Source organism: Mucilaginibacter mallensis, assembly GCF_900105165.1.
Taxonomy (GTDB): Bacteria; Bacteroidota; Bacteroidia; order Sphingobacteriales; family Sphingobacteriaceae; genus Mucilaginibacter; species Mucilaginibacter mallensis.
In genome coordinates this window covers 2,825,902-2,883,572 of the sequence record NZ_LT629740.1, presented here as the reverse complement: position 1 = coordinate 2,883,572, position 57,671 = coordinate 2,825,902, and the positions used below count along the sequence as shown (strand labels likewise).

Here is a 57,671-nt window from a genome sequence, read left to right as displayed (position 1 = left end):
CTATTATAAAGCAGATTGCGACTAATGTTCCTAAAATAGATGGCGTAAACTGGCTATAAGGTTGATACTGCGGGAAAACTGTTCCTGAAAAAGCAGATAATAAACCGGTGAATGCACTCACCATTTTTAAAATATGTTCAGATATCCAGAGGTTGCCATATATATTGGTTGGTATAAAATATCTGCCCAAATCGTACACGATCATCAAAAGTAAATAGCCTACCGTACTGTAAATAATTACGGGTGACCATATCATCCCGATAGATTTAAAATAATAAAGGAAGTATAGTACGGATACCAGGGATATGAGGCATACAAATATATCAGTAAACTTAGGAACATTTGACTTTGCTTTTATGACCCGGTATCCGGAAAATGCCAGATAACCACTCATTACGGTTATAACCAGCAAAAAAGTATTTCTTCCGAATACAAAGACCCCAATTAATCCGGTTAAAATAACAATAGTCATCAGGATCAGGAATAACCGCCCGGTTAGCCTGTGTAACTTCCTTCCCTTACTTGCAATAATTGCTATTAAACCAACAACTAATGCTAACGAACCGGCTGCGACATGTATCGCAATATTAATTTTGTGAATAATTGAAAGACTTTCCATTGCTTATTTTTTTAACAAAGGAAAGTCTAAAACAGACAGCAATCGTCCGGAAAGGTAGGGAAGGACCTATAAATTCAGGAGCTAACAGCCTTTCGGTATTGCAAAGGTGTTTGGCCTGTAATTTCTTTAAAAATTTTATTGAAAGAAGACTTTGAACGAAAGCCGGAATCGTAAGCAATTCCCAATATCGAATAAGCAGACAATGCGGGGTCTTTAAATTTATCTTTAACTGTAGCTACCCGGTAACCGTTTATGAAATTAAAAAAATTGGTTTGGGATTTCTGATTTATAACTTGTGAAAGCTGATTTGAGGTAATCCCCAATTCACCTGCAAGCATAGCCAGGCTCAGGTCTTCTTTCAAAAAAGGTTTCTCTTTATCCATGTGAAGTTTTAACCGGATAAAAATTTGATCTGCCTTTTCGTCGCTCAGCCCCGAATTTTTATAGTTTGCTGCTATGAGGTCTTCTTCATTAATATCTGCCTGAAGTGATATACCGTTGTTAAATACTGCATCCTGATGCAGACCGCAGAACCCAATAAAAAAAACATAGATAGTAAGGATGGCCCCAACAACTGCAAAAAGATCAGGGTAACCTACAAGCCCGTAACTAACCCCATACCTGATAAATAAAAATAGCCCTGCGAAAAGAATAAGCAGCGAAACAACAATCCATTTTAACCAGTTCAGGTTTATTTTTTCGGTATAGGAATAATTATCCGGCAGTCTTTTTTGATGTCGCAAAAGTACAAGAAAACTTAAAACAGTGTAGTATCCGGGAATAATTGCTAATAAAGCTGTTAAGAAATGCTTAACCCCCGAATTTAAGGTACTACTAAAATGTGGGAATCCATCTTTCAAAAACAAGTCGCCAACTTTAATGTAATGAAGAAAAAAAGTTATGCAATTAAAAAATAGGAATGGAAGTAAATGGATCGATATATTTCTCCATTTAAAATCGTACCCAAAAGATAATGAACTGATATAGAAATAAAGCACCGGAGAATTAATTAAAGGCAGAGAGAAACCTAACAGTTGTAAGCAGTCCGGAAAAATGGGGTTGGCAGATAAGTTATCGTAATAAAACCCTAATTGCAATGAAATGATCCCCATCCATAACATTAGTATCCTGTCACTATCAGAATTTTTCGGCTTATTCATCAAGAGCAGAATGAAAAATAAGCCATTTATAGCACCGGTAAATATTATGGATCTAAGCAGCATTTATTTCAAAAATCCAAATTAGCCAAAATAAGCTTGCAATTTTTGGTCATATTATAAATATCGGTATAAAAACAAAAGTTACAATTTTCTGATCATTCTTTAGAAGATATTGAGTTTTATCGTGCTTAATTGCTTATAATAACGGTTTGTAAAAAAGGTGGCGGAAAGTTTATTCAATTGCTTCTAAGTTAAAGGCAACAAAGTGGTAGGGTGAAACATCAACCACAAGTTGAATATTGAATTTTTATTATAAATTTGGCTACAAGATTAACTGAAAACGATCTTCTCAGTACTACGCCTACAACATTATAAACAATTTGATATGAGACTCTTGTTACTGGCTATTCTGACATTAACTTCATTAACAGTTGAGGCACAGCGATATAGTAGTGAAATGCCTGATTCAAGCATAACTAACTTTATGAGTTGGTTCCTCAAAAGCGACAACTTAAAATCTAAAAAATATGTTGCTCAACGGATTCAGGTACTTATGCCGTACAATTTTGAATATAAAACAACCACCCAATACTCATATCCATTTGGTAATATTTTTGCTCACAATAAAATATTGTTTCAAATATTTACAAAAAAGGATGCTGATTTTTTCGTAAAGCAGATCCAAAAGCAGAAAGCTTATTATTGGGAATTTAAGATAAATGGTATAAAGCTTTTGGACGTAGATAAGGAGTCGTTCCCTAAAAATCAACCTGGTTATTTTTATTCACTTCCCTTGTTTTCGAATGATAAATCCATGGTCATGATTTCTGTCGGGTATACCAATAATAATGGCCATACTGGTGGAGTTTATTATTTATACAAAAAAGGAGGAAATGCGTGGAAAAAGATAAAAGAGTTCCAAAAATGGGAAAATTAGGACTGGGTATCGGAACTTCTTGCTCGATTCTTTTGTAAGCACCCGGGCCCCGATCTATCGGGACACTCCCTTGACGGAAACTCCGATTTCAATTGGGCGTGCCTGCTCGTTCATAACGTTTGAGCAAATAACGTAAATGTCCATAAAAACAAAAGCCGATCTAACTATTAGCTTTTGTACCGAAACCGGGAAATTAATCGAACCCATTTATGGGTTTTTGATGGTTGTAGAGCTCCATTTTAGGGTCGTTAACACAAATATTAAAGAAAGGTTAAAGTAAAAAATAAGAGTTTGATTTTAAATTGTTACTCTCGTTTTGGACAAATTCAAATAGTCATAATAACACCCTCATTTTGTCACGATTGCCCCTTGTGCGGGCACCTCGTCCGTTTTAACTTCGTATAACCATTAAACTAATAGCAAACAAAATGAGAAAGATCAGGATCTTTGAACATATCTCGCTGGATGGCGTGATCGACCATGACGAAGACTACGCGTACGGCGGATGGACGACACCTTATAGAACCCCGGCTGGGCTGCAGGCCGTCACTGAGGCATACGGCACGAGCTTTGATTTGCTGCTTGGCCGCCGCACTTACGATGCCTGGGCCGGCTTCTGGCCGAAAGCCGGGAATAGTCCGATAGCGAACGGTCTGAATGCTGCGACCAAATACGTCGCTACCCACAGGCCCGACAGCCTCGAATGGGGCCCGGTCAAGGATTTGGGCGCAGACATCATAGCGGGTGTTCGCGGCGTTAAGTCAACGGACGGCCCTGATCTGATCGTTTGTGGAAGTTCTACGCTGACGTCCGTGCTGCTCGGGGAGGGACTGGTTGACGAAGTTGTGCTGATCGTCTACCCGGTCTTGCTGGGCCGGGGTAAACGCTTCTTTTCAGACAGTGTTGACGCGCGCGAACTCGCTTTAGTCAGCACGAAGACCACGCCAACGGGCGTGCTCATTAATACTTATCGATATGTTGGAGCGCTGCGATCCTAATCTTCTGACGACGCAGGTGGCAAGTCCTTTAATGTATCTGTCTGATTGCCACAAGCGTTTGATGCTTGCGGGAGCGGTGGGTAAGATTTGCAATGTATCTCAAATCTAGTAACAAGCGGTTCGAATTCCACCCAGCCAGGTGACTATAAATTTAGGCTTATAGTGCTATTAATCTAGTATCAAGTCAACAGTCTTTAGTCGTAAGTCTAAAGCCATATTCCGTTCTTTTTGAGTTTTGACTCAAGACTTTAGGCTTACGACTAGCGACATTTTATGATTGACACGACACTTATTCGATTCTGCCCCGCTATCCAATGGGCAAATCGATTTCTATAACTGGTTTGCCCTTATTTTTTGGACAAAAAATCTTGGTCGTGTAGCTTCGATTTCTTTTGTTTTCCGAACCACATCAGGAAACCTGTTACAGGCAAGCTTGCTGTAAACAATGCAGTAAACAGATATAATAATTTAGTAGGCCAGCCTAAGAGGCTGCCGGTATGTATCGTTAAGATCATCCTTCGTATCTTATCGCCTGTGGTCAATTTGTTATATGGTAAGGTGCTCAGCAGCTTGCCGGTGTGGCTGTCAAAATAAGCGGCGTCAATCTGCCTAACTCTGCTTGCTTCCGGTTCTTTCTGCACGGTAACAGCCAAAGCTCCTTTTGCCGGAATGTTAAAAGCAACTGACCCTGGATAAGGATAAATACTATCTGTTTGAACCATCATGGCCTGATAGACACCAGGTTTTATATTTTTGCCTTTGGCGATATTTTTAATTTTATCAGTCTTCTCTATTTTCTTTCCATCTGCCAGCTGATAAATAAGGCGGTCAGCCCAATCATAGCTCCATACAAAACCAGTTAAGGTAATGCATAGCAGGATGATGGACAGGTAAAAACCTGTCACGGCATGTAAATCCCAGTTAAGCCGCTTTCCCGATGCATTCCATTTAATTTTAAAACGTTGTTTAATGGCTCTTTTATTGGCCGGCCACCAGATGACCAGGCCGCTGATCACCATAAAAAGGGTAATAAAGCATGATATACCGGTAATGATTTTACCGGTGGCGCCCAAAAACAGATAACGGTGCAGGCTTCTAACCTGCTGGTAAAATAGCTGAGTGTATGCTCCTTTATAAAGTATCTGCCCATTGTAAGGATTGATGTAGGCAACTTTCAATCCCTTTTCCCCTTTTGTTCCAATCCGCGCTTCCACACTACGGGTTGAATCTTGCGGTATGATCATACGGCTTACCTGGCTGTTGGCAAAAACGGAATTGGCTATATGTATAAGGCTGTCCGCCGGCAGGCGCTGGCCTGCCGGTAGTACAACCTCTCGTTTTTTAAACAAAATGGGTTCCAGCTCCTGTTCAAAGGTCAGCAGGCTACCCGTTAAAGCAACAATAATGAGTATAAGGCCAACAGCTAAGCCGAGCCAAAGATGTAGCCAGCCTGTTATCTTTTTAAACTTTTTCATACACAGCCAGAATTACAGTAAAGAGTTTTGATTCATTCTTTAAAACTTAAGTGCCAGGCTGCCAATAAATGTAGCTGGTGCCTGCGGCGTTAACCTGGATGACCACATTTTTTCGCTGGTTATGTTATCCACTTTAATTCCGAGCCTATACTTGCGTTGATCATAAAAGATGCTTCCATCCAGCGAAGTATATTTTGGAATGATAATCTGGTACTTATAAGTATTATAATAGTACGAAGAGCTACCATAATTACCGCCAAAACCTACTCCCAGGCCCTTAAGATTGCCATGAGTGATTGTGTAGCTCATCCAAAGATTCACCATATTAGGTGGGCCTGACTGTGCCGGACGTAAACCATTCACAGTAGAATCTGCTTTAGTAAGTTTACTATAGTTATAGGCATAGCCGGCAACTATATTCAGCCCATCGATAGGGTTTGCTGTAATATCAACCTCGACGCCTTTGCTGAGCTGGGTGCCGTTTTGAATGGCATATTGCGAGTTGTTAGGGTCGGGCCTTATTACATTGGATATGGAAATATCATAGTAGCTAACGGTACCAACCAGGCGATGATCAAAAAGATCGCCCTTTACACCAAATTCAAGTTGGTTGCCATGCTCCGGCTTAATCGGTGTAATCAGTTCCCCGTCAGCAGCCACACCGCTCTGGTTAAAAAAGCCGTTCATATAGTTGCCGAATAAGGAAACCTTATCTTTTATTAATTCATACACCAAGCCCATTTTAGGAGATAAGGCAGTTTGCCCGTAAGGGCCCGCCTGTACGCCACCCACGCCTATGCCACCTGCAGTAATGCCGGTAGTAATGTTATATACACCATTGTATTGGTAACGGTCAATCCGTAAACTGGCCATCGCCAACAGGCGGTCAGTAATATTAAATACGTCTGAAGCATAGGCTGCATAAGTATCATCACTGTTGTACTCTTTACGTAATGTACCTTTGCTGCTTAACGAATCTATTTTGAATTGGCTGATGCGGTAACTGGCAGAAGGATTAATAAAATTTTCTACCGATGGATTTACCGTAATACGGTCAAAGTTGTTAAAATTGTGATAAAAATCCAACCCCAGTACTACACGGTTACGGTGCGAACCTATTTTAAAATCACCAATAAAGTTTTGTTGCAGATCCGTAGCTATGAATGATGTATTACCGGTAATTACCTGCGGAGTGATGGTTGAATCTGTTTTACCAATCAATGCCGTAATATCACCATTAATGGTTGAGCGTGCACGTGAAATAATGGTTTGTGAATTCCAACCGGTAGAGATCTTATAATTGAGCTGCGCAAATATATTCAGCATTTGAGTGGTATAAGCAATATCATTGCTTAAAAAAGTTCTGTTGTAAGGGAATTGCATATCTGCAATGGATTTTGTTCCGGAATTAGCACCGCCGGTAAAGGGCTGAAAACGTACCACAGAAGTGGCGTGGGCCTGGCCAAATTCTGCCTCTAACTTAAGAGAAAGCCTGTCTGTGATCTGATAAAAGAAGCTTGGTGCCAGGCTGAAATTATTATCAAACCCCTGATCCTGGAAACTTCTTTGAAAAGTAGTCGCACCATCCAAACGGAATAAAGCAGTTCTTTCTGTATTTATCGGAGTATTTACATCAAAGGTAAGGCGGTTATAGTCCCAGCTACCGCCATAATAAGCAACTTCGCCGCCATAACCATTATATGGCTGTTTGGTTACACGATTAAATAAACCACCGAAACTGCTGGAGATATTGGTGCCGAACAAAGTAGCCGAAGGACCTTTTATGGCCTCAACCCGCTCGAGGTTGGTGTTGTCTATCTCTGAGAATGCAGCACCGGCTACACCGTTACGGGCATTGGGTTCTGTTGAAAATCCTCTCGAAAAAAATGTAACCCTGCCCTGGTTAGCTACCGTCGGAATGCCTGCCCCGGGTATATCTTTACCAACGTCGTTCAGGCTGACTGCCATTTGTTCCTCAAGCAATTCTTTCGGCACTACATTATATACCTGCGGGTTTTCAATATTCTTTAAAGGCAGGCGTGCTACGTAAATACTTTCCTTATTTGCAAATTTGCTGTTTTTATCTTCAATAGTTACTTCCTGTAAAGCAAACACGTTTTCTTTATTGAACTGGTAATTCAGCGTATCTGTCTGACCGGCGATCACCGTCGCCTTAAGGTCAACTTCAGGCGCGCCCAATACCTGTATTTTAATGGTATAGCTGCCGGCGGCTATATTGTTAAAGTTGTATCGGCCGGTATCATTGGTCAATGTGCTTTTAAGAGAATTTACTATTGATATGGATGCAGATGCCAGCGGTTTTCCGTCAACCATGGTTATCCTGCCGGTAATTTGCCCGGTACTTTGTATTGAGGTTTGTGCGAATGCATTAAAGCTAATGGTTAGTAAAATAATGACAATGAGATTAAATAGAAGTTTCATCAATTAACATATGTAAGTTAGTGTGTAATATACACCGGCAAATATATATCATTATTTATAATTAGTCTAAATAAATTTAAATACTCATCTTACATGAAAGTGCAATGATTGTATCTCATCAATGAACTTAGAAGATATAATATGTAGCGGCTGAAAAGTGTGGAAGAAGGGACTCGAATCTCGTATAAACAACAAAGCCCCGATATTTATATCGGGGCTTTGTACTCTCGAAGATACAGATTTCCAAACATTTTATTGGAGATTTAGAAGTTTTAATGCGTTTAATTGCTTAAAACGGTAATTTTGAATAAGGTGGCGGGAAGAAAATCTAAACGTTTATTGAATATAAAACTGATACCACTGACAGCCCTTTTAAATGAATGGTATTCTAGGGCGTTTTGGAATTTTCAACATCCTTTATTTGGTATGGCATAAATCACGTTGCCTGAAACAGATAAATTGAAGCCCCTATTTTCTATAGAAGGAAGTAACAGTTTCCATGTTTTGCCCATGTCTGATGACCGAAATATACCATCTGAGCGACCACATATTAAATATTTGCCCACTTGTTTGATTGATGAAATATTCAATGAAGATTGAAGCCCGCCTATTTGATTGATTAATAAACTAAACCGAGAAGGCTGAAGTTCTTCACCTATGGTATTCCAGGTTTTTCCACTATCCAGTGAAATGTGTATTGTGTTTGTTTGGGTTATTGTGTTGTAGACTATGGCGGCAAATCCTCCGTCGATACGTTCCACAGCGATGCCAACACCTCCTTCACTAATCACACGATCCCAGTTTTGACCATCATCGGTCGATCTTAATATTCCCTCTTTGCTGGTAGACAGAAGTACACCGTTTGACTCTACCAATTTCATTGCACCGTCTCCAACTTGGACTTGTTTCCAAGTTTTTCCACTGTTAGTGGATCTAAAAAGGATGTTGTTGGAGCCGATGAAAACTGTGCCTCCGGCAGTTTCAAAAACGGTGCGTACTTCTCTCTCTTTATAATTCTTGTACATCCAATCTATCGTTCTGTCTATGCGTACGGCTTGCTCTTGAAAATTCGTGTACATGGGCGACCAATCGCTCGTTCCGCTTATTTTTTGTAAAAATTGTCCCCTGAAATTATATGCAAATATCCCATTCTTGCCAGGGGCAATCTCACGCTGTTTACCAGGGAAAATCTCTTTTGTCCAAAAAGTAATTGTGGAATTTGGTTCACTGTGATAAACCCCATTGCCAGCACGTAAATAGAGCCCACGGTCATTTGCAAATAAACCATGACCCCACACACCTTCTCTCTGCAAATTTTCAGGCAGCCCTTTGCTAATGTCCTGCCATGTTTGTCCGCCATCAGTAGATCTTAAAACGATGTTCAAAAGCCCTGATTTAGTCCCTTCGGTTGTTTTCTTCCCCGCTCCCTTTTCTTTTAGCACAAAAGAATTTAGTAGAAATAATACCAGGAGGACGGCCGGAACGAAAACAAATAATTTTTTCATTTTTTCATTTTTCATAACCTATCAATTTGATTCACCGAAATTACTTTGATATTTTTCAGTCTGAAGAACCTGGATTGTAAATAAAAATGTAAACTTTGTAAATTAAAATCTTGACATTATGCTTGATAGCCGAAACCTCCTCTCAGGGAAACGCAAATACCTGTGCGGATTGATCGTACTCTTGTTTAGCTGTGCAATCTGCGCAACTTTCAGTATGGTCGGTAATGACGATTTTAATTTCGCCAGGAGGGAGGTTTTACTCCGGAGGATAGGAGATGAACTGCTCACACAGTCGGGCGACAGTAAATCAAGGGTGCTCCCGGTAAAAAAAATCGCGGAAAATGAGTACCAGATCAGGTTTGAGAATGAGCTTACTTTTCTACCGGACTCCCTGGTGAATACTACTACGCGTTTATTGGCCAAAGACCCGCTCGCATGTGATTATGTTGTCAACGTTCTGACCTGCGGCAACTCCAGTGTAGCCTATGGATACGCTATATCCAAAAATAAAAAAGATGATATTGTACCATGCAGAGGAAGAAAGCAACCCAGGGCGTGTTACATGATTAACATTAAATTCAAACCGACGGGTATAAATACCGCAAAGAATGGATATCTTCTGGGCAGCCTGCCTTTTTTAGCATTTGTTGGTTTTATTTTTGTGAGATCTGTTAAGCCGAGAAGAGCCTTACCCAGCGGTCAGCGCACCAAGATATTCACTTTTGGCTCAGTCTTGTTTGATGCGCAGGAGCGGCAGCTGATAATAAATAAAAAAAACGTAGGCCTGACTGGAACTGAAACGCGTCTGCTGCTTATTTTCGCGCTGTCTCCCAATGAAACCGTAGAGCGAAGCCGGCTACAAAAAGAGATATGGGAAGACGAAGGTGTTATTGTGGGGCGCAGTCTGGATATGTTCATATCAAAACTTAGAAAAAAATTGGAACTTGATCCGAGCATAAAAATTGTTGTTATACGCGGCAAAGGATATAAGCTTGAAATTAACTCTTAAGAGACAGCCTATCCCTTTAAAACAACAAAGCCTGATATTTTCATATCAGGCTTTGTGTCGATTCATTTAAAACTACTGTTCGGTATTACCCTGCACTACACGTGGAGTAAGCATTTCGCATCGAAACTAAGAAAAGATTGGAACGGGTAATTAAGCAGAATCTATGCCGTTTTTTTGCTGAGTTCACTGGTAAAAGCGAAATCGAATTGCCGCGAATCTACCGGCTTCATCATATAATCTGTAACATCCGGATGGTTTTGTGCCTGTAATATATCCTGGTAACTGATACTTGATGTTAGTAAAAAAATGGAGATCTTTTTATCAATTTTTGCTTTTATTTGCTCGAAAGCTTTTATAAATTCCCAACCATTCATTAATGGCATTTCAATGGTCATAAATATAATATCAGGCAAATTGGCGGCCTTATGGGGATCAGTTAAAAATCTAATAGCTTTTCTTCCGTCAGAAAAAGCCACAACCCTGGCACATAATTCTTTTACCTCTACGTATTTGCAGAACCCATACTTGTAAATCTCGTCATTATCTATAATCCAGGCAATTTGCGCGTTTTGATCCACCATATGGCAGATTATACGCACGGATTTGCTAATGGTTACATATTAAGAAAGTTTGATGGTAAATTTTGTTCCAATATTTAAAGCGCTATCTACATTTATAGAGCCACCGAGCGCTTCAATTTGGTTACGGGTGATGTAAAGCCCAATACCCTGCGCATCGGCATTAGCATGGAAGGTTTGGTACATTCCAAAAATCTTGTTGCCATTTTTTTTCATGTCAATCCCCATTCCATTATCCTCAAAAATGAGGTATACATGTTCATTTTCCCGGATGCTTTTACACTTGACGACAGCTTGCCGACTGGGGCTGCGATACTTTAATGCATTGGTTAACAGATTGTGAAATATACTTTCCAAATAAGCGGGGAGGTAATAAACGCCGGGGCACTCGCTAAAATCATACTCAATAATCGCATTTGCAGCTTGTATATTGCTTTGAAGCGCGTTTAGAATATTTTTAAAAAGCAGTTCAAATTCTATTAGTATTTTTTCTTCGTTGATGACCAAATCGATCTTAACAATTTCGTTCAGGTGCTCAATAGTAGCGTTTAAACTGGCACTTATTGTTCTTATATGCGACAGGATTGTTTGCTGTTCGGCATAGCTTTTTGATTCCTCATAGAGGTTTAGCATCAATTTTAAATTACTGGCGTATGACCTCAGGTTATGTGAGGTGATATAAGCGAAATTTTGCAGCCGTTCATTCTTTTGATTAGTTAAATGAAGAGTTGACTTTAATTTATTTTCGCTGTGCTTTGTAACATCAATGTCCTGTATTACCCCTTTAACGGCCAGGCATTTTCCATAATTGTCAATTTTTGCTACCGCTTTCATTTTCGTCCAAATAATTTTCCCCCGCCCGGTTTTCAATTTCAAATCAAGGTCATAAGGCCGGCCAATCCGGATACAATCCTCCATAGCTGCTGCCAGTATTTTAACGTGTTCCGGCTCAAAATAGGCGATCAGCTCATCAACGGTGGCTGGCCGGTGATGTAGTTCAAGAATTTCCAGAGCTTCGTTATTAAAAAAAAGTACACGCTCCAGTGTATTGAACTCCCATGAGCCCACTTTGAGTAACTTATTGGTTTCAGCAATAAATGTATTATTGGTCTCAAGCTGTAACTCCGAAAATTTAAATTGATTGACATTGATTAGTGTGCCGGTTATTTTTGACCTGGCGTGCCGTTGCACAGTGCTCTGAAACCACTCATAGCCATTTTTTGTCAATATCCTGATATAGGTGATTTCCGACGACTGAGGAGTGCGATTATTAATGGTTGCCAAAAATGAGGCTCTATCCTGATAATAAATTAAATTGTCAATGAAATTGAGATAGGAACTCTCAATCTCACCAGGTTTGTATCCGAGGATGTTAAACAAGCCAGCCGACCATTTTACTTCTTTATTGTTAACATCAAATTCCCAGATGCCGACATTGACACTATTGATTATATTTGCTAGATCAGGTGTATCATTGTCAAAAAGATGATTTTCAAATAAACTCATGTATTTTACCCTTATATCCCTTTCTGTTTCGGATATATAATCGAGGGATTAATATAATAAAAATTGCTTGTATTGACAATAATTTTCGATATATGAATATTTAAGATCCTGTTTTGAGTTGTAATTTATTAAAATTTGACGGATACGCATTCAGTCTTTATTCTATAAGTTGCACTCATCCGATCAATAATTATTAAACCCGGGACCTTTGCTGCTTTACTAACCAGCAAGGGTGAGTACCCCCAATAAATTACTTTCCATTATCACAGGCACTAAACATTGATCCAACTTCTCGAACAGTTTACCGTGACGCTGACTTTTAGATATCAGCAGCAAGGCGGTCATACCCGATTGTTCCAAACAAGAGATAAACTGCACATAATTAAGTAAATGCAGATTGCGAAGCTCCCGACGGGCAGCATATTTCTCTACATTATAAAATGCTTGTTCCAGTATGGTTATCATATTTGTTAACTGGCTGAAATCGGGATTAAGTTTCAACGCATCATATAGGCAGTCTGCTTTCTCCAGGTTTTCCTGCATGAGCGTGGTAGTAAGTATCATTGCTTCACTTAAATCGTTAAAGTCATCGTTTAACATAATGTCTTCAAGCCTTTCGAGCAGGTGTCGTTTGGCACAGTACATCGAATTTAGGTTGGAGCAAAAAATATCATGCAAGTCGGGTGAACCAAACGATTTATATATTGCGTAGGAAGAGGGAGACATATCAGTTATTGTTGTGGATTATTGAAGAAAGATCACCTTTGAAAATAAATGATGTTTTATTATATCGGATTTTACGCCGCGTTACAATATGCCGGTACTTAAGAGTTTTGACGGTTGATTTTTTCAATAATTAGGCTGGATGAATACCCCTCGATAAAATTGAGGGTCTTCACTTCGCCACCGTTTGCGATCACCTCATTTGCGCCGACGATCTGTTCAATCGAATAATCGGCACCTTTTACTAAGATATCAGGTAAAATACTTTTAATCAAATTGATAGGTGTGCTGTCATCAAATATGACAACCATATCTGTAAAATAAAGGCATGATAGTAATACAGCCCTATTGTGCTGGTCATTTACGGGCCGGCCCGGCCCTTTAATCCTTCTGACGGAATCGTCGCTGTTAACACCCACTATCAATTTGTCGCCTAAATTCGCGGCCCCGGCCAGGTAACTCAAATGACCTATGTGAATGAGATCAAAAACACCGTTAGTAAAAACAATCTTGTCACCATTATCCTGCCACTCTTTTCGTTGCTGAATAGCTGCCTGTAAATCGAAGATTTTTTTTGAGAGCATAAGTAGTAATGGGTAATTGTATTATTGATCATTTAAATCCGCCTGAATTGCATTCGCCGCGCCGGTATCAAATATTTTTTCTAAAGCCGGTCTTGTAACGGGCTTCAAAACGTAATCTTTTACGGATGTATATTTCTTTAAGCGTGAAATGTCGCGTGAGTCAATTGATGAAGATATAATATAGATTGGGATCAATTTAGTGATCTTTTGCTGTATTCTTTTATACCGCTCTAAGAAATCCCACCCGTTCATGATCGGCATATTTAAATCTAAGAATATAATATCAGGAAGGCGGTCGGCATTACTCCTGTTTACTTCTATAAACTTTAAAATTTCATCAGCATTGTCACTGTGGGTCACCTGATCAACAGGATTTGTTAAATGCGGGGTCAACATTTTTTCCATGATAAAATGTTGAAACGGGTCATCGTCGATAATAAATAAGTTCATATGGTTTTATTTAATGGCAGATGAATACTTATAAGCTATTCAAATTGATTTTTAATTTCATAACCCAAATCTTTCAGCATTTTGTCTTTGCTGAACGCGTTAACATCTGATGTCACCATATCATTGATCAGCATTTTTAAATCATACTTGATCTGCCATCCAAGTTTTTCAATGGCTTTGGTAGGATCGCCTATTAGCAGGTCAACTTCGGTAGGCCGGAAATAGGCCGGATCAACTGCAATTACTTCTTTTCCTATTTCAACAAGATAGTCCATGTTCCGGCAGGATGTTACATAACCTTTTTCGGAAACTCCGTATCCTTCAAAAGTTATTTCAATACCTAACTCTCCGAATGCCATTTTTACAAAGTCACGTACTGCTGTTGTTATACCTGTCGCTATTACATAATCTTCAGGTTTCTCTTGCTGCAAAATCAGCCACATAGCCTCTACGTAATCTTTAGCGTGTCCCCAGTCACGCCGGGAGTCCAGGTTACCGAGGTACAACTTATCCTGCAGCCCCATTGCAATCTTTACAGCAGCCCTGGTTATTTTACGCGTTACAAAAGTCTCACCGCGCAGGGGGCTTTCATGATTGAAAAGAATGCCGTTACAGGCAAAAATATCATATGCTTCCCTGTAATTTACAGTTATCCAATAGGCATACAGTTTTGCTACAGCATATGGCGACCGAGGGTAAAATGGCGTGGTTTCTGATTGCGGAACAGCTTGTACGAGTCCGTAAAGTTCTGAGGTTGAAGCCTGGTATATTTTGGTTTTTTTTGTAAGCCCCAATATCCTTATAGCTTCCAGCAGCCTGAGTGTGCCTATGCCATCGGCGTTGGCTGTATACTCCGGTGTATCAAAACTTACTTTTACATGTGACATTGCGCCAAGGTTATAAATTTCATCAGGCTGCACTTGTTGAATGATGCGTATTAGATTGGTGGAGTCGGAGAGGTCGCCGTAATGCATTATAAAGCTTCGGTTCTCGTCATGCGGATCCTGATACAAATGATCAATACGCTCCGTATTAAAAAGAGAGCTTCTGCGTTTTACGCCATGAACTTCATAGTTTTTTGATAATAGGAGTTCAGCAAGATAGGCTCCGTCCTGACCGGTAATGCCGGTGATTAAGGCTTTCTTTTTCATAATGTATGTGTTTTAGTTTTAGGAATTATAACAGTAACCCAACCGGATACTGTAAAGCAGACTCATGATGGCCCGCAGTATTTGAAGGAAAATAAAAGAAAATTTATTGATGCGTAAGGCAATACACTTCCAATAACTGTATTAGTTATGGCTATGGTAACAGCGATTTTGTAAGGTGTTTTAAAAGAAAGACCTATGCTTCTTCTACAAAGAGTAAGCTTTTGGGTCTCGAAAAAGATACTTCGGCTTCGTGGTAAAGGTAATTTGAGGAAGAATATTCGTAGACCGCTACATCCAACAAACATATCGTGATCATTCCATGATTTTCATCCATGGATTTAACCGAACCGAAGAACGTTAGATTTCGTTCTGTATCCGTAACATAAATTTTTTGATATAACATGACCATTACGGCGTCGTGGGTTAAGCAAGATTGTAGAGATGCTTTCAATGTTTTTTCTCATGTTATACGTAGAGTTTTGCTAATGGTTTTAATTATTGTGAAATTTTGTCTTTTAACTATAATATTGCTAATCTTTCAGTTTTGAGGCTATTATTTGAGTTCAACAAATTCAAAGGCCGCGTTCTTCTCATGTATGGCGACACTTTTGTTTTCCAATTTGTTGAATATCCTGGTTAGGATATTGTTTTTATTCAGATGATTTTCTGCATAGCTCCGGCCGTTAAGTTTAACTAGGGAATTATCACGGTTGCAGCATGTAATAATAGCGTCTTCCAGCAATGTTAAATCTTCCGATGGTATAACGACACCCATATGATTGTCATTCACTGTTTCAAAAAGACTGGTGCCAGGCTCAGCTGTTATCAAAGCCAATCCACCAACCGCAAGTATGGTTGTAAGTTTAGAGGGCATTACCAGGTCACTTGCGCTCTTTTTCTGAAGCACAAGATGCACATCGGCCATGTTAAGGAAGTTATTGAATTGATGAGGTTCCTGCAGAGGAAAAAAATGTACGTTATTAAGTTTTTGTTCCTTTACCCTTGATATGAGCTTTTCTTTGTAAGGGCCCGTTCCGCAAATCACAAATTTAATAAAAGGGCTTGATGCAGTTAGGTTTTGCGCCACGGTAAGTATGCTTTCCAAGCCTTGTTTTTCGCCGATGCTGCCGGAGTACAGCACTATCTTATCATTTTCATGAAATCCCCAAAGGATTTTTAACTCAGTCCTGTCGTAAAGCGGGCAATAAGCATTTGTATCCACCCAATTAGGAAAAAACAAAATATTCTTATCCGTCTTTTTAGCTATCTTTTTGAGCATACCGCCAGATATGGTACTGATATGATTAACCCTTTTCATGATGTAGGCTTCCATCGCGAACAGGGTGTCAAATACAGTATCCGATTTGATGAGCTGCAAGTCCCTTGCGGCTTCAATTTGCAGGTCCTGGATATGATAAATGATTTCTCCACCTTTAAAAAAACGGTAGTACAAACCTAGAAAGCCGAGGTGAAAAGGCGGGGAAATACAAAATATATAGTCTTTTTTGGATTTAAACAGCAAATATGTAATCATCACAAATGCCGAAAGGAAAAAGGTGGCTTCATGTATTAGTCTTTTTAGTCCACTAGGGTTCTTAGGCACATACATTGGGCAACGATAAATATTTAATCGGCCATTTTTTAATGTTTCCCTGGTGTAGAATCGATTTTTGTAAGGTTTAAGGGTTTTCCAATAAGGATAATACGGAAACGCTGTAACTATATTACAACTAAAATTGTTTTCGGTTAACCAGTCTACCATTTCACCGGTATATTTACCTATTCCGGTTAATTCAGGTGAAAAATTAATGCCTATGACAAGCACACTTTTTGTTTTTTGATCAGACATGTTTTATTTCTATTAGAGCTATAATTGAAGATAATATGGACGGAAAAATTGATTATAGTCCATTTATTTGTGGGGTCTGGGTTTTATAACTTTTGTGCAAGGCACATCAATGATAACGCGCTTGCATCAGCAAAAGGGTTTCTGCCTGATAGCAAATTGCCTAATTGATATTTAAACTCGGGTTTGCCTTTTTTGCCTTCCAGTACTTCTTCGCCAAGCTCATGATTATGAGGATATACATTAACTTTGAAACCCAATGGCTCAAGTGTTTCTTTAAAAAAAGTATTTGATACACCATGCCCGGGTTTGTGGTGTATTTCGCATGCCAGCCCCCAATATTGCTGACTTGTAGTTTTATGAAAGCCGCGGCCGGTTAACCTGTAAATTAATTTTCGGCTATTCCACAACAATTTTGCAGCACCTTTATAGTCCCAGGCACTTAATTGAGGGTCATGATCAGTAACCAATATACCTCCGGGTTTTAATAAACGGGCGGCTTCCTTTAATACAAGTTCCATGTCTTCACAATGATGAAGGGCGGCATTCAGTACAACTATATCAGCAAACCCGGATATAAAGGGTAAATTGGTAGCATCAGCCAATACACTGGTATATCCAAGATCTTTTGCAAATTCCAGTGATTTTGGTGCTACATCAATGCCGAGCAAAAGTTTGGGTTTACCGCTTAATGTCGCGTAAATATTTCCCGGTCCGCATCCTATATCAACAACAATCTTATTGTCCCAGTTACCGATAGCTTTAGCCCACCTGCTTTTAAATGATGGGCTCCTGTGGCAATAAATAAGATATTCTTCGGCCCATTCAGGATTATTGAAATAATAGGCATTCGATTTTATTGCTTCAGATGGTTTATCGATCGGGAACTCAAAATATGTTCCATTAAATGTGAAATTTTCGCCAGCCTTAATATAGGGCCCGATTATATTTTCCAATACTGTTTCCATGTTTTGAATGTTTAGGTGTGACTAATATTAATGGCAAATTTTTGTGATGTAACCCTTTTAATAATTCAACGTATAAAACTTACATAGCCCATTGCTTAATGGGTAGGATGAGTATTGCTTATTCTGAACATCAGAAAGAAAAAAATAAGTACCCTGGTTTAAGAATTTACTCCTACCTGAACATTATCGTTTATCATTACTTCCTGATTTACGTTGTTGTAGTTGGATTTTCGCCCCGATAAGATCTCTCTTCTTTTAATCACGATCATATGCTCATAAAATGAGAGATTAATAGAGTACGTAAGCCCCGGCGAGCCTTCAATAAAACCCAGTTTGAAGATATAGGTGTGTATAAACCTCAATAACGGCCATCCCGGAACTTTAATAAGCCATGATTTTAACGCCGGGTTACGAATACTTCCATGTTTGCTGAAAATATTTTTGAGAGGAGGGCATTTATCAAGCCGGGCAATTGCTTCCAGGGTTGAATACCTGTTATGCCTCTCTATCCAGTGTGACCAACCTTTAGAAAAACCGAAATGGATGTAAGGTTCTTTAATATATAATACATTACCAAGTACTTTATCTTCTTTTTGTCCATGACCAAAATCGGTATAGGTTACCCTATTTTTACGTAATAGCCTTAATTGCCATTTAGGGAAATTATCACATCTTTTAAGCCACCTGCCTTCAAGCATCATTTTCCAGCAGCAATAAAAGCCAGCCACATCGTCATCAGCGTTATCAGTAGCTGATTGTATTTCGTTAACAAATTCAGGTGAGGCAACTTCATCTGCATCTAAAAAAAGCACCCAGTCATATTTTACATCAATATTTTTTAGTGCAAAATTTCTTTGTTTACCAAAACTTTGAAAAGGATTAACTAATACATTCGCCCCATATTGCAATGCTATTTCACATGTTTTATCAGTGCTAAGCGAATCCAGCACATGTACGTCATCGGTCCACTCTAATGATTCTAGGCATACCGGTAAGTCAGCCTCTTCGTTTTTTGTTAGTATAATTACAGATATCATTTTTATAGCGTTAAAGCAGCAACTTGATGGCTTTTTTCAGTTATGCATGTATTTTTATTAACCAGCATTAGGGTTAAATGCTGTGCAAGTCTCGCAGCAAATGTTCCTAACAAAAACGTTGGGTTAGCCTGGCCTGATGTGGGGAATACTGAGCTGCTGCAAACATAAATGTTGTCAGTTCCCCAAACTTTAAGATTTTTGTCAACTACACCGCGGTCGGGGGTATCAGCTATTCGGGTGGTTCCTGATTGATGCAGGCCATCTTTTGACATATTTTTTATGGCCGATGCTAATTCATTTTCGTTAAACCAGTATTTCAGCTCTCCGCAATCGCAATCCCTGAGCCATTTATCCAGCACGTCATGTAATTTGATGACCGATGATATGTCTTCATCTGTAAGAGAATAATCAATAATTAAAGTTTCCCCGTCCTTATCCAGTTTCATGCAATTTCCTTCAAAAGGTATTTGTTCGGCATGAAAATGTAATGCGTAGATGTTTTCAGGACTGAACAGGAATATTCCGGGCAGCTTGCGTGTAGTGCAATATCTTTTATAAAATATAACGGCAGGTTTTAACACTGAACCAGGCAGGCCTTTTACAATATTACCCAGGTGCGCACCTACTTTATTAATTTTGCCTTTAGTGATAGAATGCGCTATCGCAGGCGGTGCTAATTTTTTACCGAGTACCGGCGTAATCATGGCCAGGTACATAAATGACATGGCACCGCTCCGGTGTATTGGATCAAAGTACAGTGGATTATCGAGCCATATGGCTGTATTTAATAAATTATTCTCTTTTAAAAAATCACTTGAAAATTGGAACCGGCGCCTGACATATGTTCCATCGGTGTCTCTTTCGAATGAATAATTTGTTTTGTTAGGGTCGCCGTTAAACTTTACACTTGCAATTTTACCCGATAAATGTCCTTGATAATATTTACCTAAAGCAGGGGGAGGAGTTCCTGAATTTTTAAATATTAAACTATTACGCAGCAGTATGCGGGTGCTTTCCTGGGCCCCGGCTGCAAGCACAAATGCCCCGGCCGAAAGCCTGATCAGCCTTTTAGTGCTTACTTCTCTTATAGTTAAGCATGTGATTTTTCCATGCTCGTCAGGCTCCGAAAAATCTCTTGCTTCGTATCCTTCCAGTAACGTTAAGTTTTTTTGCGTTTTAATAGCTGCTTCATAACGTTTGCCAAAGCGAGTGGGCATACTGTAACGCTCCAATTTATCATCAGTTACTATGCCTTGTTTAAAGCCTTCGGCAATTGGCTTTTTTGATAGCCCCGATATTGCTGCTGTATTGAATTGGGGTTTGCCGCATTCAAAATATTTTGCGGCAATAGGGGTAAAGGATTGGATTTCTTTGAAAAGATCGGTATCCCAGGTACAGCCATTATTTAAAATAGGGCGATCAATAAAATCTATATCATCATACATTACACAGCGGCCTCCCCAAGTTGCTGATGTGCCACCCAACCCTTTATTCGTACACTCAAAAGGCGGATGATGATTTACCGTATTGTTTATTTGAATAGAATTGTCCAACGCATTTTCTGCTTGCCGACCAATACCATACTCCACCAGTAAAACCTTTTTTAAAGGGTTTAAGTTAGCATATTCAAGGGCTGTAATAATTCCGGCAGGGCCGCTGCCTATCACACATAAATCAAAACTTACGGGGTAATCATATGGCAACTTCATCTTTAATTGGGTTAGGGCTTTTCAAAAAATTAGTACGTTTTTTTATTGGTTTGGCAGGGTGCCCGCCATATACCGTCCACGGCTCCAGATCGTGGGATGTTACTGATGCCGCGCCCAAAACACTGCCTTCCATACAGCGAACACCGGGTAATACAACTGCCTTTGAGCAGATCCACACATATGGGGATATAACTATGCGTTTCATGATGTAGGTAAAATCAGCCGAATTATAGTCGTGCGTAGCGCCACATAAATAAGAGTTTTGCGAAAGCACGGCATGATGCCCTATATAAATGCCACCCGGATTATAAATCTCTACTCCGGGGCCGATCGTAACAATATCCTCTGTTTCTAATAGCCATGGAGCCCATATGGTGCAATCAGGATATATTACATTTCTATCACCAATTTTCCCGCCGAAGGCTCGTATAACCATCACGCGCCATTTATGCATAGGTCTGGGTGTCCATCTGCATAAAAAAAGCCAGCCCAGGTTCCATGTTAATCTTCTTAATTTATTAGATGATGAAAAAACCGGGCGTAAATAGCCATCAGCGCTATCCTTATTATGGTACGAAAACATCATAAGTATTATAATTTATAGAAACCAAACGCTTATTGTGCTTTAGTTTTGTTGGTCAAAATTTTGTGAAAACGATTGACTACGACATTAACTTTAAAATGCTTTTCATAGCAATGCCGTGCACTATCGCCCATTTTTTCTTTATCTTCCGATGATAATCGGCTCCAGTTATAAAACATGGTGTAAGTGCCATCGTTAGTGTCATCTCCAACTATAGCAGCGCCTCCGTCATGTATTTCGCGCCAGATGTTAACCTGGTTTGATATTAAGACTGCTTTGTTGCATGTTAAGGCCTCCACAACGGCAATTCCAAAATTTTCCTGATGGCTTGGAAGCACAAATGCCTCGCAGCCATAAAATGCACCCCATTTGGCAGCACCGGTAAGCATCCCGGGGAAAAAGACCATTTTATTCAGGGTTTTTGATGATGATACCATTTGATGCATCCTTATACCATAAGGGCTATCAAGGCCCGGGCCGGCTATAATTAGTTTTGGCAGAGTTTTTACTCCCTGCTGATTTGGTTTTTTACTTTCATATTCTTCAATTAACCTTTCATAAGCAGCTATAAGCATATCTGTTCCCTTTTTTTCATGTATCCTGCTCAGAAAGAGAAAATAAGGGCTGTTGCTTAGTTCAGGTATGGTTGTGTTAAAAACATCTGCCATTTTCGTATTGTAGGCTGGGGGAGCTATCACCCCCAGGCCAACAATAGTTTCTAATTTGGGTTTATATGGCCAGAAAGGCTCGCGGGCAAGTATGAGTTCTGTTTCACAGGTAAATAGTATTTCGTTTGCCTGGTGTATAAGATTTTTTTCAATCAACGCCCAGTATAGTACGTTCCTTATCGCTTTTAATCTCCTGCCTTTTGCACGTTGAAAATAAGGATCGAGCATACCGTGCGGCATAACAAATAAATTAGGGAACTTTATCTGTGTACTCTGCTTTTTTAATTTTTTGAAAGCCTGGTAAACTGCATATCCGTGGTATAGCCAAAGGCCATGAACTATTACCGCATCAAAACGGCTGATATTATCTATAAGCCAGGGCAAAAGCTTTTTGCTGTAATACCAGGTATTTTTTGCAGGGCCTAGGGGGTGGCTTATATACCTGTCATCCACATTAAATTGTACATCATCTACACTGGCTACTTCGTTGGTAATACCTAAATTCTCAAGCCCGTTGGCAAATATCCTTACCGCTTCGCATACGCCGCCGGTTTTGGGATCCATACTGCTTATTACGTGAAGCACTCTCATATCGGTAAATAGGCTGATGACTTATTTATTGGTGATGAAATCTTTTGCTGATTTAAGATCGTGTTTACAACTTGTATTACTTCATCTACCTTAATGGATAGTATGCATTTTTTTTGCTGAACGATACATATTTCTAATCCGCAACCTGCACAGTCAGGCAGGTTATAGAGCAGTTGATTATTTTTTCCCCGGGGAAACCATTGGCCGGGCATGTTACGGGCTGAATAGATACCCACGCATGGTGCCCCCACGGCTGCTGCAAGGTGTATTGGGCCGCTATCATGCCCAATAAATAGGCTGGCATTTTTTAATAAGGCAGCGGATACCCGTGGTGTAGTTTTGCCACAAAGATTTATTGCATCATGTCCCCATGCGTTGATGCATTTTTCTGCAACGGTAATCTCGTCAGCGGCACCTATCACTACTAATTTCCATTCCGGAAGTAAGCCGGAAAGTTTTGTTAGCAACTGTTCCCAGTTATGTATACCCCAATCATTCGACTGATTTTTTGTGCCTGTTGATATTGCTAAAACCGGTGCAGCCGGTGCATGATCCATATATACATCCGCTACTGCTATTTCCTCGTCACTTAAGCATAAATCCCAGTTACTTTCCTCGTCTAAATCAATTCTGCCTAATACGCTTATCCGCCTTGCCAGTCTTTTAGCCTCCCATTCATTAATGCCTGTTTCCGGATCGATACAAACAGTAAGGTTTTCTATTTGGGCATCAAAACCTATCAGGTTGCTGATACCTGCAGCTTTAAAAAATAGCCTGTCTCTTAAAAGCGCCTTTTTTGAACGGATTGGTGAAATGTTAACAACGGTATCAATTTTAAGCGCCCGTATCTGTTTTATAATGCCAAACAGTATTTGCAGGTTGCGGGTGCCAACAGGGTAGTTGATAATACGGTTAAAAAAGTAATCGGTCCCCAGTATTGCCTCAAGTGCTGCGGCTTTAGCCATTACAGGTTTGTTAGTAAGCAAGGTAATGTCCGCGTCAGGAAACGAGTTTTTTATTTTATGAAAGCAAGGTAAAGCCATAACTGTATCACCAAGGCTGCCAAGCCTGTAAATAAGTATTTTGTTATTCTTTGAAATGTTCATAAAAGCAAAAGATCTATTGTCGCTAAATGCTCTGATAATCCATATCGACTTTTAACAGCCATTCCTCAAGTTCGTTATAAATTACCGGTGCGGTACCAACATGGGCAACCACACAACTGGCAGCGGCATTTGCCAACCGGGCTGCTTCCGGGGCGGGGGCTCCGGTTGCCAGGGCGGCAGTTAAAGTGGCTATAACCGTGTCGCCTGCGCCGGATACATCAAACACCTGGCGGGCAACTGTTGGCAATAATTCAGTCACATAGCCTTTGTGGCTTATCGCCATACCTTCTGGCCCCAGGGTTACAATGAGTACACGCGGGCTATATAGCTCGTATATGCGCTTGCAAATCTGCTCTAGCGGGTATTTCTCTTCCGGTGCTGGTTCAGGCAACTCAGCAAGCGCTAATGCCTCAGAGCGGTTAGGCGTTAAAAGGCCCACACCACGAAAGGCAAGTCTTCGCGCCGGTTTCGGGTCGACGGCCACCAATAGGTTGGGCAGTTTGCGAGCCTCGTTTAAAACAACGTCGAGTAATGATTGTGATATTACCCCTTTTGCATAATCGGATATAATAACGGCATCAGCATCAGCCATCATTTGGGCCAGCATCTTTTCAAAATCAGGAGACGAATCTATGGTGTAGCATTCGCGCGTATCTTCACGGTCAATACGGCAAAGCTGTTGTGAGTGAACAATAACGCGCGTTTTAACAATTGTTGGCGCCTGAAATAATAATTCAGGGATAATATATTTAACATCTTTACCGGTGAGAATATTTAATAGGCGCTTACCGGCCTCATCTGGTGTGCAATGCCCCATTACCCTGGTTTTAACGCCCAGGTTGGAAAGGTTAAGCGCAACATTGGCTGCACCGCCTGCGGTATAAGTATCCTTTTTAACCTGTACAACCGGTACCGGTGCTTCCGGCGATATCCTATGCACATTGCCCCATATATAATGATCGAGCATCAAATCACCGATAACTAATACTTTAACGGTGCTAAGTTCCTTTAGTAAATACGATAAATTCATAGGATTATAAGTTTAGTGTACTCCAATCAGTGATATCTAATTCCTCCAGCCATTGATGCAGGATTAATGTGTGCATTTCCTGTATGCGTGCGGTTGTATTGCTTGGTATAATAATTTCATAATTGCAAGTGCCTTTTAGCGCGCCCCCGTTTTTACCCCCCAAAAATATGGTGGTGATTTTTTGATGTCTTGCCTGAGTAAATGCTTCGATAATATTAAAACTATTGCCACTGGTACTAAAACCTACTAATATATCGCCAGGCTTGCCAAGGCCCTGTAATTGCCTTGAATAAATATAATCGAAGCCATAATCGTTACCGATACATGTTATTGCTGTAACATCTGCATTAAGGCAAATAGCCGGTAAACTCCTGCGTTCTGCTTTATATCGGCCAACAAGCTCTTCACTCAGGTGCAGCGCGTCAGCAGCACTGCCGCCGTTTCCGCAAGTGATAAGTTTACCACCATTAAGGATTGATTGTTTTATGGCTGATCCGGCTGCATATATGCTTTCCTCGAGCTGTTTACTTCTTGATAATACATCAATCAGCTCATCAATAGTAGCGGAGTATGATGATGTCGTCATCTCCTGTGTGGTGAAATTGCCTGGTGATATCATAGCGTATATCAGTTTAATGAATTGTCAATGGCCAATTGTTGGCCCGTTTATATCTTCAACAGGTCGTAAGGCCCATAATTTGCGATTAGGTGCGCGTAATGCGGCAAGTGCAAGCCCGCCGAGGATAACATCAAAGCCAAGTGATGTTGGTTGGGCCCATTGGCCCTGCATTATAGCCAGGATGCCGATGCTGCAGATCATCCAGGGTAAAAAATCGCCTACGGCTAGTTTTTTAAAGCTGTCAACAGCCATGTTCCAGACAAAGGCAATCCGGATGAGAATTACAGAAAAACCCATGATGATGCCCATTTCACCAATCAAACGGCCCCATTCGCCTTCAGATATCAGGTAAACGGTATGATCGCCGGCTATAAGCATGCTGCCAACACTCGTGCCCATTCCTATACCGTAGCCGAAAAATGGTTTCTGTGCTGATTCTATGATCGCGCCTACCATTCCACCTAAAAAACGGTCGACAAATACACCGGATACACCGCCCTCGGTTTCATTAGCGCTGGTAAACCTGTGTGTAAAAACTTCAAGCGGCGTGGCAAAAACGCTAAACTGGCTCAGCACAAGAAATGTGATGATGAGCGCTACGATAGCTAGCAGCATTTTTCCGAGATACTTTGGATTACGGGATATGGCTACAAGTGAAAATAATACGCATGCCAGTACAAGCGATAATAAGCTGCGGCTGATGGATAAAGGGATGGCTATTAATACCCCAAGTGTTGCACCTATTAATGCCAGGCGGTTTATGCTGTTAGGCGTAAGCCAAAAGTAAAATACATAAAGTGCAGCAAACCCAAAAAATAATGCCGTTCCGTTTGTGAATGAGAAGGTAGCCGGTGGCCTGAAAAACCCCATTGCTCCATCAAAACCTCCGCCTTTCATATCGCCTCCCACGCCACGGTTCACAAAGGCTGACTGCGGGCTATAGAACTGCATGGCTATTAGGATGGCCATAGGTATGGTTATCCAGATAGTTGTTTTGCCTATTTTAATAACATCATCCCGATCAAACACTTTGCCTATCACAAATATTAAGGGAAAGTGAAACATCAATATGCGGGCGCCATAAATTGCTACTGCAAAATTGCCGTGGCCAAAAGCTAATGCGGTAACTATACCTATTAAACCGATTGTGATCATCCCGTTAACATATAGGTTTGAAGGGAGCAGATTACGTTTCCATGCTAGCAGAACAAGCCACAGCGCCAGAGGATCACGCACAACGAGCAGGGGAGTGGACAGGCCCGGAAACACCCATTTACGAAGTGCACCTTCAAATATTAATAATAAGAAATATGCCCATATCCCTCTTTTTAATAAGAGGTTAGGGTCTCTGCGATCAACCGGCTTAGCAACATAAAATTGCGATGAAAGGTTGTTTACCCTAATTTCTCCTGTTGACATGTTAAATAGTTTAATTGAGGGTAGGATTATTCAAAATATTGAGTAATTGATTGGGCTATCCTATTGCCGTATGCATCCCAGGTATAACCGGTAGCTTTTTTCATGGCTTTTCTACCCATTTCAGCTACGCGGTTACGGTTATCCATAAACCACGATATTTTTTCGGCAATAATTTCGGGTGAACAGGTTGGTACAAGAAATCCGGTTTCGCCTTCTTCAATGAGGTCGGCGCCGCCGGTATTTGGTGTGATAATTAGGGGTAACCCCTGACTCATGGCTTCCTGCATTACAAGTGCCCGGCCTTCAACAATTGATGGCAGGCAAAATACATCGCAACTACGCATTAATTCCAGTACCTTTTCGTTTGGTCTGCCTGCTTCATAGGTAAAGTCGGCTAATTCATTGCGATAAAATTCCGCAGGTGCCAGCAAGGAACCCATTACAACCAGTTCTACGTTTTTACTGTTTATCTTTTTAATTGCTGTGAACAGATCTGCAAGCCCTTTACGTTGCCCCATTGACCCTGCAAATAAAACACGGAGGGGTTTGTTAGTTGACTTTAAGCCAATACTACTTTCATCGCATGTTTTATCAAATTCCGGCGAGCCAAAAGGGGATACGATAAGCTTTTTATTGGTATACGCAGGCAATGAATCCATAACAAATGAACCTGGCCCAACTACAACATCTGCAAGTTCAAACTCCTGTGTTTTTCGCTCCAATTTGGCAGCAGAATCGTGTATACCGCCTCCAAGAGTTGGAGCCCATTGTGGTAAGCGTTCTGCCTCCTGGTTCATTAATTGTTTTACTGTTTTCCAATAGGCTATAGGCAGATCATATATACATTTTATACCAAGTATTTTTGCTTGTTTAAATGTTTCCAGTGCGCCATCTTCATAAGCATAAACTGCATCGGGCTTTAACTTATTTGTAGCGAGTTGTTTTGCCGTATTTCTATCCAAATCATGGTACACCGCATCAATACTTGCCCATCCTTTTTCGTGTTCAATGCAATTCTTGTAACCAAGTTTGGGCATAATAATCCGGGCAAGTTCAATAACAGGGCGGGTGTGAATTTTTGATTTAGATACCGGGAACGATCTGCGTAGCCATTCTTTACGGAGATTATTCGGCAGTAGCTTTATCCACAAAGCATCAGGATCAGCAACCAGCGTGGTGTTAAAACCGGCCAGCATATCAGCATTGGCAAGCCCGGTCATAACCGCGCGTACATTGCGGTTGCCTGTTGGATGAGATAAAATAACTTTCATGAATGCTTATGTAATATGATATCGGCAGAATAAAAAAAGTTAGCTGTTTATCCAGCTTTGCATGTCAATAGCAATTGCTTCCCAACTTCTGGTTAACCAAAACCATTGGTGTAACAGTAGCCGGCGTTTTTCTCCCTCAATAGTTGATACAATGTTTTGATTGTTTAATAATTCATTAGGCCGAAATATGGCGCATCCCGGTGGTTCATCTAAAGAAAATGGCGCTTCACATATAACAGGTACGGCATGTGCTGATAAAGCTGCAAAAGTGCCTGATTTGCGAAGACTATCTGCCGTCTGGCCTACCAATGCGGCTTCTGCGGTTAACATTCTATCCGAAACTTCGCCCGGGGCAAGAATGCCCGTTTGTACCAATACATCAGGACCCAGTGTGCTTTTTGTTAATCTTAGTTCTTCTGCCGCAAATTGGTTATCGAGTGGGCCTATTGCGTAGATCTTTTTAATTACTCCTTTATTGTATAGATCTTTTATTAACGGCAGGTGTTGTTGAATGGTCCACAATCGTGTGTGTGCCAGGCCAAATGTTACCCATTCGCCGCGTTTTCTTACACTATTTAAACCATGTTCTTTATTGGCGGGTAAAATATTGGCACCTACCAGGCTTAACCTTATTTTTTTATTGTTGGTTAATATTTCAATTTTAGTTTTTTGTTCATTGGTTACCACGGTAATGCCGCTTGCAAGTTTGCTTAGGCTTTTTACTGTCTGCTTTATTAATGAATTACGTAACCTGTGATGGATTCTCAATCCCCTGCTATCGTCCCATGTTTCGTGAAAAAAAACATATATGCGATTTCCTGATGAAGCTGTCTTAAATTGTTTTAAAGTATTCAACAGGTCGGAGGGCAAGCCAAATTTTGAGTAGCTTGTTGGCGTAAAGTTTAAAATCAAGTCAGTTGCTGATCCCTTTGTAATGCTTTGTTGTAATAACTTTTTCCAGTAGACAGTTGTAATAGACAACGGTTTATCCTGAGTTGCAGCCGGGAAATACTGAATACCTATTTTTACCGACTTATAAGATTTATTTAGCGCAATTGCCGTTTTATATGCGTAATCACTTACACCGCAAACACCCGGGGGGCAGGTTGGGGCAATAATAATTAATTGCCTGTTAATGCTGTTACTCATTATAAAAAATGATAAAATCTTGTGTTTGTAATTAATTATAAACTATTTCGGGTTCAGGTTTTACAGTAGTTTTTATCACCTTTTTCTTTTTAAGGAATCTTTTTTCCCATAACTCGTATGAGAAGTGTGCAGCAAAGGAGGTCAATGCCATCACAATTAATAATTCTAAAATTTTGCTGCCAGGGAAGTGGTGTATTTTGGCATCAATACCAAGGGTTATGAAAATAATTATAGGGTGATAAACGTATATTCCGTATGAGATTTTACCTAAATGCTGAAACAGTTTCAGCTTGGTAAATGAAAATAGCCAGGCATCTTTTCGTTGGATGAGGTTAGCGATCAGGGCCGCACTTGTTAAATTTAATAAAAAATAGCCCCATACCCACTGAAACGCCGATGGTAAATTTGTTGGCCACCCTAATGAAGCGAATGAGTATGTTGGAATTACCATAACGAGAACTAACCCGGCGATTAGAGTTACCGATATACATAAATAAGCTATCACCGGTTTGCAAAGAAAATGCCTGAATCTTCTATCGCACAATAAAGCCCCAAATACAAAGGCATCAAGATGCGAAAATGGCAACACATAGGGAGCCAGTGCCTCTTTTACCGGGGTGCCATGGTAACCAACCAGGTATGTTATATGATTGCACACAACATATTCCATTATCCGGATAAACATGGCCATGAATATTAGGATAAACATCACCCTGAAAAAATATTTTTCAGGTAGTTTCCATAGAAAGAAAGGCCATACCAGGTAAAATTGCCATTCGAGTGCCAGGCTCCACAGATGCCCGTACACCATATGGAAAGTATAACTATCAAACAACCATCTGAAATTTAGTGTGTAAGTGAGTAACCATAACCATTCACTATTAATTGCTTCCGGTTTTTTTGTAAAAAGGTAGAAAATGCCAAGTAAACCTAAATAACCAAAATACAGCGGGAACAAACGCCGCATCCTGCGGTTATAAAAAACTTTGAAAAAAGTTAACATCCCTTGCGCTTTGTATTGCCTTTTCCCATTGAGTATTATGCCTGAAATTAAAAATCCGGACAATACAAAAAAGAACTGTACACCTATCCACCCGGCCGGGAAAAGTAAATAGTGATAGGCAATTATAGCAAGTGCTGCTAAGGCCCGCATGCTATCCAATTGGGGATTGTATTTCATATTCGGCTAAAAGTTGTAAAGTGATAAAGTGTATGTGGTGTATATGAATACAATCAATATTTATATAAGGGGCTTTTGTCAAGCCAGTGCTTTTGCCCAGTCAGCAACCTGCTTTAGTCCGTCATTCATACTGTATTCAGCACTAAAGCCAAGTTGTGATAGCTTGCTAATATCGGCCCGCCAGTTCAACGGATCGCCTTTGGGTACTTTGCCATCAAAAGTTACCTCTATATCAATACCTAAATGTTTTACAATGCAATTGGCAACATCGGCTACGGTGTTTTCAACGCCCGAGCCCAGGTTATATATGGCGAAGTCTGTATTTGTCTGTGCACTAAGTACCGTAAGTACTGCCTGGCAAAGATCTTCAACATAGAGAAAATCACGACTTTCCAGACCGGTGCCAAATAACTGTATACTCCGTTCACCAAGTGCAGCAGCTCTTATGGCGCGTAAGCTAACGTCATAAATTAACTGTTTCCTCAATCCTGGCCCATACACAGAAAATATGCGAAATATGGTAGCCTTCAGACCCATCGCCCTTGAATAATTTGCCAGTAATGACTCAGCCAAAGATTTGTGAATGCCATATGGCGAAATAGGCTGTACGGGTGTATGTTCGGTAATCGGCAATGTTTTTGGATTGCCATAAACGGCAGCGCTGGAAAAGAAAAATATTTGTGCCTGCGGTTGGTTTTTGAGTAGATAAAGTGCTATGCGTGCTGTTCCTGGCAACAAGCTCGAAAAATCACCATATGGGTCATTTACCGATAAAGCTACGGATGCCCCCCCCGCCAAATGGCAAACAGCGGCTAAATGATGGCCTTTAAGCAATTGATCAAGGTCAACATTTTCAAGGGATGAGGTAGCAAAGCCAACCCACAAATGTGGGCGTAGTGGAGCTCTCAAATCAATGCCTATCAGTTGATAACCTTGTTTTGCGGCTTCGTCTGCCAGGTAGGTACCTAAAAACCCTGAAGCTCCCGTGATTAATATAGTTGGGGCCATGTTCATGAAAAAAATAGTTTAGGATTGTCAAAACACTCTTTCCAGCGGGTGCCCATTACAGCCGGTGAAAAATTTTGTTCGTAGTATTTCCTCAGTCTAATGGGATCAAATTCATTGTCCACTAAGCGGTTTACAAGTATTGATAATCCTGTAGTTATCTCATCCTGGGTAGGTTGAACCAGGATAGTGTCTGGATTGTCCAGGCAACAGTCGCGGATAGCGCCTATATTGGTAGCCATAAACGGTAAACCATAAGCCATCGATTCCAATAAAATCAGGGGCAGGCCTTCCATTTCTGTGGATGTTAAAACCAGGCCATCGTATGATGCCATTAATTCGGCACCCTCCCGGTTGGCAGGATAGCCCCCACAAAACGTAATTTTGTTTTCAAGGTTGAGGTCTTGAGCAAGCTGTTTCAGATGATTTTCCTGATCACCCTTACCCCATAAATCAAGTGCTATATTAGCTGATGCAGGTAAAGCAGCAAGTGATTTAAATAGCAGATTCAACCCTTTATTGCCGGCTAGTCTCCCAAAATATGCTAGCCGGACCCGTTCCTTTGATTTATCTTTTGTTGATTTCAACACACCATCTACCGGTGTCTGCGGGAAACATGGCAGCCAGTTTACACCTGAAGGATCAGCAAGCGTTTTTTTCCAGTAGTCAAGCATCGATGGCGCCTGAACAGCAATACCATCGAAATTCTTACGGCTGTTATTCCAGATATCTTCTTCCTGCGATCTGTCAGCTATAAAATCCTGGGCAATTTTGAAGCAGCCTGACGACAGAAATTTACTAATGAAATTTGATGAGTTTGACAGGCCTATACTCACAAAAATATCAGGATTATAACGCCTTGCGCGCATGCCCGATAAAACGAGATTCCAATATTTAGTGATTTTTTGCAGACCGGAAACTTTATGCTCCACTTGCCCTATTAAAGCAATGCGGCCAAAAGGTTGGTCATGTGTCTTTCTATCAGTTATGTTGATGATTTTTACCTCGTAACCGGCCTGTTTTGCAAAATCAAATAGTTTCCGGTAAGCAGTTTGTGCACCCCCCAAACCATCAGTATGGCCCATCAATAGAATTTTTTTCGGAAACGTGTGACTCATATTGTACTGATTTCGCTGCTAACTGGTATGTTTTTTAATTAAAGACTACATGTGGTATAGGCGACTGCGGCTTTTTTTAAATTGTTGACAGGTACTAACTCATCCTTAGTTTTGTAGGCATTCAATATCACATTTACTGAAGTAGCCTGATATATGCCTTGTTTAGCCATTGCACCTTCTTTGTAGTGTTTGTCGGCCTTTGATATTAATACGGGTATTCCTCTTTCCATCCAGGCCAGTGCTGATCCGCTTTTGTTGATCCCGTCTACCGGGCTGGTTACCACGCCAATATTTATAAGCTGCATACAACGGTTGATCTTTCCAGTTGATAGAGCGCCGGTTTGCCAGAAAGTGGTATTGGGCATAGTTTTAATCAAGTCTAATGTATGTTGATCCCTGTTATTGCCTATGAATATAACCCCGAGTTTTAATCCTCCTGATTTTGCAGCTAATGCTGCCAATTCCAGTAGCTCATCAAGCCCCTGGCAACTATAGGTGGTTCCGAAGAAACCCAGGGTAAGCCATGCCTGAGGGTTTGTTACCAGCGAAGAAAGACCTGTTTCATCAACCAGGTGCTGCCAGTCATTTTCATTACATTCCTCATTGGCAGGTACATTACCAAAAATGGGTACTACAATGGCTTTGATGCCTATATTTTGCAGGAAACTCTGGTAAGGTTCTATACTTGTGAAAATGGCTTCGGGTTTTAGCCCTTTTATCATTGTTTTCAAAAAGAATTTCTGTGTTTCGCCCAGGATTTTCTCTTTTTGCCCGGCAGTTATCGCCATACCGCACCAAAGCTCATGGAGCATAAGATGCAACCTCCTTTTATTTAAAGTTTTGCGAAGTTTTAACAGGATATCTATTGGTAAGCCATATTTGTTAAAACCAAAACCTACATATTGTAAACTGACCATATCCGGGTCAAATGTTTCCAGCCGATTATGTAAATACTTGTATCTATCGGCCATACTTAAAGATGAAGATAAACGAAACACCGATAAGCCAACTGTATGGAGCCATTGAATATCTTTTTTTATAAGAGCAACATAGGGGTCGTTCAAAGCCACTGCTTCGGCCTTATGCCCTTGTTTAATGATTTCACAAGCCAGTCGGCGCACATAATCGCCTACGCCATCACGGCCAGGCTCAAGAGAGGCACAGATAAAAGTGATTTTCATTTTTAACTCGTGAAATGCTTAGCTTGTTTAAAAGCCGGTTAGGTTAAGTTTTGCAGAACACTTCTTTTTAACTTTGTAAAAAAATGGCGCGATTGAATCAGTTCCGGTTTTCTGAACATCAGGCCCAAATAACTTGATAGCCTGCTGCCCACGTTTTTATGTGCATTCTTATATTCCCAGTCGCCAATATGTTTTTCGGGTAATAGCTGGTATTTTAAAGCTGATTTTATTTCTTTTTTAAAAGATCTGAATAGCGGATTTTCCAATAGTTGATTGTAAAATTCTATCAACTCATCCGCATGGCTATCACGTATCACTAATGTTTTTGAATTTTCATGATACCTGAAATGAACAAGTACCTGATCGTTATAGATTACCTTTTTAAATTTCACGAAATAAGTAGTGAAGAATATTCTATCGAAGTAATAAGATGAGTTCTCCTGAAATTTGCTTGTTGCTTTAATGTTATTTAAATCGCACCAGATGCCTGGTTGATGAAATGTGCTTTTAAGAGATATGAACCGATTACTGGTAAGCGCTTTATTTTCAACGATGTCTTTAAACTCCGGATCATTGTCATAAAAGTTGTAAACTTTACCTGCAATGGTATAGCCGCTTTTAAATGCTTCGGCTATATTGGCCAAAGCATTGGGGGCGAGGTAGTCATCACTATTGATCCAGTTAAAAATCTCACCGGTACATTTGTAAATTCCTTTGTTTATAGCGTTGGCTTGCCCTTTATCTTTTTCGCTAACCCAAAAGGTGATCCATTTTTCATACTTCTTAATAATTTCAACCGTATCATCTTTGCTGCCACCATCAATAATGATATACTCCAGGTTGGGGTAATTTTGTAACAGGATAGAACGAATAGTTTCTTCAATAAATTCCCCCTGGTTGTAACTTGGCGTAACTATCGAAATTTTAGGCCATTGGGTTTTTGATGAATAAATATCATCCTTAACTTCTTCGTCCCATGGCCATCCACGTTTTTGACCAGCAGATGGTAGTTTATTCAGTAACGACATCTTTTACGCTTTTAACTTTGTTAATCATAATGAAGCTGAATAGAACATGCATTACAGCTTCAAAGCCTGCTACATATAGGTTTAGCAACAGTATGCCATGTAAAGTGGATATATTGATCAATGATGCTGATACGGCAATGGCAGCAATACTTAGTGGTATCAGTATGATCGGTTTTATAGCCCAGCCGCGGTGTGTGTATAAGGAAAAAGAGGAACCTGCTATTAATGCAACGCAACTACCGGCAATATTTAATACCATTTCGTTTTTCAGGTTGGAGTAGGAGGGGCCCAGTATCCACAAAATAGGTGTTGGGAACAACCAAACTACGGTTATGATTAATGCCATTAATACAAATAGTACCAGCTGTATTTTGATATAATTACTTAATAAAACTCTTTTATCATTAGCTAAGCGAGCAAAGCGGGGCGATATCAATGTTGAAAAAAGTACGTTGAATAAGCCGAGTACCATTACCAGTCGGCCAAGTGCGCCAACTTGGGCTACAGCAGTTGTTGACCCGAAAATTGATATGAGCCAGATAGTTATTTGACCAGATGCACAGTAATAGATGGCACCCGGTAAAATTCGTTTTACAAAAGCTAAGATCTCTTTTGTAATTATCGGATCAGCCTTTTGATCAAAACGGGCATATTCATAAGAGGTTTTTCTTAATTTTAGGTTTGCCCAAATTTGGGGTAAACCTGAGGCGAGTACCGCAATATATGCCCATGGAAAAGTGAATATAGTAAGCCCAATAAGCATTAACCGCAAAATATTGGTGCCAACCTGTATTTTTTGAAGCGGCGCGATATCTTGTTTTAATTTGGGAGCGACTTCAAGTAAGGTGCCTGATAATGACGTGAAAAACGCCGGTATTAACGACAAAGTGATCAGGGATGCCATTAGCCAACTTGCACCGTGATGCAGCAATAGGTACAATAAAATGGGTACGGCTACAAGTAAACTTCCTATGGCTAGTTTCTTTCTCAGGTCGAGCCCGGTCGCTATTACCAGTCCCAGCTTTTCACGGTCCATCCATATTTTACCGCCTTGCGACATTACTCCCGTTGATACGCCTCCGTCGGCTAACAAAATCATAGTGCCGAGCATGGTATTAGCCAGGGTATATAGTGCATATTCTTTGGTTGGCAATAGCCGTATGATAATAATTGCACTTAAAAAACCAATTAACTGAATGATCAATTGCGCGGAACCGGTGATGGTAATTAGTTTACCCCATTCAATTATTTTAGCATATTTTGAGTGAACGGGCAGGTTTTGTACAGCAGCTTTCATAGTTATTAGCCCCGCGATAAATGGGGCATTGTAATGTCAGGTATAATAATGTTTAAGGTGGTTGCGGTGGCAACGCTTAATTTCGGAACAAATTCAGGAGCGCTGTTTTCTTTGCTTGGGGTTCACATAGTAGCTATTGTCATAATTATAGCCATAACCGTATTTTGAGCGTTGGATACCATTGAACACAATATTCAGGTTAGGAAGTTTGTCTTCTTTAACCATCTGTTTTATAAATGTAAGCTCTGATTTATCGGTATAACCTTGTTTAACTACGTATAAGGTAACATCACAAATTCTTGCCAGCAACAGGGCATCTGTTACCAGGTGAAGCGGCGGTGTATCGATCAAAATATCATCGTAATCGCTTCTTAACTTATTAATCAGGACATCAAGCTTTATATTGTCCAGTAATTCGGATGGATTGTCAGGTATAGGGCCGGCTCCAATCACATCTAAATGATGATGGATACCGGAGGGCTGGATTATCTCTGCCAATGTTATTTCACCTGTAAGGTAATTGCTTAAGCCCGGCTGATCGCTCTTTAACTTTAAGATCTCAGATATCTTAGGCCTGCGCATATCCAGTTCTAATATTATTACCTTTCTGTTGGTTGCAGCCAGTGCAGCGCCCATATTACTGGCAATAAAACTTTTACCTTCACCGGCAACGCTCGAAGTAAACATAGTTACTCTGCCGCTTGGTTTATCAGGGTATAACAAATGCAAATTAGTGCGTAACGATCTGAACTGCTCCGTTATGGCGTATGCACCCTTTTCAAGCACGGCAATCTGCACATCTCCCTTGTTTTGGTTTAATTCGCAAATAACGTGAGCGCCTGTTGCCTTTTCTATTTCAGAACGGGTCAGCACTTTGTTTTTTAGTAAATCGCGGCCATAGATAAAGGAAACAGGTACACCCAGACCAAGCAATAATGCCAATACATAAGGAACTTGTTTTTTTGATTTTGGCGCAATAAAGTAAGGTTCTTCAACTGTACGGATACCGGTTATGGTAGAGGCATAGCTTAATGAAACCTCTTCCTTTTTCTGAAGCAGATAGATATACAGGTTCTCCTTGATGCTTTGCTGGCGCTTAATACTGATATATTGTCTTTCCTGACCGGGAATGTCTTTAATTGAAGCTTCAAAACCGGAATTGTTGTGCTGAAGTTCCCTTTGTACAGATAGCAAGGAAGATTTGATGCTGACGATGGTTTCTTTTATTTGGGTTTTAGTTGATTTTATTTGTCTGTTTAAAGGGTCAAATATGGGATTCTGTTCGGGAGTAGTTGCTAGCAACCTGTCGTGTTGCAGCTGTAGTTTTGATAGCTGGTCAACAAGGCTGATCAGGCCAGGATCAGAAATGCCCAGAGTAGCAGGCACATTGCCGGATGAAGTACTTGAATTAACATAACGTTCAATACCTTCAATTACATTAAGCTGGATATTAACGTCGTTTAAACGCGAATCGTTCGACTGAACATTGTCTAAATAGAATTTTGATTTGGATGAAATGTCGGTGAGCCCTATGCTGCTTTTAAAGCCCTCCACATTTTTTTCAGCGTTAGTTAATTCACCTGTAAGTGTAGAAAGCCTGTCGTCAATAAATTTAAGGGTGCTTTGGGTAACCTTGTTTTTATCTTCAATGCTTGAAATTTTGTAGGCATTGATCAGTTGGGTTAAAATTTCTTTTCCCCTTTCCGGGATTTCATCTTCAAGCTCCAATTCAATAATAGGCGCGTCTTTATTAAGCGTTACTGCAATTGCGTTTTGGTATAAGGTAACCACGTCTTCCGGGTTTTGGATACTTATGTTAATTGTTTTGCCAATGTAACTGTCAAAATTTTGAGTTTTTGTAAGTTCCCAGATACCCAGATCATTTTTTAATAACGTATTAAATTTGTACACTGGTGATTCACCATTTGATGATTTTATTACAAAGGAATTGGCATCTTTAATAAAAATTAAGAGTGACAGATCTCTCCCGTCTCCGGAACTGTGTATCAGCTTAAACCGAATCGGCGTGTTAACATACAAATCACTATGCTTGTAGTTGTTTTCATCTTTATAATTGGTTGCCAGTTGTAAAGCGTCAACAACTTCGCGTATCAATGGCCTGGACTTGATGAATTCGACTTCGCTTTCAATGTCCTTTGGCTGGGCCGTAACATCAAGTTCAGCGAGCGCTTCTTTGGCATCCGGCGATTTTTTTTCATCAGTTATAGCCAGCGTAGCTTTTATATCATAAACAGGTTTCGTGCTTTTGATATAAAAATAAGCAATACTGAAGGTTAGTGCCAGGCTGATTAGAAAAAAAGGCCAGCTATGCAGGTATTTGGTAAATAAGCCACGGATGTCTTTTTGCGGGACGTGTTCCTGGTCGGTAAACGCGGAGGATAGAAAAAGGCGCTCGTTTTTCATAATATTATTTGTTTACTACAGCGGTAAGTACAATAGTTGCGACTAGAGATAAAGCACCTAACAGCAGGCTTATTGTTCGATAACTTCTATCACCTGAATTAGATTTTGTTTTATCCGGTTGCACATAAATTACATCGTTGTTTTTTAGATAATAATAGGGCGACTTAAATAAGTCAGCCGAAGTAAGGTCTATGTTAACATATTGTCTGTTGCCATTAATTTCTCTTATCAGTAGTACGTTATTTCTGATGCCTGTTATATTCAGATCTCCCGCAAGCCCAAGTGCTTCAGGGATGGTAACCCGCTCATTTTGTATCGGGTAAACATTTGGATGCGCTACGTCCCCTATCACCGATATCTTGAAATTCATGATCCTTACATTAACAGACGGTTCTTTTAAATAGGTTGCCAGTTTGGCTGCTATTTGCTGCTGAAGATCGTTAGTGGTAAATCCTTCGGCTTTCATGCTTCCCACTAAGGGTAATTGTATATTACCATTCATATCTACCAAATACCCGTTTGGTTTCACACTATCATCTTTCCAGGCATCAGGGTTAAGGCTGGTGACCGTAATTCCTAAAATATCCTGTTTTTGAATGGTAATCGGTGAATAATTATCAATTTTCTCATTTACAGTGTTTGAACGGTTCACATTCTGAAAATAGGGGATGTTCTTGTACGAATTGCAGGAGGATGCCGCAAAAAGAATAACGGATGATACAAATAATAAGAGCGTACGGTGATTTATATTTATATTCATATTGGTTAATTAGGGTACGATGAATAGGCGTATTGCGGTAAATATTCTGTTATTGAATTGCCGGATGCGTAATCGAATAGTTAAAAGGAGTGTGTTTTTTATCCAGATAGTATGGCTTCGCCATTTCACTTACAGTGACCTTATTTGCAATAAAACAATCAGGGAATATCGTTAATGCTAATATTGTCAGCACTTGGATAAAATATTTTCATAAAATTAGGCTTATTGTTATTGGTTTTGTAAAATTATGTCAATCTGATACAATGTGTGAAAATGTGTATAACGCGGCGCTGATTATTGTGAAAAAGTGAGAAGTAAGCGTCAATAAAATGAGGTGATACGGATTTTAACGTTGGATTTACGTTTCTTCTGCGATTATTAAAGTTGTGCGGAATTGGTAGATTGTTTCGGAATAGTTGATTTTTAAAATATCATGTCGTATTTTAATCGGGAGAAACAAAACCTTATGGATTGATTAGTAGCTATATATAAAAACGTGTATCTATAATTAGATACCTATATTAAATTATTATTAATTAATTAGAAACTGAATTTATTTGGTACGATAATTTCTAGATATATCCCGCATAAGTTAAATCGTGAAAATATGATAATTGGATTAAAAAAAAATATCGCCCAGTGGATGGTTATTTATACCCGATCTAATTTTGAAAAAAAAGTTGATAAGAATCTTAAAGAACAGGGGATTGTTTCTTATTGCCCGTTGATCACATCCCGCAACAAATGGGCTGATAGGGTAAAGACGGTAGAAAAGCCTTTTTTTTCATCATATCTTTTTGTAAAAGCTTCTCCGTTAGAGGTAAATAAGATTAAGAGTTCCCCAGGGGTGATTACTTTGTTATCTCATAATGGTAAACACGTGGTAATTACAGAGCTGGAAATTGAGCAGATCAGATCAATTACACAAAACTACGCGGATGCTGAGGTTATTAGCTTAAAAAGTTTAAAAATTGGCGACAAGGTAAAAATAACCGACGGCCTGCTTGTGAATAAAGAAGGCCTTGTAAACAAGATTATGGGAACAAAAGTACTCATGGTTATTGAACAACTGGATTGCGCCGTTGTTGTAAAAGTTAATCAACTGGCCTTAAATGTCGCCAGTTAGTGATCCGAAATATTCATTAAATTAACAATAACTGTTGGTTTTATTAAAAAAATTGAAGAATTAACAATACTATGGATACGCACCGTGGACAAATTGTAGAAATGGTAATCAGGCGCGAGGGCTATAGTATAAGTGAATTGGCCAGGCTCGCCAAAGTTAACCGCAGATCGGTGTATTACTGGTTTAATCAACAATTTTTAAAAACAGAAATAATTTACCAGATAGGTGTGTATATAAAACACGACTTTTCTATTGAATTTCCCCATATATTTAAATCGGATGATTTTAAACAATTGAATACATTTGGTAATCTCAATATTGTTAAAAACCCTGAAGTAAACACAGATGCCGAGTACTGGAAAAATAAATACCTTGAAATCTTAGAAAAATATAATGATCTTTTAGTAAGGACCGCCGAATGGTATGCCAATGAGAATCGTGCTGAAAACAATGATATTGTGCGGTAAGTTGCTGAAATACAGTGATCAATCTAAATGGTTATTGCCGTAAATGCTTTTAAGGTAGAGGTTTACCTCACGCAGGAATTTTAGTTGAGGGCGTATCTCTTCCAACGTTGAATTTTTGCTATCATTATCTAAAATGGCATCTGCTATACTACCGATCATGTTATCAAAGCCTTCTTTAGTAATATCCATAAAAGCTGAGCTATGGATTAAAAAGTCTTTAAATTCCCGGATATTGATATCGAAGTCTATTCCATTGATAGTGAAAGAGTTATCCTCTTTTTCACGATAGTCTTTCTTTTTTTCACTTATCATTACTTGTAATCTATATACGTACATTAACGGATGAGATAAGTTAATATCAGATCCAAAGACCTTTCTTACGTGCCTGGAAATAAAATTGTTTCATACTCCAAGATAATTCCTCAAAAAAAATTATCTATCAGTTAAAGAACTGGAAATAAAAATAATGTACTGTTAATAGTTATAGCACATAATATACCATTATTAGGAATATTGCTAATCAAAAGTCGTGTTTTATAAATTGTATTTAACATAAATAGTTTTTAAAGTAATTTTTTCTTCTTCTCTGTAAATTGGTGAAATGAAGTCGTTATCAATATTTACACTTAGTGCAACTTTATTAAGCACCTATTTTTTTTACTAAAACCATTTAATTATCGGTATGCCAAATTTCTTATTTCTAATTGAATCAAGCTTATATTCATTTTATTCATTTTTAAATCGAGACTTAAATTGCACGATTTGGGTATTTATTTGCACGTTTTGTTGCGCCCCGAAATAACTGATTTGTGATTTTAAGATTACTTTTAGGTTTTAATAATAATTAAAATATTATTTATAACGATATTGTTACTTGTATTTAATGTAAAAGTATTAGATATGCTATTTATAAAGTCAGAAAAATGATTGTTAGTATAGGTTTTGGCTTGGGAGCCCTGGCGAAACAGCTGTTATTTGATGTGTTTCTTATTCCCCAATTGGAGATAGAACCTGAAACAGGAACAGCGTGTATGCTGATAGAAACGCATTGCTATTGGTAGTAAATGAGCGCGAAATGAGGTCTGAATTGTATTGAGGATTTAAACACAGACTTTTATGGTTGTTCTGTTTATAGAATACACTTCTATACTAGAGGTCTTGCAATTTTTAGAAATTACCGGCCAAAATAGCCATATAGCAACAAACCTGTCAATAGAAAACCTGCAATTAAAAATTCTTTAATAAGGTGTTTTGTTAAGTTTGACATAAATTTCTGTTTATTGTTAATGGATAATTTATTTTCGACTTAAAATTTGAGGCTTCGGATCGATAACCTCAAATCTTCATATATACTACGGTTGTAATATTTATACTCCGGCGAACTTGTTTCCGAAAACATAGAGTACGATCAATAGTAAAATTATAATTACTATTACAAATTTTCCAAGTTCTGCCAGATCTGCCTGACCATAGATGACTGCTTTAAAAGATTTTGTTAATGTTCTCATATAATGTATTGAATTAAATTAGCTAGTCATTAGCTACGCCTGCAAATAAGTACAGCGCATCCGTTATTTTTTAACACGCGATTGCTTTTTTGTGTATCAGGTTTACCTTTGTTAATCACTGTTTTTCTGTCCATAGCATTGTGGATAACTAGATGATTATCATAAAATTAAGTGTAATTCGCGCCGAAGATGGGATAAATTTGAAAATTGATACAATGTGTGAAAATGTGTATAATGATTTCACAACAATTAAGGTAGATTGGCTACATGATCAACACGTTTGCGGATTTTATCGCCATAACATATCGTGCCACCCTCTAGCCGGAGGTGAATTCTCTGAAATTCTGAAAAGATAAATTTTACCGAAACATAGCAGCCATAATAATACCCTGGCGGGTGTAATGGTCGTTTTTTGATGAAGCAAATGGCACGTGTGTGAAATAGGAGACTTAACTGGGCTAAGCCACTCAGAAAGATGGGCGAACCGTTAAAACAACAAAGCCTGGTATGAAAATACCAGGCTTTGTGTCGATTGATCTCTAAAAGTACTCCCGACGATACAGATTTCGAACCGTTTTTTGGAAGATTTGCAAGTATTGTTGCGTTTAACTGCTTGAAACGAGGTTTTTAAATAAGACGACAAGAATGTTATCGAACCGTTCCAGCAACCTGGTTCAATGCTATTTACTATTATCTATCGCAAGTTTATTGATTTGCTAAAACATCAAGTAATCCTAATAAATTTGCGTTATGCGCTGCTCATGTAACTGTGTAAACAAGCGATACATTTTCGCTGCAAGCATCGACGGCTTTCAAATCCCTAATTTTTAAATAGCTCCAGCTTCGCAAAAAAATCACTAAACATCAAGCCGGTATCAATATGCTGATATACCCTAATTTTTCTACCGCCGGGATTTAATTGATAAATACCGGAGCTGCTAATGGTGGGACAGGGCTTATTCACATAATCGCTGGATGAGGGGTCCGGCTCGAAAGAGGATTGCAGGGCGGTTAATAATACCAGGGGGCTATCGCCCAGGATATATGTTTCACCAAGGTTCAGCTTGTACTTTTGCATCCTCGCCATCAAATTTTCAAGGGTATTGTAAAGGTATTTGCCGATTTCACCGTTGGGCTTAATTTTTAGTACCAGTTCTGAATAAGGCAAAATCGCTTGCCGGTAAACGTTGCGGGGCAACTGCCATAAGTTGATCTGGCTCCGGTTGAACACCGCTCTTGCCGCATAAATGTCTATATTCAGGTTATACTCGATTGGAGAGGCATTAGGTGGCGGCAAGGCAAGGTCGTTGTATTCGGGACCGCCAATCCATATCAGTGTTAGTTTTCCTGCAATTTCCGGTTTAGTCAAAGCTGCTGAAGCAATTTCGGTAAGGCCCGCGCCGCATAGTACGTATAGCGGCAATTTGGTATCGGTCCGTAATGCCTCTTTAATAATAAAATCAACGGCATCGCTTTTTACCGGGGTACTGTCGTTTTGCATGCCGGAATTAGAGCCGGCTATCACGGGTATCTTACCATCTATTTTCATTATCGACAATAATTCACGGGCTTTTTTTGCGGCATTGTCTGCCTGTGTTTTGGACGGATCAAACCCATCGTGAGCGTTCAGGTGTGTACCGATAATCGCTCTTATTTCCACCGAGGGCGACAAAAGTAGGTGGGTTAACTGGAAAAGGCCATCCGGGTCACCTCCAAAATCATTGTCAATAATCACACGCATACGTGGTGTTATTGGAGAAGACGTTTGGCAAAAGGCAAAGAGCGGCGACATGAACAATAGGATTAATAAGGCAATGCGAAAAGATTTCATAATTGATAGCTGGCTTATGTTGAAACAAAGCTAAATGAAAATAATAGTAAATACGGAGATGATATTGTGGACACAGCCTGCAGTGAGGTGATGGAAGATATTTTGGTTGATGAGAAACGGGACTTAAAGGGAATGCTGATTATCGGGATGACTATAATCGATAGTAATTTATCCTTGATGATCAAAGCCAACCGAATAAATTTGTTTTTTATATTCACGTGGAGACATCCCTGTGAATTTTTTAAAGGTTTTTGAAAAATAGGACAAATTTTCAAAACCTGTTTGCAGACTAATTTCTGAATAGCTCATTCGACTCGTTGCCATTAGATATTGTGCCCGTTCAATGCGCTTTTCGTTAATATAATTTATTGGCCGTTCGCCGGTGTACTCTTTAAACTGACGGGAAAAATAGTCTATATTTTGATTAACCCTTGATGCCAAATAAGAGACGGAAAGCTCTTGATGGAGGTTAACCAAAATATAGCTTAGTGTTTCGGTTATTTTAATCGGTATGATATTTTTTTCGTGGTGTTTATAAATTTTCGGATTCAAAAATCTAGCTACTAATTGTAAAAGTATACCCTGCGTTTCCATGTAGGTTGCTATGTTTTGTTGATTATTAAGTTCCTGATATTCTTTATAGAAAATATTCTTTTCGTATATTTTAGGGTTATCAGAGCGGTTAATGCCCCTGCCTGGATTGATTTCCAGCAAACGGATGAATAGTTTTATATCTGTATCGCTTGCTTCAGCCTTTAATATGGTCCTGTTATTAGAAAATAACGAAGTGCCGTCATTTGACTCTTCAAAAAACTGTACGAAATATTGACTGAGATGGTCGTTACAACTCAAATTACATAACGTGAAACTAGGAATGATGTACAAATAACCCGGTTCAAGTTTCAATAAAACTGCCGGGTCCGATATTTCGCCGGCCCCACTATCAATATAATATATCCTGTAATAGGGGCTGATGACGTTCCCGTAGTTCCATTTTGTATTAAGCTGGACATAGTCGACATTCAGCAGCGAAAAGGTGTGTTGTAAGGCTCTCTTAATCATATCTGAAAAAATATAAATTAAGGGCGTAATATATACAACAATTTCAAATTTACACACTTTGTAAAGTCGGATTTGTACAACAAATAGTCCAATTAAATCAAATTTGACAGGCTTATTCACTGTAAATTTGATTATTCGCAGTAAGCTGCAAACCAATTATTTTTAAAGTCTTGTTTACCGGGAGCATCTAGTTTACTCATTTTTGAGTAGCCTCACTTGCGCTCAGTGATTACCGGATTTTAACGACTTATGCTCACTAATGAATTAAAAATGGAGACATATCAATCTTACTATCTAATTATAAGCTAATGGGTGCTTTATCACAATCGAGGAATGAAGTTTGGGGTTTTGTACCACGGCGGAATTTGTTATCATTTTCGCTGGTTACCATGTTGTTTTTGATTTGGGGTATCCCGAATAACATGAATGATATTTTGATAAAACAGTTCATGAAATCATTTGAATTGAGCCGTACCCAGGCGGGCCTGATCCAATCAGCCTTTTATATGGGTTATTTCTTTTTGGCGGTGCCATCCGGGCTTATCATGAAAAAGTACTCCTATAAAGTAGGCCTTATTGCCGGTTTACTGCTTTTTGCATTAGGGTGTTGCCTGTTTTGGCCCGCAGCAGTTGCAGGTAAATATGGCTTATTCCTGTTCGCCTTATTTGTGATCGCCTCGGGCTTAACTTTTTTAGAGACCGGTGCCAATATATTTATTGTTGAACTGGGCGAATCCCAATCAGCGGAGCGCAGGCTTAACTTTTCGCAGGCATTTAACCCTATAGGCGCTGTTTTGGGCGTGCTTATAGGTACTATATTTATTCTTTCAGGCATTGAGCACGATCCGCTGAAAATTACCGCCATGAAACTATCCGGCGAATACCAGCATTACCTGCAGCAGGAAACCATGCGTGTGGTAACGCCTTACCTGGTGTTGGCTGCCTTTGCAGTATTATGGAGCATTTTCCTGATGTTTACCAAATTTCCGAAGGGTAGGGATGAGCTAAAAGAAGAAAACGCCGTTAAAGCCAACAGCAGGGAGCTGTTGAAGTACCCGCATTTTTATAAAGGGGTGATTTCGCAGTTTTTTTACTGCGGCGCGCAAACCTGTACCTGGAGTTTCTTTATCCAATACGTACAGGATTTTACAGGCCAGCCCGAGAAAATAGCTGGGTATTTTTTAACAGGCACACTGGTGGCTTTTGGGGTAGGCAGGTTTTCGGCCACCTATATCATGCGCTATGTATCACCGGGCAAACTAATGGGGATATACGGGTTTGTCAACGTAGGGTTGGTAGCCATTGCCATATTAATACCTGGGTTTATAGGCGTTTGGGCCATATTTTTCACCAGCTTTTTTATGTCGCTGATGTACCCAACCAATTTTGCACTTAGCATTCGTAACCTGGGCAATAACGCCAAAATTGGCGGCTCAATTATGGTGATGGCTATTGTGGGTGGGGCATTCTTTCCACCTGTGATGGGTTTAATTGCCGAATCAACAAAAAGCATGGCTATTGCTATGGTTATACCATTAATATGCTACCTGTATATTGCTTACTATGCGTTAAGGGGTTCAAAAATACCCGGTGAACTTATTGAAGAAGTTGCAGCATCTGCCAAAATATTACCTACACATTAATTATTATGCCAGATAAAAATTTCACACCATACACTTTTGATATGCCGCCGGTAGTTTTCGGCACCAGCGGTTTAGGGAATTTGTTTGTGGCTTTGCCTGATGAGATAAAACAAGAAATAGTGAAAGAATGCATTACCCATACCAACGGCAAGCTCATCTTTGATTCGGCCGGTAAATATGGTGCAGGTTTAGCGCTTGAATCATTGGGTAAATGTTTAAAGGCTTTAAATGTTGATCCGGAAGATGTGATCATCAGTAATAAATTAGGGTGGGTACGCACCGAGCTAAAAACACCGGAACCAACGTTTGAACCGGACGTTTGGCGCGATCTGAAATATGACGCGGAGCAGCACATCAGCTATGATGGCATACTTGAGTGTTTTGAGCAGGGCAATGAACTGCTGAACGGTTATATCCCGCAAATGGTATCGGTACATGATCCGGATGAATACCTGGCTAAAGCACAATCGGCCGATGAGGATGCAAAGTTATATAACGATATACTGGAGGCTTACCGTGCGCTTGCAACCTTAAAACGCGATGGTAAGGTTAAAGCAATAGGTGTGGGGGCCAAAGACTGGCGTTCTATAGCACGTGTTTATAATGATGTTGATCTGGATTGGGTGATGATAGCCAACAGCATGACCATTAAAAGTCATCTCAGGCCTTTGCTCGATTTTATGAAAAAACTGGAAGATGATGGTGTACAGATCATCAACTCCGCCGTGTTCCATTCCGGTTATTTAATTGGCGGGGATTATTTCGACTATAAACTTATAGCCGCTGATGAACCTCAAAATAAAGCATTGGTAAAATGGCGTGAGGATTTTTTTAAGCTCTGTGCTAAATTTAACATAAAGCCTGCCGAAGCCTGTGTGCAGTTTGCCTTAATGGCACCGGGGGTTAAAAGCATCGCCCTAAGCACTACCAACCCAAAAAGGGTAAAGGATAATATAGCGATGGGCGGGGTGAGTGTGCCAAAAGCATTTTGGAATGAAATGATCAGCCAGGAATTGATCGATAAAAAGTATTTTGAATTCAACACCAATACCTTGTCATGAAAAGATACTGTTTGACACTTGACCTGAAGGATGACCTGGCATTAATAGCAGAATATGAACATTGGCACAAAAGTGAAAATAGCTGGCCGGAGATTAATAAAAGCATTAAGGATGCTGGTATTATATTCATGGAAATATATAGGGTAAGTAATAGACTTTTTATGATAATGGCTACCATTGACGCTTTTGATTTTGGAAGGAAAGCAGTAGCTGATGCCAATAACCCTAAAGTTCAGGAATGGGAGGAATTGATGTGGAAATTTCAGCAGCCGCTGCAATTTGCCAAGCCCGGCGAGAAATGGGTTTTGATGGACAAGATATTTCAATTGGGTTGACATATGTTAAAGATTGATTCGCACCAACATTTCTGGCAATGCGACCTGGTTGGGCATGGATAGATCGAATGACGATTAATTGAAGTGTTTTATCAGAAGTACCATTAAATTTTATAAATACAAACACCTGAATAAATGGAAATATTAACATGTGTTGAGCCTGGAATACTTGATTATGGGGAACGAAAGAAGCCAGTGTTAATCAAAGATCACGCGATTATCAAGATCAAAAGGATTGGCATTTGCGGAACCGACTTGCATGCATTTGAAGGTACACAACCTTTTTTTAACTACCCCCGTGTGTTAGGGCACGAACTCTCCGGAGAATTGGTGGCATTTGATAATGCTCCTGGGTTTGAAATCAATGAGAGCGTAACTTTTACGCCATACTTTAGTTGCGGGCATTGCATAGCATGCCGGTCTGGCAATACTAATTGTTGTGTTAGCATTCAAGTTTGCGGTGTACACATAGACGGTGGTATGGCTGAATACCTGATGGTTCCTTCGCATACCTTGCTGCATGGTGAGGGACTTAGTTTTGATGAGCTGGCACTTGTTGAACCATTGGCCATTGGTGCTCACGGCATCAGACGTGCAGCCGTTACAGGTGGTGAGTTTGTGTTGATCATTGGTGCAGGGCCTATTGGTTTAGGGACAATGGAATTTGCCCGGATACGTGGTGCTAAAGTAATTGCTTTAGATATTAATGAGGAGCGACTTAACTTTTGCCGGGAAATACTTAATGTAGATTATACCATCAATGCTTCCTCTGTTGATGTGGTACAGCAGTTAAAGGATATAACCGGCGGAGATATGCCAACTGTAGTTATTGATGCGACAGGAAATCTTAAAGCTATTAATAACGCCTTTCAATACCTGGCACATGGGGGCAGGTATGTTTTAATAGGATTGCAAAAAGGGGATATCTGCTTCAGTCACCCTGAATTTCATAAACGGGAAGCCACTTTGATGAGCAGCAGAAATGCCACTGTTTTGGATTTTGATTATGTCATCAATTCTATCAAAAAAGGATTAATAACCCCTTTAAAGTATATAACGCACAGGGTGAAATTCAGTGAGGTTAAAAGAGACTTTACAAGTTGGCTAAAACCGGAAAACGGCGTGATAAAGGCTATGATTTCAATGGATGATGTCTATTAAGGGCCTTCCTAACAATATATAAAAAACACGAAATACATTTTCAATGAAAAGAAGAACGCTGATAAAGGGGTTAGCTACAGGATTATCTTCCATTTACCTGTCGAAACTTTACGGAAGTAGTTTATTGCAAACTCATTCACATTCGGGTATTACTGCCGGGCCATTTGAGCCAACATGGAAGTCGTTAGCACAATATCAAGTTCCTGATTGGTTTCGCGATGCCAAATTTGGGATATGGGCGCACTGGGGCCCGCAATGCCAGCCAGAACGTGGTGACTGGTATGCCCGTGGTATGTACGAAGAGGGCAGCGACCAATATAACTACCACATTCAAAAATATGGGCACCCTTCAAAATTTGGCTTCAAGGATGTAATCAACGATTGGAAAGCCGAGAACTGGGATCCTGGTGAATTGGTTGACTTATACAAACGTGCTGGTGCCAAATACTTTATGGCTTTGGCTAATCATCATGATAACTTTGATTTGTATGATAGCAAATATCAGCAATGGAATTCTACAAAAATTGGCCCTAAGAAAGATCTTATTGGCGGCTGGGCTAAGGCTGCTAAACAACATGACCTGCCTTTTGGTGTCACAGTGCATGCCTCGCACCCATGGACATGGTACGAGGTTGCCCAACGGGCGGATAAAAGTGGACCTTACGCGGGCATCCCTTACGATGGCAAGCTTAACAAGGCAGATGGTGCAGGCAAATGGTGGAACGGGTATGATCCACAGGAATTGTATGCCCAAAATCATGCCTTGAGTCAGGATAGCCTTGACGACAATAGCATGGGCGGCCATTGGGCCTGGGGCAATGGCGCAAGTGTGCCTGATAAAGCCTATTGCGATAAATTTTTTAACCGCACTATTGAACTGATCGACAAATACGGCCCTGAGCTTATTTATTTTGATGACAATGTGTTACCGCTTTGGCCAATAAGTGATGTGGGCTTAAAACTTGCCGCACATATGTATAATACCAGTATCAAAAAGCACGGCAAGTTGCAAGCTGCATTGTTTGGCAAAATACTGGATGAGCAGCAGCGCAAGTGTATGATATGGGATATTGAACGCGGGCAAAGCAACCAGATCGAACCACTGCCCTGGCAAACGGATACTTGTATTGGCGGTTGGCATTATGATCGCCGTTTGTTTGATAACAAGGGCTATAAAAACGCCAAAACAGTGATCCATACACTGGTAGATGTGGTAAGCAAAAACGGCAATTTGCTGTTAAATATCCCGGTACGTGGTGACGGCACTATTGACAGCGAAGAACGCGCAGTTGTGGAAGAAGTTGTCGCCTGGATGCAGATCAACAGTGAAGCTATTTATGGTACACGGCCCTGGAAAGTGTTTGGTGAAGGCCCGGCTATGGAGTCGGTGGCACCAATCAGCGCACAGGGATTTAACGAAGGTAAGGGTAAACCACTTGGGGCTGAAGATTTTCGCTTTACAACCAAGGGCAAAACGCTTTATGCTATTATGATGGGCTGGCCAAAAGATAATAGCGCCCTAATAAAAAAATTAGTCGCCAGTGATCTGATTGGTAAAATAAGCGATGTGAAACTACTTGGAAATGATAAGTTGAGTTTTGAGCAAACCGCAGCCGGTCTGAAGGTCAATTTGCCCGAACAGTCTCCGGGAAAAGATGCATTCGTTTTAAAAATCGAAGGGGCTATTTAGTACATTCTTATGAATCTGAAATTTTACTATGTCCTGAGTGCTGTCATTTTACTGGCAGTTCCTTGTTTTGCACAAACTTTTAAGCTGGCATCGCCGGATAAAAGAACTGTTGTAGAAATAAACAACGATACCCGGTTGCAATATACTGTTTCCAGTAACGGTTTAACAGTGATCCATCCTTCATCACTTGGGTTCGAGTTTAAGGATGAACCGGCTATTGGTGCCAATATGACCATAATTGGTCATGCGGAACATGCCGTTGCCCAAACCTGGATACCTGTGGTAAAAACAAAGCACCAGGTTATAGCTGATTGTTATAACGAATTGATGCTATCATTGGTAGAGAAATCAGGGCAGTTACGCCGGATGAATCTCTATTTCAGAGTCTATAATGATGGCGTGGCTTTTCGTTATCAGTTATTCGGGGCGGATAAAATCGGTGACCGGCAGATAACCAGGGAACTTACCAGCTTTAATTTACCAGCCACTGCAAAGGCCTGGGTTGCAGATTATGGCAGTTATACCTCCTCGCAAGAGTCCGAGTTCGAGCCGCGAACCCTGAACCACATCACGGAAAAAACAATTGCCGGCTTACCCTTACTGGTAGAATTGGATGGGAGTCATTACGCGGCTATTACAGAAGCAGATATTGATAATTATCCGGGGTTTTATATTGGAGTGCTAAAAACAGATACCGGTGCGACCGATAAAATCGACCTGGTCACCAAGTTGTCGCCTTTGCCTGGTGAAGGTGAGAGCGGGGTTAAGGCCCGGTTTACCAATGATCTGCTCACACCCTGGCGTGTGGTCATGTTGGCGGATTCGCCAGGCAAATTAATTGAATCGGAGTTGATACAGAATTTGAACCCTCCCTGTGCCCTAAAAGATGCCAGCTGGATTAAACCCGGTATGAGTGCCTGGGATAACTGGTGGAGCGGCGACGTGAAAATGGACATGCCAACTATCAAAAAATACATAGACCTGGCATCGGCACAACACTGGCCCTATATGCTCATTGATTGGCAATGGTATGGGGCATTTAACAAACCAGAGGCGGATATTACCAAACCTGCGTCACAATTAAATATGCCGGAGATTTTAGCATACGCTAAAGCCAAAAAGGTTAAATGCTGGCTTTGGTTATACAGTTCTGATGTTAACCGAAATGATAATTTTGAAAAGGCTTTTCCAATTTATGAACGATGGGGTATTGCCGGAATTAAAATTGATTTTATGGACCGGGACGATCAGCAAATGGTAAACTGGTATCATCGTATTATTGAAACATCTGCAAAATATCATTTAATGGTTGATTTTCATGGCGCCTATAAGCCAGATGGAATTATTCGCACCTACCCGAACATGATCACCCGTGAAGGCGTTTTAGGAGAAGAGTATTCAAAATTCTCTACCAGGATTACCCCCGAACACAATACGACACTTCCATTTACACGAATGCTGGCAGGCCAGATGGATTATACACCAGGAGGCTTTTTAAATGTAAGTAAGAATAAGTTTCGTGTTGGTAATCCTACCGAGGTAATGAACAGCCGGTGTGCCGAACTTGCGAAGTTCGTTATTTACGAAAGTCCGTTCACCGTTTACTGTGATTCACCCGATCATCTGTTGGGGCAACCAGGCGCAGAATTTTTAAAAACAATTCCCACCACCTGGGATGACATTAAAGTACTTGGCGGCTATCCCGGTGAGTATATTATTATCGCTAAAAGGAAGGGTGACAACTGGTATATTGGTGCAATGACTAATAGTAATCAACGAGTATTAAAAGTTAATACTGATTTTCTGTCTAAAGGGGATTATATACTGACTGCCTGGAACGATGAGAGAGGGTTTCCTGAAAAGCTTAACAAAACGAAAAGAAACGTTACCGCTCAGTCATTCATCACTATCTCAATGGATGCTGCAGGTGGTTGGGCAGGAGTAATCGTGAGAAATAAGTAACACTTTAGAAAATCCAACGTTCGGTTTTTAAGTAGAGGATTAACAGGAAGTGCAGTTCTCCAATTGGACTTTTGTGCTGAAAGCCTGGACATCGAAAATCTGCAAAGCATTAGCAGCAAATAAATTACATTACAAATTATACATTCAACAAGTACTTGTTTTTTGTTGAATCACCAGAAAGATTTATTTAATGAAAAAATTAATTCTACTCACTTTTTTATTTTCTGCAGCTATACAATTTAATTGTTTATACGCGCAGCAATTACCTCAATTAAAGCATGAGGGTAATATAACCAGGTTGTATGTTGATGGTAAGCCATTTATTATGGTCGCTGGAGAGTTGCATAACTCTACATCCTCCAACTTAACATATTTAAAACCCATTTTCCCCAAATTAAAAGAAATGGGACTTAATACAGTTCTCGCATCTATTGCATGGGAACAATTCGAACCTCAGGAGGGTAAATTTGATTATTCTATTATTGATGGGATCATATCCCAGGCTCGCGAAAACAAACTAAAACTTTGTCTCCTATGGTTTGGAAGCTGGAAAAATGGACTTTCCACGTATCCACCACTTTGGGTAAAAAAAGATTCAAAACGTTTTTTTAAACTGAAACAAAGTAATGGGAGTACCGGCGAAGTAATTTCACCTTTTTGTAAGGAAGCGCAAATTGCAGATGCTAAAGCATTTGTGCAATTAATGAGACGAATAAAGGAAATAGACAAAGAGCATACTGTTATAATGATTCAAGCCGAAAACGAAGTTGGAGCATTCCAGGATATCGATTACAATAAACAAGCACTTGATTCATTTAATTCGCAGGTACCGGAAACCTTAATTCGGTATTTACAAAAAAATACAAATAATTTGAGTCCTGAAATCAAATATGTTTGGCAAAAAAATGGAAGCAAAACTAAAGGCACATGGTCTGAAGTTTTTGCAGATACCATGAAAAGTGCGCAGAATTTCTTTATGACATGGCAATATGCCCAATATATAAATGAAATATGTCGCTTAGGCAAAAAAGAATTGAACCTTCCAATGTATGTAAATGCCTGGCTGGTTCAAAAATCTACTGATTTACCCGGAGTATATCCAAACGGTGGGCCTGTATCCAGAGTAATTGATATTTATAAAGCCACTGCGCCTGATATCGATATATGCGCACCTGATATTTATGCGCCTAACTATAAAGAAATATTGTCGATGTATCATCGTCCTGATAATCCACTTTTTATTCCCGAAAGCACTACTGAACAGGCACGGGCTTTTTATGCCTATGCAGAGCATGATGCCATTTGCTTTTCTCCATTTGGCATTGAAGACGCTTATAGCAATTTAGCCTATCGGCAGGCAATCTCTGTAATAAATGAATTAATGCCTTACCTATTAAAATATCAGGGTACAGGTAAAATGCGGGGATTCATGCGCACTAAAAACAGGGCGGCCGACACGCTTGTATTCGGCGGGGATAAAGTAATTGTAACCTATAATAATTGGGATGATACAGGATATGGCCTGGTTATTCAAACTGCTCCGGATGAATATTTAATAGCGGGCATTACTGCACAACTAAGATTTGAATCCCAGAATGCATCAAAAAAGATTCGTATTGGCCAGGTGTTTGAAGGAAAGTTTGAAGGAGGGCAGTGGATAACTACCCGTATGCTTAATGGCGACGAAACCTGGCATAATGAATGTCTGATTGTAACAGGGCGTAAAGCGATGATCTCTCAAACTTTGGAAGGACAGATAGTTCCTCCCCAGCCAGGACCAAATCAACCAGCATCGGAAGTTAAGAGTACAGAAGTTCAAACTCCTGCGGTCTATAAAGTGGTTACTTATGAATTGAAATGAAAATATGCTGTTTTTAGAGTTAATTGAAAGCCCGCAACTCAGCGATCAATTTGTTAAAAGACAAAACCTCCCGGATGGAGTTGATATTTCTTCCAAATTGAACATTTCACACTCTATTTAAAGACTTTTGTACCCGTCCAATCATTTTTCTCATCTATAATTTTACTGCCAGGTTAATAAACTCAATAGTGCCTAAAACATTGTAGTTAAATTTTGGCTGTTGTTGTGACGCCTGCGCTCGATGCTATTAAAGTACGTTTGTTTTATTAACTATCCGCCCGCCTTGCGGAAAAAAAATTAACCAATTATATACATACGCCTTTTCAGACTTGTTTTTATTTCATATTGAAAAATGAAGCTGATATTAAATTCTTCTGTAGCCAGAACGGTTACGGGCTTCTTATTAGTTTTTTTAAGCCAGTATAATTATAATACTGTAAAAAACTACTGGTACGCCTTGCAAAAAATGTTAGATGGTGATAATACAGGCCTGAAGGCGGTAATAAATCATACTAGCATTATCAGCACTTATGTAAAACCTGGTGGCTATATAATAAGCCTCCTTAATCTATCCAGTTGCCTAACACCTTCAATTTCAAATAACCAATTATTCACTGCGGCAAAATTGATGCGCCGCGATTTAACCAATTTTATTATGAAAAAAACTTTAAATTATTTTTTATGCATCCTGGCAATCCTGGCATTTATAAGATGCAGTAAGCACGAAATTGCTGATCCAAGTGCCAAATCGTTTATGACAAAAAAAGGTAGCAGCAAATCAAATTTAGCTTCGTACCCGAGTTGGAATACTAACCCGATCGCGCCAGATCAAACAGGGATGACCAGTACCGCGACTCAAATTGCTGCCAACATTACGTTGGGGATTAATATCGGCAATACCATGGAAGCTCCTGGTAACGAACAAGGATGGGGAAACCCCATGATTACCCAGGCGCTAATTGACAGCTATAAACAAAGGGGTTTTAATGCCATACGAATCCCTTGTAATTGGGATTGGTCGCACATTATAAACACGTCAACAGAACAAATAGACCCGGCCTGGCTTTCCCGTGTGCAGACGGTTGTCCAATATTGCGTTAACGATGGCATGTATGTGATATTAAATATACATTGGGACAACGGATGGTTGCAGAGCAATGATACAGTTACCGCGCAGGCTGCAACCAATGCTAAACAAAAGGCGCTTTGGGAACAAATTGCAACGCAAATGCGCGGTTTTGACCAACACCTGCTATTCGCCAGCACGAACGAACCCGGTGGAAACACTGCCGCCGCAATGAGCGTTCTGCTTTCTTATCATCAAACATTTATCAACGCGGTGAGGTCAACCGGCGGGCACAACAGCTACAGGACCCTGGTTATTCAAGGGCCCGGCGGAGCTGATATTGTTACAACGAACAATCTGATGAACACTATGCCGACCGATCAGGCATCTAATCGTTTGATGGTGGAAGTCCATAACTACACGCCTTATAACTTCTGTTTGATGGGCTCGGATCAATCATGGGGCAATGTGTTTTATTATTGGGGCTCGGGATATCACACCACCTTCGATGTTGCACACAATCCGACCTGGGGTGAGGAGTCGACCCTTAGTGGCTACTTCCAAATGATGAAAACCAAGTTTGTTAACAATGGCATCCCGGTAGTAATGGGCGAATTTGCAGTACAGGGCCTGAATCTTACAGGAGATACTTTAAACTTCAATCTTGCTTCCAGGGCGTATTGGTATAATTACAATATGCACCAGGCATTCGCGAACGGTATGCTTCCATTTCTTTGGGATACCGGTTCGATCATTAACAGGTCGACTTATGCAGTACAGGACCAACGGGATTTAGCGGCACTTGTACAAGGAGCACAAACTGGCGCATCCCCTGCATTTCAGGTTGGCAGTGTATACCAGATTATCAACAGGTACAGTTTTAAGCCTTTAGAGATCTGGGGCTGGGGTACTGCTAATGGATCAACGGCAGATCAATGGGATTATGCTGCCGGACAAAACCAGCAATTCAAAGTGTTAAACGCGGCCAATGGCAGTTATTTATTAACGCCTATGCATACTAGTGGCAAATGTTTGGAAATATATAATTGGTCTGGCGCTAATGGCGGTATCGCGGATATATGGAGTTACACAGGTACAGGCGGGGCTAATCAAAACTGGTTAATTCAGGCAACTGATAATGGATATTATAAGATTATAAATGTAAATAGCGGAAAGGCCCTTGAAGTTACTTTAGGGACCAATCCGGCAATTCCATTCAGAAATGGCACTGCTGTTGATCAATCGAGTTATATCGGAGGAAAAAATCAGCAGTGGGGATTTGTGAAAATATAACGAAGCATAGATAGATTAATTTTTTTTACAATTTCCCCCAAAACTCTAATACCCTATTTTAAAATAGGGTATTAGAGTTTTTTACGTTATATGTTATGGTTAAGTCTTCCATTATTATGAACATCCACATTGCATTTGGTTTTTTATTTAGAAGGAATGAGCTCTTGGGCGATTTTTTATCAAATTGAACATTTCGCACTCTATTTTATGACTTTTGTACCCCTTCTTCCGCTTTTCCTCTCTATAATTTTATCGCCGGATTAATAAACCTAAGAACGAATTAAATATTGGCAGCTCAAATTTTACCGCGTTGGGACGGTTTGGGACACTTGTTTTTAAACAGCGCTTGTTTTATTAATTATTATTTCGGTTTGCGAAAATGAGATATAGCCAATAAAATAAACAAGTTAATATAAACCTGGATTCATGATAAAAACAAAAATTATGTTAAACTCTGCGCTGTCTAAACTAATGGCAGC

Annotated in this window: 49 protein-coding genes (2 of these 49 only partly in view); 15 read left to right on the top strand and 34 right to left on the bottom strand. The window is 40.0% G+C overall.

Annotated features, from left to right (window positions below; all coding sequences use genetic code 11):
* Together BLU33_RS11890 and BLU33_RS25095 are read right to left on the bottom strand one after the other, a co-directional pair.
* Positions 1-619, bottom strand: the 5' portion of a protein-coding gene (locus tag BLU33_RS11890) for a DUF2306 domain-containing protein (RefSeq protein ID WP_091372829.1). It extends 38 nt beyond the left edge of the window; the window shows 619 of its 657 coding nt (coding positions 1-619); the start codon lies at positions 617-619; its stop codon lies off the left edge, out of view.
* Between the two features lie 74 nt (positions 620-693).
* Positions 694-1,362 (bottom strand): helix-turn-helix domain-containing protein, encoded by a 669-nt coding sequence (locus BLU33_RS25095; protein WP_157682127.1) that lies wholly within the window; start codon positions 1,360-1,362, stop codon positions 694-696.
* An 802-nt stretch (positions 1,363-2,164) separates the two neighbouring features.
* Here BLU33_RS25095 and BLU33_RS11880 point away from each other — a divergent pair.
* Complete coding sequence (locus BLU33_RS11880; RefSeq protein WP_091372824.1) at positions 2,165-2,716, top strand: hypothetical protein; 552 nt, start codon at positions 2,165-2,167, stop codon at positions 2,714-2,716.
* A gap of 428 nt (positions 2,717-3,144) precedes the next feature.
* Positions 3,145-3,714 carry a dihydrofolate reductase family protein gene (locus BLU33_RS11875; protein ID WP_091372821.1) on the top strand — a complete coding sequence of 190 codons (570 nt, stop codon included), beginning with the start codon at positions 3,145-3,147 and terminating at the stop codon, positions 3,712-3,714.
* Positions 3,715-4,061: 347 nt separating this feature from the next.
* Here BLU33_RS11875 and BLU33_RS11870 read toward each other — a convergent pair whose 3' ends face one another.
* The 3 genes from BLU33_RS11870 to BLU33_RS11860 form a co-directional block, all read right to left on the bottom strand.
* Positions 4,062-5,189 carry a PepSY-associated TM helix domain-containing protein gene (locus BLU33_RS11870; protein ID WP_091372818.1) on the bottom strand — a complete coding sequence of 376 codons (1,128 nt, stop codon included), beginning with the start codon at positions 5,187-5,189 and terminating at the stop codon, positions 4,062-4,064.
* A 39-nt stretch (positions 5,190-5,228) separates the two neighbouring features.
* A complete protein-coding gene (locus tag BLU33_RS11865) occupies positions 5,229-7,631 on the bottom strand; it encodes a TonB-dependent receptor (protein WP_091372816.1) in 2,403 nt (800 codons plus the stop codon).
* A gap of 407 nt (positions 7,632-8,038) precedes the next feature.
* The gene (locus tag BLU33_RS11860; protein ID WP_091372814.1) at positions 8,039-9,151 is read right to left on the bottom strand and encodes a WD40/YVTN/BNR-like repeat-containing protein; all 1,113 of its coding nucleotides are present in this window, start codon (positions 9,149-9,151) and stop codon (positions 8,039-8,041) included.
* 103 nt (positions 9,152-9,254) lie between these two features.
* Between BLU33_RS11860 and BLU33_RS11855 the strand changes: the two genes are divergently transcribed.
* Positions 9,255-10,145, top strand: a complete 891-nt coding sequence (locus BLU33_RS11855) for a winged helix-turn-helix domain-containing protein (RefSeq protein WP_091372811.1) — start codon at positions 9,255-9,257, stop codon at positions 10,143-10,145.
* 161 nt (positions 10,146-10,306) lie between these two features.
* Here the strand turns inward: BLU33_RS11855 and BLU33_RS11850 are convergent, their stop codons facing one another.
* The 26 genes from BLU33_RS11850 to BLU33_RS11725 form a co-directional block, all read right to left on the bottom strand.
* Positions 10,307-10,726 (bottom strand): response regulator, encoded by a 420-nt coding sequence (locus BLU33_RS11850; protein ID WP_091372808.1) that lies wholly within the window; start codon positions 10,724-10,726, stop codon positions 10,307-10,309.
* A gap of 39 nt (positions 10,727-10,765) precedes the next feature.
* Positions 10,766-12,229 carry an ATP-binding protein gene (locus BLU33_RS11845; RefSeq protein WP_091372804.1) on the bottom strand — a complete coding sequence of 488 codons (1,464 nt, stop codon included), beginning with the start codon at positions 12,227-12,229 and terminating at the stop codon, positions 10,766-10,768.
* 219 nt (positions 12,230-12,448) lie between these two features.
* Complete coding sequence (locus BLU33_RS11840; RefSeq protein WP_172829245.1) at positions 12,449-12,829, bottom strand: hypothetical protein; 381 nt, start codon at positions 12,827-12,829, stop codon at positions 12,449-12,451.
* Between the two features lie 224 nt (positions 12,830-13,053).
* On the bottom strand, positions 13,054-13,536 hold the full coding sequence (rfaE2, locus tag BLU33_RS11835) for a D-glycero-beta-D-manno-heptose 1-phosphate adenylyltransferase (protein WP_091372798.1): 483 nt from the start codon (positions 13,534-13,536) through the stop codon (positions 13,054-13,056).
* 21 nt (positions 13,537-13,557) lie between these two features.
* Positions 13,558-13,986: a response regulator gene (locus BLU33_RS11830; protein ID WP_091372793.1), complete on the bottom strand. Its 429-nt coding sequence runs from the start codon at positions 13,984-13,986 to the stop codon at positions 13,558-13,560.
* A gap of 35 nt (positions 13,987-14,021) precedes the next feature.
* A complete protein-coding gene (gmd, locus tag BLU33_RS11825) occupies positions 14,022-15,137 on the bottom strand; it encodes a GDP-mannose 4,6-dehydratase (RefSeq protein ID WP_091372791.1) in 1,116 nt (371 codons plus the stop codon).
* Between the two features lie 553 nt (positions 15,138-15,690).
* Entirely contained in the window at positions 15,691-16,986 is a 1,296-nt protein-coding gene (locus BLU33_RS11820) for a WcaI family glycosyltransferase (protein WP_091372788.1), read from the bottom strand.
* An 83-nt stretch (positions 16,987-17,069) separates the two neighbouring features.
* Positions 17,070-17,951: a class I SAM-dependent methyltransferase gene (locus BLU33_RS11815; protein ID WP_091372785.1), complete on the bottom strand. Its 882-nt coding sequence runs from the start codon at positions 17,949-17,951 to the stop codon at positions 17,070-17,072.
* Between the two features lie 158 nt (positions 17,952-18,109).
* Positions 18,110-18,988 carry a glycosyltransferase family 2 protein gene (locus BLU33_RS11810; protein WP_091372782.1) on the bottom strand — a complete coding sequence of 293 codons (879 nt, stop codon included), beginning with the start codon at positions 18,986-18,988 and terminating at the stop codon, positions 18,110-18,112.
* 2 nt (positions 18,989-18,990) lie between these two features.
* On the bottom strand, positions 18,991-20,697 hold the full coding sequence (locus tag BLU33_RS11805) for a GMC oxidoreductase (protein WP_091372779.1): 1,707 nt from the start codon (positions 20,695-20,697) through the stop codon (positions 18,991-18,993).
* On the bottom strand, positions 20,681-21,283 hold the full coding sequence (locus tag BLU33_RS11800; RefSeq protein ID WP_232009443.1) for an LbetaH domain-containing protein: 603 nt from the start codon (positions 21,281-21,283) through the stop codon (positions 20,681-20,683). The genes BLU33_RS11805 and BLU33_RS11800 overlap by 17 nt, the downstream gene beginning before the upstream one ends.
* A gap of 29 nt (positions 21,284-21,312) precedes the next feature.
* Positions 21,313-22,512, bottom strand: a complete 1,200-nt coding sequence (locus tag BLU33_RS11795) for a glycosyltransferase (RefSeq protein WP_232009442.1) — start codon at positions 22,510-22,512, stop codon at positions 21,313-21,315.
* 23 nt (positions 22,513-22,535) lie between these two features.
* Positions 22,536-23,645: a glycosyltransferase family 9 protein gene (locus BLU33_RS11790; RefSeq protein ID WP_091372768.1), complete on the bottom strand. Its 1,110-nt coding sequence runs from the start codon at positions 23,643-23,645 to the stop codon at positions 22,536-22,538.
* A gap of 22 nt (positions 23,646-23,667) precedes the next feature.
* A complete protein-coding gene (locus tag BLU33_RS11785) occupies positions 23,668-24,675 on the bottom strand; it encodes a bifunctional heptose 7-phosphate kinase/heptose 1-phosphate adenyltransferase (protein ID WP_091372765.1) in 1,008 nt (335 codons plus the stop codon).
* Positions 24,676-24,679: 4 nt separating this feature from the next.
* Entirely contained in the window at positions 24,680-25,294 is a 615-nt protein-coding gene (locus tag BLU33_RS11780; RefSeq protein ID WP_197684601.1) for a D-sedoheptulose-7-phosphate isomerase, read from the bottom strand.
* A 24-nt stretch (positions 25,295-25,318) separates the two neighbouring features.
* Complete coding sequence (locus BLU33_RS11775) at positions 25,319-26,713, bottom strand: hypothetical protein (RefSeq protein WP_197684600.1); 1,395 nt, start codon at positions 26,711-26,713, stop codon at positions 25,319-25,321.
* A 26-nt stretch (positions 26,714-26,739) separates the two neighbouring features.
* Positions 26,740-27,984 (bottom strand): glycosyltransferase family 4 protein, encoded by a 1,245-nt coding sequence (locus BLU33_RS11770; RefSeq protein ID WP_091372761.1) that lies wholly within the window; start codon positions 27,982-27,984, stop codon positions 26,740-26,742.
* Positions 27,985-28,023: 39 nt separating this feature from the next.
* On the bottom strand, positions 28,024-29,133 hold the full coding sequence (locus tag BLU33_RS11765; protein ID WP_091372758.1) for a hypothetical protein: 1,110 nt from the start codon (positions 29,131-29,133) through the stop codon (positions 28,024-28,026).
* 31 nt (positions 29,134-29,164) lie between these two features.
* Complete coding sequence (locus tag BLU33_RS11760; RefSeq protein ID WP_091372755.1) at positions 29,165-30,313, bottom strand: acyltransferase family protein; 1,149 nt, start codon at positions 30,311-30,313, stop codon at positions 29,165-29,167.
* A 78-nt stretch (positions 30,314-30,391) separates the two neighbouring features.
* The gene (locus BLU33_RS11755; protein ID WP_157682125.1) at positions 30,392-31,321 is read right to left on the bottom strand and encodes an NAD-dependent epimerase/dehydratase family protein; all 930 of its coding nucleotides are present in this window, start codon (positions 31,319-31,321) and stop codon (positions 30,392-30,394) included.
* Between the two features lie 2 nt (positions 31,322-31,323).
* Positions 31,324-32,436 (bottom strand): glycosyltransferase, encoded by a 1,113-nt coding sequence (locus BLU33_RS11750; RefSeq protein WP_091372748.1) that lies wholly within the window; start codon positions 32,434-32,436, stop codon positions 31,324-31,326.
* Between the two features lie 38 nt (positions 32,437-32,474).
* Entirely contained in the window at positions 32,475-33,617 is a 1,143-nt protein-coding gene (locus BLU33_RS11745; protein WP_091372745.1) for a glycosyltransferase family protein, read from the bottom strand.
* A 38-nt stretch (positions 33,618-33,655) separates the two neighbouring features.
* On the bottom strand, positions 33,656-34,645 hold the full coding sequence (locus BLU33_RS11740; protein ID WP_091372741.1) for a glycosyltransferase family 2 protein: 990 nt from the start codon (positions 34,643-34,645) through the stop codon (positions 33,656-33,658).
* Positions 34,629-35,942: an MATE family efflux transporter gene (locus tag BLU33_RS11735; RefSeq protein WP_091372736.1), complete on the bottom strand. Its 1,314-nt coding sequence runs from the start codon at positions 35,940-35,942 to the stop codon at positions 34,629-34,631. Before BLU33_RS11735 ends, BLU33_RS11740 begins: the two co-directional genes overlap by 17 nt.
* 93 nt (positions 35,943-36,035) lie before the next feature.
* Entirely contained in the window at positions 36,036-38,366 is a 2,331-nt protein-coding gene (locus BLU33_RS11730; protein WP_091372733.1) for a GumC family protein, read from the bottom strand.
* A 4-nt stretch (positions 38,367-38,370) separates the two neighbouring features.
* Entirely contained in the window at positions 38,371-39,126 is a 756-nt protein-coding gene (locus BLU33_RS11725) for a polysaccharide biosynthesis/export family protein (protein ID WP_091372731.1), read from the bottom strand.
* 607 nt (positions 39,127-39,733) lie between these two features.
* Between BLU33_RS11725 and BLU33_RS11720 the strand changes: the two genes are divergently transcribed.
* Entirely contained in the window at positions 39,734-40,252 is a 519-nt protein-coding gene (locus tag BLU33_RS11720) for a UpxY family transcription antiterminator (RefSeq protein ID WP_091372728.1), read from the top strand.
* Positions 40,253-40,323: 71 nt separating this feature from the next.
* Positions 40,324-40,719, top strand: coding sequence for a helix-turn-helix domain-containing protein (locus tag BLU33_RS11715; protein WP_091372725.1), 396 nt, complete (start codon positions 40,324-40,326; stop codon positions 40,717-40,719).
* A gap of 18 nt (positions 40,720-40,737) precedes the next feature.
* Here the strand turns inward: BLU33_RS11715 and BLU33_RS11710 are convergent, their stop codons facing one another.
* Positions 40,738-41,031, bottom strand: a complete 294-nt coding sequence (locus BLU33_RS11710) for a hypothetical protein (RefSeq protein ID WP_157682124.1) — start codon at positions 41,029-41,031, stop codon at positions 40,738-40,740.
* Between the two features lie 611 nt (positions 41,032-41,642).
* Between BLU33_RS11710 and BLU33_RS25090 the strand changes: the two genes are divergently transcribed.
* Positions 41,643-41,780, top strand: a complete 138-nt coding sequence (locus BLU33_RS25090; protein WP_157682123.1) for a hypothetical protein — start codon at positions 41,643-41,645, stop codon at positions 41,778-41,780.
* Positions 41,781-43,047: 1,267 nt separating this feature from the next.
* On the opposite strand, the gene BLU33_RS11705 is transcribed toward BLU33_RS25090, so the two are convergent.
* Both BLU33_RS11705 and BLU33_RS11700 read right to left on the bottom strand, forming a co-directional pair.
* Positions 43,048-44,019 carry a nucleoside hydrolase gene (locus tag BLU33_RS11705; protein WP_197684599.1) on the bottom strand — a complete coding sequence of 324 codons (972 nt, stop codon included), beginning with the start codon at positions 44,017-44,019 and terminating at the stop codon, positions 43,048-43,050.
* A 207-nt stretch (positions 44,020-44,226) separates the two neighbouring features.
* Entirely contained in the window at positions 44,227-45,240 is a 1,014-nt protein-coding gene (locus BLU33_RS11700; RefSeq protein ID WP_232009441.1) for a helix-turn-helix domain-containing protein, read from the bottom strand.
* A gap of 188 nt (positions 45,241-45,428) precedes the next feature.
* On the opposite strand from BLU33_RS11700, the gene fucP reads away from it, so the two are divergent.
* The 9 genes from fucP to BLU33_RS11655 form a co-directional block, all read left to right on the top strand.
* The gene (gene fucP / locus BLU33_RS11695; RefSeq protein WP_091372717.1) at positions 45,429-46,763 is read left to right on the top strand and encodes an L-fucose:H+ symporter permease; all 1,335 of its coding nucleotides are present in this window, start codon (positions 45,429-45,431) and stop codon (positions 46,761-46,763) included.
* A 5-nt stretch (positions 46,764-46,768) separates the two neighbouring features.
* Positions 46,769-47,824, top strand: a complete 1,056-nt coding sequence (locus BLU33_RS11690) for an aldo/keto reductase (protein ID WP_091372715.1) — start codon at positions 46,769-46,771, stop codon at positions 47,822-47,824.
* On the top strand, positions 47,821-48,159 hold the full coding sequence (locus BLU33_RS11685; RefSeq protein WP_091372712.1) for an L-rhamnose mutarotase: 339 nt from the start codon (positions 47,821-47,823) through the stop codon (positions 48,157-48,159). The genes BLU33_RS11690 and BLU33_RS11685 overlap by 4 nt, the downstream gene beginning before the upstream one ends.
* Positions 48,160-48,294: 135 nt before the next feature.
* Positions 48,295-49,320 carry a zinc-binding alcohol dehydrogenase family protein gene (locus tag BLU33_RS11680; RefSeq protein WP_091372710.1) on the top strand — a complete coding sequence of 342 codons (1,026 nt, stop codon included), beginning with the start codon at positions 48,295-48,297 and terminating at the stop codon, positions 49,318-49,320.
* 43 nt (positions 49,321-49,363) lie between these two features.
* Positions 49,364-51,010 (top strand): alpha-L-fucosidase, encoded by a 1,647-nt coding sequence (locus BLU33_RS11675; RefSeq protein ID WP_091372707.1) that lies wholly within the window; start codon positions 49,364-49,366, stop codon positions 51,008-51,010.
* Between the two features lie 9 nt (positions 51,011-51,019).
* A complete protein-coding gene (locus BLU33_RS25380) occupies positions 51,020-52,972 on the top strand; it encodes a glycoside hydrolase family 97 protein (RefSeq protein WP_197684598.1) in 1,953 nt (650 codons plus the stop codon).
* A 190-nt stretch (positions 52,973-53,162) separates the two neighbouring features.
* Positions 53,163-54,833, top strand: coding sequence for a GH35 family beta-galactosidase (locus tag BLU33_RS11665; protein ID WP_091372703.1), 1,671 nt, complete (start codon positions 53,163-53,165; stop codon positions 54,831-54,833).
* A gap of 352 nt (positions 54,834-55,185) precedes the next feature.
* A complete protein-coding gene (locus BLU33_RS11660) occupies positions 55,186-57,192 on the top strand; it encodes a cellulase family glycosylhydrolase (RefSeq protein ID WP_091372700.1) in 2,007 nt (668 codons plus the stop codon).
* Between the two features lie 471 nt (positions 57,193-57,663).
* Positions 57,664-57,671: the 5' end (the start) of a glycoside hydrolase family 31 protein gene (locus BLU33_RS11655; RefSeq protein ID WP_172829244.1), read on the top strand. Its footprint extends 2,326 nt past the window's final position; only the first 8 of its 2,334 coding nucleotides appear in the window; it begins with the start codon at positions 57,664-57,666; the stop codon falls past the right edge of the window.

Bases quoted from the DNA above. Each gene is read 5' to 3' on its own strand.
- BLU33_RS11880 (WP_091372824.1), top strand. From the start codon at position 2,165: ATGAGACTCTTGTTACTGGCTATTCTGACATTAACTTCATTAACAGTT.
- BLU33_RS11720 (WP_091372728.1), top strand. From the start codon at position 39,734: ATGATAATTGGATTAAAAAAAAATATCGCCCAGTGGATGGTTATTTAT.
- fucP (WP_091372717.1), top strand. From the start codon at position 45,429: ATGGGTGCTTTATCACAATCGAGGAATGAAGTTTGGGGTTTTGTACCA.
- BLU33_RS11875 (WP_091372821.1), top strand. From the start codon at position 3,145: ATGAGAAAGATCAGGATCTTTGAACATATCTCGCTGGATGGCGTGATC.
- BLU33_RS11715 (WP_091372725.1), top strand. From the start codon at position 40,324: ATGGATACGCACCGTGGACAAATTGTAGAAATGGTAATCAGGCGCGAG.
- BLU33_RS11745 (WP_091372745.1), bottom strand. From the start codon at position 33,617: ATGAAAATCACTTTTATCTGTGCCTCTCTTGAGCCTGGCCGTGATGGC.
- BLU33_RS11690 (WP_091372715.1), top strand. From the start codon at position 46,769: ATGCCAGATAAAAATTTCACACCATACACTTTTGATATGCCGCCGGTA.
- BLU33_RS11795 (WP_232009442.1), bottom strand. From the start codon at position 22,512: ATGGATCCCAAAACCGGCGGCGTATGCGAAGCGGTAAGGATATTTGCC.
- BLU33_RS11870 (WP_091372818.1), bottom strand. From the start codon at position 5,189: ATGAAAAAGTTTAAAAAGATAACAGGCTGGCTACATCTTTGGCTCGGC.
- gmd (WP_091372791.1), bottom strand. From the start codon at position 15,137: ATGAAAAAGAAAGCCTTAATCACCGGCATTACCGGTCAGGACGGAGCC.
- rfaE2 (WP_091372798.1), bottom strand. From the start codon at position 13,536: ATGCTCTCAAAAAAAATCTTCGATTTACAGGCAGCTATTCAGCAACGA.
- BLU33_RS11845 (WP_091372804.1), bottom strand. From the start codon at position 12,229: ATGAGTTTATTTGAAAATCATCTTTTTGACAATGATACACCTGATCTA.
- BLU33_RS11775 (WP_197684600.1), bottom strand. From the start codon at position 26,713: ATGTCAACAGGAGAAATTAGGGTAAACAACCTTTCATCGCAATTTTAT.
- BLU33_RS11780 (WP_197684601.1), bottom strand. From the start codon at position 25,294: ATGATATCACCAGGCAATTTCACCACACAGGAGATGACGACATCATCA.
- BLU33_RS11860 (WP_091372814.1), bottom strand. From the start codon at position 9,151: ATGAAAAATGAAAAAATGAAAAAATTATTTGTTTTCGTTCCGGCCGTC.
- BLU33_RS11830 (WP_091372793.1), bottom strand. From the start codon at position 13,986: ATGAACTTATTTATTATCGACGATGACCCGTTTCAACATTTTATCATG.
- BLU33_RS25090 (WP_157682123.1), top strand. From the start codon at position 41,643: ATGATTGTTAGTATAGGTTTTGGCTTGGGAGCCCTGGCGAAACAGCTG.
- BLU33_RS11805 (WP_091372779.1), bottom strand. From the start codon at position 20,697: ATGAAGTTGCCATATGATTACCCCGTAAGTTTTGATTTATGTGTGATA.
- BLU33_RS11770 (WP_091372761.1), bottom strand. From the start codon at position 27,984: ATGAAAGTTATTTTATCTCATCCAACAGGCAACCGCAATGTACGCGCG.
- BLU33_RS11740 (WP_091372741.1), bottom strand. From the start codon at position 34,645: ATGTCGTTACTGAATAAACTACCATCTGCTGGTCAAAAACGTGGATGG.
- BLU33_RS11850 (WP_091372808.1), bottom strand. From the start codon at position 10,726: ATGGTGGATCAAAACGCGCAAATTGCCTGGATTATAGATAATGACGAG.
- BLU33_RS11665 (WP_091372703.1), top strand. From the start codon at position 53,163: ATGAAAAAATTAATTCTACTCACTTTTTTATTTTCTGCAGCTATACAA.
- BLU33_RS11725 (WP_091372731.1), bottom strand. From the start codon at position 39,126: ATGAATATAAATATAAATCACCGTACGCTCTTATTATTTGTATCATCC.
- BLU33_RS11810 (WP_091372782.1), bottom strand. From the start codon at position 18,988: ATGATATCTGTAATTATACTAACAAAAAACGAAGAGGCTGACTTACCG.
- BLU33_RS11660 (WP_091372700.1), top strand. From the start codon at position 55,186: ATGAAGCTGATATTAAATTCTTCTGTAGCCAGAACGGTTACGGGCTTC.
- BLU33_RS11790 (WP_091372768.1), bottom strand. From the start codon at position 23,645: ATGAACATTTCAAAGAATAACAAAATACTTATTTACAGGCTTGGCAGC.
- BLU33_RS11750 (WP_091372748.1), bottom strand. From the start codon at position 32,436: ATGAGTCACACGTTTCCGAAAAAAATTCTATTGATGGGCCATACTGAT.
- BLU33_RS11765 (WP_091372758.1), bottom strand. From the start codon at position 29,133: ATGAGTAACAGCATTAACAGGCAATTAATTATTATTGCCCCAACCTGC.
- BLU33_RS11855 (WP_091372811.1), top strand. From the start codon at position 9,255: ATGCTTGATAGCCGAAACCTCCTCTCAGGGAAACGCAAATACCTGTGC.
- BLU33_RS11760 (WP_091372755.1), bottom strand. From the start codon at position 30,313: ATGAAATACAATCCCCAATTGGATAGCATGCGGGCCTTAGCAGCACTT.
- BLU33_RS25380 (WP_197684598.1), top strand. From the start codon at position 51,020: ATGAATCTGAAATTTTACTATGTCCTGAGTGCTGTCATTTTACTGGCA.
- BLU33_RS11705 (WP_197684599.1), bottom strand. From the start codon at position 44,019: ATGTCGCCGCTCTTTGCCTTTTGCCAAACGTCTTCTCCAATAACACCA.
- BLU33_RS11730 (WP_091372733.1), bottom strand. From the start codon at position 38,366: ATGAAAAACGAGCGCCTTTTTCTATCCTCCGCGTTTACCGACCAGGAA.
- BLU33_RS11800 (WP_232009443.1), bottom strand. From the start codon at position 21,283: ATGATGTTTTCGTACCATAATAAGGATAGCGCTGATGGCTATTTACGC.
- BLU33_RS11840 (WP_172829245.1), bottom strand. From the start codon at position 12,829: ATGTTAAACGATGACTTTAACGATTTAAGTGAAGCAATGATACTTACT.
- BLU33_RS11675 (WP_091372707.1), top strand. From the start codon at position 49,364: ATGAAAAGAAGAACGCTGATAAAGGGGTTAGCTACAGGATTATCTTCC.
- BLU33_RS11820 (WP_091372788.1), bottom strand. From the start codon at position 16,986: ATGTCTGATCAAAAAACAAAAAGTGTGCTTGTCATAGGCATTAATTTT.
- BLU33_RS11680 (WP_091372710.1), top strand. From the start codon at position 48,295: ATGGAAATATTAACATGTGTTGAGCCTGGAATACTTGATTATGGGGAA.
- BLU33_RS11735 (WP_091372736.1), bottom strand. From the start codon at position 35,942: ATGAAAGCTGCTGTACAAAACCTGCCCGTTCACTCAAAATATGCTAAA.
- BLU33_RS11815 (WP_091372785.1), bottom strand. From the start codon at position 17,951: ATGGAAACAGTATTGGAAAATATAATCGGGCCCTATATTAAGGCTGGC.
- BLU33_RS11865 (WP_091372816.1), bottom strand. From the start codon at position 7,631: ATGAAACTTCTATTTAATCTCATTGTCATTATTTTACTAACCATTAGC.
- BLU33_RS11685 (WP_091372712.1), top strand. From the start codon at position 47,821: ATGAAAAGATACTGTTTGACACTTGACCTGAAGGATGACCTGGCATTA.
- BLU33_RS11710 (WP_157682124.1), bottom strand. From the start codon at position 41,031: ATGATAAGTGAAAAAAAGAAAGACTATCGTGAAAAAGAGGATAACTCT.
- BLU33_RS11755 (WP_157682125.1), bottom strand. From the start codon at position 31,321: ATGGCCCCAACTATATTAATCACGGGAGCTTCAGGGTTTTTAGGTACC.
- BLU33_RS11785 (WP_091372765.1), bottom strand. From the start codon at position 24,675: ATGAATTTATCGTATTTACTAAAGGAACTTAGCACCGTTAAAGTATTA.